Here is a 56,342-nt window from a genome sequence, read left to right as displayed (position 1 = left end):
TGGCGAGAAGGCCATCGCGAATTCCCAGAAGCTGCTGGCCGAGGAGCGCCGGGGCAACCCCAAGGTCCCGGAGCTCAGCCTCGATCAGATCCGCGAGCAGATGAGCCTCGCCGTCGACCGGGTGATGACCGAGGGCTCGCTCTACGATCCCGAACTGGCCGCGCTGGCGATCAAGCAGGCACGCGGCGATCTGCAGGAGGCGATCTTCCTGCTGCGCGCCTACCGCACCACCCTGCCCCGTTTCGGCGACGGCGAGCCGATCGACACCGCCGAGATGAACGTGCGCCGCCGGATCTCCGCCACCTACAAGGATCTGCCGGGCGGCCAGGTGCTGGGGCCGAGCTTCGACTACACCCACCGGCTGCTCGATTTCGCGCTGGCCGCCGGCGACAACCGGCCGGCCGCCGAGATCGCCGAGGCGCCCGTCGAAGGCGGCATGCCCAGGGTCACCGAAATCCTGAACTACGAAGGCCTGATCGAGACCGAGCAGCCGGACCATCCGAACGCCCCGGTCGTCGATCTGACCCGCAATTCGCCGCGCTATCCGGCCGAGCGTGCCGCCCGATTGCAGAACCTGGCGCGCGGCGACGAGGGCTTCCTGCTGGCGCTCGGCTACTCGACCCAGCGCGGCTACGGCAACAACCACCCCTTCGCCGGCGAGATCCGCATGGGCGAGGTCGCGGTCGAATTCGCGCCGGAGGAGCTCGGCTTCCCGATCGAGATCGGCGAGATCACCGTGACCGAGTGCCAGATGATCAACCAGTTCAAGGGCTCGGCCACCCAGCCGCCGCAGTTCACCCAGGGCTACGGCCTGACCTTCGGCCATTGCGAGCGCAAGGCGATGTCCATGGCGCTGGTCGACCGGGCGTTGCGGGCGCGCGAGTTCGACGAACACATCGACGCCCCGGCCCAGGACGAGGAGTTCGTCATGGCCCATTCCGACAATGTGGAGGCGTCCGGCTTCGTGCAGCACCTGAAGCTGCCGCACTACGTCGACTTCCAGGCCGAGCTGGTCACCGTGCGGGCCCTGCGCAAAGCGTTCGAGCAACGCGCGGAAGACAGCGACACCGTCTCCGACGCGGCGGAATGAGGATTAGAAGAATGGCTGACGTGATCGACCACCCGAGCCGCACCGCCGCCGCCGAGACGCGCGCCGCGACCGGCTACAACTTCGCGTATCTGGACGAGCAGACGAAGCGGATGATCCGCCGCGCGATCCTCAAGGGCGTGGCCGTCCCCGGCTATCAGGTGCCCTTCGGCTCGCGCGAGATGCCGCTGCCCTACGGCTGGGGCACCGGCGGCATCCAGGTCACCGCCGCCGTGATCGGACCGGACGACACCCTGAAGGTCATCGACCAGGGCGCCGACGACACCACCAACGCCGTGAACATCCGCAGCTTCTTCGCCAAGACCGCCGGCGTGGCGACGACGGAGAAGACGGTGGAGGCCTCGGTGATCCAGACCCGCCATCGCATCCCGGAGACGCCGCTGAGCGAGGATCAGATCCTGGTCTATCAGGTGCCGATCCCGGAACCCCTGCGCTGGCTGGAGCCGCGCGAGACCGAGACCCGCAAGATGCATGCGCTGGAGGAATACGGCGCGATGCATGTGAGCCTCTACGAGGACATCGCCAAGTACGGCCGCATCACCAAGTCCTACAACTACCCGGTCAAGGTGAACGGCCGCTACGTGATGTCACCGAGCCCGATCCCGAAATTCGACAACCCGAAGATGGACCGGATGCCGGCCCTGCAGCTCTTCGGCGCCGGGCGGGAGAAGCGGATCTACGCGGTGCCGCCCTATACACGGGTGAAGTCTCTGGATTTCGAGGATCACCCCTTCACCATCGAGACCTGGGACCAGTGCTGCGCGCTCTGCGGCGCCGGCGACAGCTACCTGGACGAGGTCGTGACCGACGACAAGGGCGGCAAGATGTACGTCTGCTCCGACAGCGACTACTGCGAGCAGCGCCGCGAGGCCGGCCATGTGGGCGACGGCGGCGACCCCGCCTATGCCGCGCGCAACCAGATCCCCGCAGGAGACGCGCCGGCAGGAGACGAGCCCGCAGGAGACGAGCCCGCAGGAGACAAGCAATGACCGCCGCCCCCGCTTTCCGGATGCCCGACCCGCTGCTGCAGGTGCGCGGGCTGACCCATCGCTACGGCCCGCATATCGGCTGCCGCGACGTGTCCTTCGACCTGTATCCGGGCGAGGTGCTCGGCATCGTCGGGGAGTCCGGCTCCGGCAAGACCACCCTGCTGAAATGCGTCTCCGGCCAGATGGAGCCGACCGAAGGCTCGGTGGAATACGAGACCCGCGACGCCGGGCTGATCGACCTGTTCCGCATGAGCGAGGCGCGCCGACGTCTGCTGATGCGCACCGACTGGGGCATCGTCTATCAGAACCCGCGCGACGGCTTGCGCATGCGGGTCTCCGCCGGCGCCAATGTGGGCGAGCGGCTGATGGCGATCGGCGACCGGCATTACGGCCATATCCGGTCGGAGGCGGTCGACTGGCTGGAGCGGGTGGAGATGGATATCGGCCGTATCGACGACATGCCGCACACCTTCTCCGGCGGCATGCAGCAGCGCCTGCAGATCGCCCGCAACCTGGTGACCAAGCCGCGGCTGGTGTTCATGGACGAGCCGACCTCCGGCCTCGACGTGTCGGTGCAGGCCCGCCTGCTCGACCTGGTGCGCGGCCTGGTGCGGACCCTCGGCATCGCCTGCGTGATCGTGACCCACGATCTCGGCGTGGTGCGGCTGTTGTCGCACCGGCTGATGGTGATGAAGGGTGGCAACGTGGTGGAGAGCGGCCTGACCGACCAGGTGCTCGACGACCCGCAGCACCCCTACACCCAGCTCCTCGTCTCCTCGATCCTTCCGGTGTGATGCCATGACCCAGTTCGACGACACCGTGATGCTCCATGCCCAGGGCCTGTCGAAGCATTTCGTCCTGCACAATCAGGGCGGGGTGAAGATCGACGTGTTCGAGAAGGTGGAGTTCACCGCCCGCCAGGGCGAATGCGTGATCCTCGCCGGTCCCTCCGGCTCCGGCAAATCGACCCTGCTGCGCTCGCTCTACGCCAACTACAAGCCGCAGGCGGGGTCGATCTACGTGCGCCACGGCGAGGCCTGGGTCGATCTCTGCGCCGCCCGCCCGTTCCAGATCATGGAGGTCCGCCGCGACACGCTGGGCTATGTCAGCCAGTTCCTGCGGGTGATCCCACGCGTCGCGACCCTGGATCTGGTCAGCGAGCCGCTGATCGGACAGGGCCTGACCGAGGAGGCCGCCCGCAAGCGCGCCGAAACGATCCTCGCCCGTCTGCGCATTCCCGAGGCGCTCTGGTCGCTGCCGCCCTCCACCTTCTCCGGCGGCGAGCAGCAGCGGGTGAACATCGCCATGACCTTCGTGCAGGACTACCCGATTCTGCTGCTGGACGAGCCGACCGCCTCGCTGGACAAGGACAACCGCGAGACCGTGATCGCGCTGATCAACGAGGCCAAGGGCCGCGGCGCCGCGATCATCGGGATCTTCCACGATGCCGAGGTGCGCGCCGCCGTCGGCACCCGGTCCTACGACGTCACCGAAGCGAGACAGGCCGCATGAACCACGCCCTCACCCTGACCAACGCGCAGATCGTTCTCGACGACGAGATCGTCCACGGCACCCTCCGCATCGAGAACGGCCGCATCGCCGATGTGAGCAACGGCGGCACCGGCACCACGGCCGCCGAGGACCTGGAGGGCGACTACCTCTGCGCCGGGCTGGTGGAGCTGCATACCGACAACCTGGAGAAGCACGTCCAGCCGCGCCCGAAGGTCAAATGGCCGACCTCCTCGGCCCTGCTCGCCCATGACGCCCAGGTGGTCGCCTCCGGCATCACCACCGTGCTCGACGCCATCGCCGTCGGCGGCACGCTGAGCGAAGACGTGCGCGACTATCTGGTGCGGGAATCCTCCGAGGCGATCCACGCCTTCCGGGCCGACGGGCTGCTGCGCGCCGACCACCACCTGCACATGCGCTGCGAGGTGGCGCACAAGGACGTCCTGACCCTGTTCGAGCCGTTTAAGAACGACCCGCTGGTGAAGCTGGTCTCGCTCATGGACCACACCCCCGGCCAGCGCCAGTTCGTGAACCTGGAAAAGCTGCGGGTCTACTACAAGGGCCGCCACCACCTGGACGATGCCGCCTTCGAGCAGATGATCATCGACCGCAAGGAGGCCCAGGCGCTGTATTCCGACAAGCACCGCCGGATCCTGGTGGAAATGGCGCGCGAGGCCGGCTATCCGATCGCCAGCCATGACGACGCCACCGTCGAGCATGTCGACGAAGCGGCGGAGATGGGCCTGACCATCAGCGAGTTCCCCACCACCATGGAAGCCGCCAAGGCGGCCCACGCCAAGGGCCTGCGCACCATCATGGGCGGGCCGAACGTGGTCCGCGGCGGCTCCCATTCCGGCAACGTCTCTGCCGGCGACTTGGCCGAGGCCGGCGTACTCGACGCCCTGTCCAGCGACTACGTGCCGGCGAGCCTGCTGCACGGCGCGCTGCTGCTGACCAGCCAGCACGGCATCGCGCTCCCGAAGGCGCTGGCGACGGTCACCGGCAATCCCGCGGATATGGTGGGCATGGACGACCGGGGCCGGATCGCTTCGGGTAAGCGCGCCGACTTGGTGCGCTTCAGGGCCCTGCCGGACGGGGTGCCGGCGGTACGGCGGGTTTGGCGCGAAGGGATGCGGGTGCTGTGATGGACGCCCTGAAACCGAGCCCGAAGAAGCTGAAAGCCGACGGCCCGCTGATCCATCCTGAGGCCCATGTGCAGGACAGCACCTTCGGCGCCTGGACCGAGGTCGGTGCGCGCACCAGCGTGATGGAGAGCAGCTTCGGCGACTACAGCTACGTCGTCTCCGACAGCCAGATCATCTACACCACGGTCGGCAAGTTCGCGAACATCGCCTCCCACACCCGCATCAACCCGGGCAACCACCCGCACTGGCGGGCCAGCCTGCACCACTTCATGTACCGCTCGGCCTCCTACGACCTGGGCGAGGATGACGGAGAGTTCTTCGACTGGCGCCGCGACCATCACTGCACCATCGGCCATGACACCTGGATCGGCCACGGCGCGGTGATCATGGCTGGGGTGAGCGTCGGCGACGGTGCCATCATCGGCTCCGGCGCCATCGTCACCAAGGACGTGCCGGCCTACACCATCGTCGTCGGCAACCCGGCCCGCGTCCTGCGCCGCCGGGTGTCGGAGGCGGCGGAGGAGAAGCTGCGCGCGATCGCCTGGTGGGACTGGAGCCACGACCTGCTGCGCGAGCGCATGGAGGACTTCCGGTCGCTCGAGGCAGAGGCCTTTGCCGACAAATACGCGGTCTGACGGTCGAATGGCACGCGGCACGCTCATCCTGGTCGTCGGACCGTCCGGGTCCGGCAAGGACACGCTGATCGACGCGGCCAAGGCGGCGCTGGCGGACGATCCCCGCTTTCACTTCCCCCAACGCGACATCACCCGCCCGGCCAAGGCCGGCGGCGAGGACCATAATCCCGTCGACACCGCCACCTTCAAGAGCCGGCAGGCGGCGAGCGCCTATGCCCTGTCCTGGGGCGCCCACGAGCTGTTCTACGGCGTGCCGACCGCGATTGCCGACCACCTGGCGCGCGGCACCTCGGTGGTGGTGAACGTGTCGCGCTCGGTGATCGCCGAGGCCCGCGACCGCTTCCCGCCGACCGCCGTGGTCAGCCTGTCGGTGCCCGAGGCCGTGCTGCGCCACCGCCTGGCCGCCCGTGGGCGAGAGACCGCCGAGCAGATCGACGCCCGGGTCGCCCGCGCCGCCGCCGTCCCTGTCTCCGGGCCGAACGTCTTCCAGGTGGTCAACGACGATACGGTTGAGACGGCGGTCGCCCGTTTCCTCGCCGCCCTGGACGCCGCGGCATCCCTCACCGGCTGACGGCCGTCATCAAACCGTCACCCGGACCTCTCTGAAACTTAACAGGGCTGTCACGGGCGTTTTGCCGGCCACGCGTATCCACCTCCCTGCACACATTGAACAGCGTGATCTCCGCCCCGCCGCCGGCCCCGGCGTGGCGGTGCTTTCCGTTCACAAAACGCGGGGCTCGCAATGCTGCAGATCCACCATCTCGACAAGCACTTCGGCACGGTTCGGGCGGTAGACGACGTGTCCTTGCAGATCCCGAACGGCCAGATGGTCGGGGTGATCGGCCGCTCCGGCGCCGGCAAGTCGACCCTGCTGCGCCTGATCAACCGGCTGGCCGAACCGACCGGCGGCAGCATCACCTTCGAAGGTCAGGAAGTCAGCACGCTGAAGGGCCGCGACCTGATGGCCTGGCGGGCCCGCTGCTCGATGATCTTCCAGCAGTTCAATCTGGTGAACCGCCTCGACGTGATCACCAACGTCCTGCTCGGCCGCCTGAACTATCACGGCTTCCTCGACAGCATGCTCAAACGGTTTTCCCTGGCCGAGCGGGCGATGGCGATCTACGCCCTCGACCGGCTCGACATGGCCCAGACGGCGCTGCAGCGCGCCGACACCCTGTCCGGCGGCCAGCAGCAGCGTGTCGCCATCGCCCGCGCCCTGATGCAGGAACCCCGCATCCTGCTCGCCGACGAGCCGATCGCCTCGCTCGATCCCCGCAACGCCGCGGTGGTGATGGACGCCCTGCGCGCGATCAACAAAGAGGAAGGGATCACCGTCGTCTGCAACCTCCACACGCTCGACACCGCCCGCGCCTATTGCGACCGCATCATCGGCATGCAGGCGGGACGTGTGGTGTTCGACGGCACCCCGGACTCGCTGACCACAGACGCCGCCCGCGAGATCTACGGCGTCGACGGTTTGGACGAAGCGCTCAGCGAGAGCGTGACCTCCTCCTCTCTCGGCTCCCCCGACGACGGGGCCGAGCCGCGCCGGGCCGCGGTCGCCTGACCGCACCCGCCCGCCGCCCCCACGCATCCGCGTTCCCAGAAATCCTGCCCTCAAGGAGACAAGGCAATGATCGCACGTCGCATTCTGCTCGCTGCTGCCGGCATGGCGGCCCTGGCGACCTCCGTTTCGACCGACGTCCTGGCCGCCGACGACTGGCGCGAGCAGGTGCCGGTGTTCCGCGTCGGCATCCTCGGCGGCGAGAATGAGGCCGACCGGCTGAAGAACTACGCCTGCTTCAAGGACCACCTGGAAACCCGCCTGGGCGTGCCGGTCGAGCTCTATCCCGCCTCCGACTATGCCGGCGTCATGCAGGGCCTGATCTCAGGCAACCTGGAATATGCCGGTCTCGGCTCGTCGGGCTATGCCGGCATCTCCATTCAAGAGCCGGACGCGGTCGAGCCGCTGGTCACCACCGAGCAGGTCGACGGCTCGCTCGGCTACTACTCGGTCATGTATGTCCGCGCCGACAGCCCCTACAAGTCGCTGGACGACCTGAAGGACAAGACCCTGGCCTTCGCCGATCCGAACTCCACCTCTGGCTATCTCGTGCCGGCCTACGAGCTGAAGAGCCAGGGCTACGACCCGAAGGAGTTCTTCTCCAAGACCGGTTTCGGCGGCGGTCACGAGCAGGCCGTCGTCGCCGTGCTGAACGATCAGTATGACGCGGGTGTCACCTGGACGTCGGGTGTCGGCGAGAAATCCAAGGGCTACTCCCGCGGCAACCTGCGCAAGATGGTCGACAAGGGCGCCCTGAACATGGACGACATCCGGATCATCTGGCAGTCGAACCTGATCACCAACGGTCCGCGCGTCATCCGCAAGGACGTCCCGCAGGAGCTGAAGGACCTGATGCGCGGCATCCTGGTCAATCTGCCGCTTGAAGACCGCGACTGCGCCGAGGCTGTCGCCGGCGGCAAGATCAACGGTTTCCAGCCGATCGGCCACGACTTCTACAAGCCGATCATCGAGATGCGCCGCGAGCTGCTGGCCTCGCGCCGCGGCTGATCGCCGATCATCCCGGCGGGCGAAGGGCATCGGCGCTTCGCCCGCCTCCCCCGTTTTCAACGTTTCGGAGCCGGCCTCGTGAGCAACGGCCACGCCGACCCCAAGAGCATCCGGATTCCCGACGGCCATGATCCGGCGGACGTGTTCGAGCGTCACCGGGCCGAGCTGGAACGCTCACGTCGTGCGGCCACGCTGCTCTATGGCGGCCTGTTCGTCCTGGCCCTGGCCGCCGCGGTCTACATCTCCAATTTCTATCCGGACAAACTGGCCGCCGGCGTGCCGAAGATCGGCGACTACATCTACGACATCCTGCCGGTCCTCGACCCGGCGCTGCTGTTCGCGGGCACCAAGACCGAGGGCTCTATCGCCTACTGGTATTTCAACCTGCCGAAATATCTCCAGCTCCTTGCCGAGACCATCAACATGGCGCTGTTCGCGACGATCTTCGGCGCGTTCGGCGGCTTCGTCCTGTGCTTCCCGGCGAGCCGCAACCTCGCGCCGAACGGCTGGGTCTACTTCCTGTGCCGGCGCTACATGGAATTCTGCCGCGGCGTGCCCGAGGTGATCTTCGCCATCGCCTTCGTCTGGGCCTTCGGCATCGGCCCGTTGGCCGGCATCGTCGCCATTGCCATCCACTCGGCGGGCGCCCTGGGCAAACTGTTCTCCGAGGTGAACGAGAACGTCGACACCAAACCGATGGAGGGCATCCGCGCCTCCGGCGGCTCCTGGTTCGACGAGATCCGTCACGGCGTGGTGCCGCAGGTTCTGCCGAATTTCGTCAGCTACACGTTGCTGCGCTTCGAGATCAATATCCGCGCCTCCTCGATCATCGGCTTCGTCGGCGGCGGCGGTGTCGGCCAGGAGCTCTATTACGTCATCAACTTCAACTTCTACGAAGAGGTGAGCGCGCTGGTACTGCTGATCGTCGCTACGGTGACCTGCGTCGATCTGATCTCAGAGCGCGTGCGTCACCGCTTCATCGGCCGCGAGAACCTCGTCCGGGAGAACCTCGCATGACCAGTGTCTCCGACGCCGACATCCGCGCCGCGGCCGAACGCTTCCCCGACGTCTTCCATGAGCCGACCCGGCTGGTCTGGGGTCGGCGCGCCCTGGCCGTCGGCATGATCGCCTATTTCGCCTTCTGCGTCTGGGCCTTCGACATCACGTTCGAGCGGCTGTTCGGCGGACTGCACAAGATGGGGCACGTGCTCTACAGCATGGTGATCTGGAAGGATTTCCTGACCTGGGATTTCAGCGGCATCCTGATCGGCCTCGCCGAGACCGTGGGCATGGCCCTGCTCGGCACCACCATCGCCTCGCTGTTCGCCATCGTGCTCGGCTTCGTCGCCGCCAAGAACGTGGTGCCCAACCGATTCGTCCACCACATCGTCCGCCGCTTCCTCGATCTGCTGCGCGGGGTCGACACGCTGATCTGGGCCCTGGTCTTCGTGCGCGCTGTGGGGCTGGGGCCGCTGGCCGGCGTCCTGTCGATCATCGTCAGCGACACCGGCACGCTGTCGAAGCTCTATTCGGAGGCGGTGGAGAATGTCGACCGCAAGCCGATCGAGGGCGTGCGGTCCACCGGGGCCAGCCACATGCAGCGCTATCGCTTCGGCTTCCTGCCCCAGGTGATGCCGGTGTTCCTGTCCATGTCGCTTTACTGGTTCGAGAGCAACACGCGCTCGGCGACCATCCTCGGGATCGTCGGCGCCGGCGGCATCGGCATGCAGCTCTCCGAGCGGATGAAGGTGCAGTACTGGGACCAGGCGGCGTTCATTATCCTGCTGATCCTGCTCACCGTGGCGATCATCGACACCCTGTCCAAGTGGATCCGGATGCGGTTGATCGGCAAGCGCGAGCTTTAGACGCCGCAAAGTGCCGCGGCATCTTGCGCCTCCGGGAAATCCGGTTACCGTCCCGCCCCATGAAAACAGACGTTGATTACATCTTCGGCGAGACCCTGCCCGAGCCGGGCACGGCCATGGAGGTCGCTCCCGGAATCCGCTGGATCCGGATGCCCCTGCCCTTCGCCCTCGACCATGTGAACCTGTTCCTGCTGGATGACGGCGAGGACGGCTGGGTTCTGGTGGACACCGGCGCCGCGTTGAAGCCGACCCAGGACCTGTGGGAACTGGTGCTGGCGAACGAGCTCCAGGGCAAGCCGATCTCGCAGATCATCGTCACCCATTTCCACCCGGACCATGTCGGCAATGCCGGCTGGCTGCAGGAGCGCACCGGCGCGCCGCTGTGGATGAGCCGCACCGAGTGGCTGTCCGCCCGGGTCAACCGCGCGGAGCCGCCGGAACAGTTCCAGCAATACGCCCCGGACTTCTACAGCCGTGCTGGCCTGTCCGACCTGCTGGTGGGCGAGCTGCGCGACCTCGGCAACCACTTCCACTCCCTGGTGTCGCCGGTGCCGCCGATCTATCGGCGGATCAGCGAGGAGACGGCCCTGGAGATTGGCGGCCGGACCTGGGTTCCGATCCTGTCCGGCGGCCACTCGCCGGAGCATATCTGCCTGTACTGCCCGGACGACAACATGGTGCTCGGCGGCGACTTCCTGCTACCGCGGATCTCGCCGAACGTGTCGGTCTGGTGGAACGAGCCGGAAGGCAACCCGCTGGCCGACTACATCCGGTTCCTGCAGAACCTGGACTATATGGATGACGACATCCTGGTGCTGCCGTCGCACGACCGCCCCTATCGTGGCCTGCACGAGCGACGCGCCGACCTGATCGCCCATCACCACGAGCGCTTCGAGCTGGCCCTGGAGGTCTGTGCGGAGCCGTCGACGGCGGCCGACGTCATGTACCAGATGTTCAAGCGCCAGCTCGACGCCCACCAGAGCCGCTTCGCCATCGGCGAGGCCCTGGCGCACCTGAACTATCTGGTGGAGGACGGCCGGCTCGACCGCAGCCTGGACGAGAGCGGGGTGTGGCGCTACCGGGCGGAGGCGTGAGGGGACGGTAGCTCCCTCCGATCACTCTCACGCTCTCTCTTTTCCGAACTCCTCGGACCTGTTCCGGGGCAAGCCCGTCCGCATGGCGAGCGCGGGAGCTCAGTACTGCAACGATGAAGCCCTTCCCGTCGCTCGCCCCGGAACAGGTCCGGGAGTGATTGAGTGGATTTGAAGGCAGACAAAAAGCGCGTCTCTCCCCGTCTCCCAGGCCTTGCGCCGGGGTCCAGGGGGACGCTCTCCGGACCCCTTCCAACACATCCGACTCCTCCCAGCCTCCATCCCCGCATCAGGGCCGGAAAGACGCTGAAGCGAACGGTGCCGCCACAGAACCCCCCTCGAACCCGCACCCGGATTCATGGAATACTGAGCCTGTGCCGCGCCAGCGTGACCGCGCGACACCCGGAGGAGCGGAAAACCGCCCCCGGCTTGGGAGGACGCCCCCGGAAGTCAGCGAAGCACCCGCTCGGGCGCGGTGACAGGAGGGTTTTACCCGTGTCCCAGGCCGAAATCTCCCGCGACGATCCGCCCAACGCGTCCACCGACACGGCGGTCCACCCGCTGCGACCGGCCTCCCACGATCTGGTCGCCTGGTGCCTCGACCGGCTGAACCACCACGATTCAATCGCCCAGCACGACCCGCTGGCGACCGGGGTGCGCAGCCTCGCCATCGACCTGCTGGAGCATCTGGAGGACGGGTCCCTCGACCTTCCCGCGCTGCATTCGGTGGTACGCCAGATCAGCGACCGTGCCCTGATCGAGCGCGCCGGCCGGCTGCGCGAGCAGTGCCCGCCGGCCGACTGGAAAGCCACCGTCGACGCCGCCCTGGCGCCCCTGGAGGAGGCCGGCGTGGCCGAGATCCGCGCTGCGGTGGAGACCACAAGGGCCGGCGTGGTCTTCACCGCCCATCCGACCTTCGCCCTGTCCCGCCGGATGCGTGCCATCCTGGCCGACATCGCCAGCGGCGAGGCCGACGCCGCTTCCAAGCTTGGCGACGTGCCCCATGCGCCCGACCCGGCGATCACGCTCTCGGCCGAGCACGAGGACGTGCGCGCCGCCCTGCTGAACGCCCAGGACGCCCTGCGCAAACTGAACGGCGCCATCCTCGACTGGCTGGAGACCCACGTCCCGAACAAGTGGTGGAGCATCCGCCCGGCGCCGCTGCAGCTCGCCACCTGGGTCGGCTACGACCTGGACGGGCGCACCGACATCCACTGGGCCGAGACCCTCCGGATCCGGCTGGAGGAGAAGGCGCTGCAGCTCGCCCGCTACCGCGACGGACTGGCGGAGATCGGCGGTGCCGGCGTGCAGCCGCTGATCGACCGGCTGGGCGCCGCCGAAGCCGAGACCGCCGCCCAGGCCGCCCAGTTCGCCCGCGACCTGGAGGACCCCGAGACCGTCGTGGCGGCCGCCAACCGGCTGACCGCCGACGGCCCGGGCCGCCTCACCTCCCTCACCCCGATCCTGGAGGCGATGGACCACCTCATCGCCGAGGAGAGCGACACCGCCCGGCGCAAGGCGCTCTGCGTGCTTGCCGCCGAAATGGCCACCTGCGGGCTCGGCATCGGCCTGATCCACTTGCGGGTCAACGCCGCCCAGGTGCGCTCCGCCGTGCAGGCCGATCTCGACCTGTCGGGCCTGGCCGAATTCCACGACCGCCGCGCGCTCGCCGCCGCCGCCGAGAAATCCGCCCAGGCAAAGGCCGCCAACGTGAATTTCGGCGCGGTATTCCAGGAAAGCATGACGGCGCGCCGGCAGATGATGCTCTGCGCCCAGATCCTGAAACACATCGACGCCGACGCGCCGATCCGCTTCCTCATCGCCGAGGTGGAGGCGCCGGCCACCATCATGGGGGCGGTCTACCTCGCCCGGCACTACGGCATCGCCGACAAGGTCGACATCTCTCCGCTGTTCGAATCCCCGCCGGTGATCGAACGCGGCGCCCGCTTCATGGAGCGGCTGTTCGACGAGGAGGAATACGTTGCCTATATCCGCGGCCGCGGACGGGTCAGCCTGCAGTTCGGCTTCTCCGACAGCGGCCGGTTCATGGGACAGATCGGCGCCGACCTGGCGATCGAGCGGCTGCAGATCCAGGTCGCCCGGGCGATGGCCAAGCGTGAGATCGAGGGCGTGGAGGTGCTGCTGTTCAACACCCATGGGGAATCCATGGGCCGCGGCGGCTTTCCCGGCACCCTGGCCGAGCGCTTCGACCATCTCTTCACCCCCTGGGCCCGCGCGCGCTACGCCCAGAAAGGCCTGCGGGCGCTGGCGGAGATGAGCTTCCAGGGGGGCGACGGCTATCTGTACTTCGCCACCCCGGCGCTGGCCGAGGCGACCGCCTGCGGCATCGCCCGCTGGGCCTTCGCGCCGCCCGGCATCGAGAAGCCGGACGACGATGCGTTCTACGGCGATATCGACTTCTCCTGGGACATCTACCGGGCGGTGAAGTCCTGGCAGGAGGCGCTGTTCGAGGACGAGCATTACCAGGACGTGCTCGGCGCCTTCCCGCCGAACCTGCTGCCCGCCACCGGCTCGCGCAAGACGCGGCGGCAGAGCGGCACGTCGAAGGGGTCGGGGGCCAGGGGCATGCGGGCGATCCCGCACAACGCCGCCCTGCAGCAGCTCGCCGCCCCGGCCAATGTCATGGGCGGGCTCGGCATGGCGGCGCGGCGGGAGCCGGAACGGTTCCTGGCGCTGGTCGAGGGTTCGCCCCGGTTCTCGCGGCTGATGGCCATGGTGATGCGGTCGCGCCGGTTGACCAGCATGGCGGTGCTGCGGAGCTATGCCGACCTGTACAGCCCGAGCTTCTGGACCATCCAGGCCTCGCGCACCGACAGCGAGGACGCCGCCAAGGTGGCCTACCGCATCGCCGACCGGCTGAGCCGGCGCGACCACGACCACGCGATCCAGCGGCTGGCCAACCTGCTGTCCCGCGACCGCCGCCAGCTCGACACGGTCTGCGGCGATATGGTGAGCGACGGGATCGGCGACCGCAGCTTCCCGCGCGAGCTCTATGTGCTGCATGCGGTGCGGCTGGTGCTGGTGATGCAGGCCTTCTCCCTGACCGCCTCGACGCCGGGCTTCTCCCACCGCCACGACCTGACCCATGCGGTACTGATCGACATGGCGCTCGACCTGCGCTTCGCCGAGGTGGCGGAGACCATCGAGACGATCTTCCCCACGGGAACGGAGGCGGCGGAGGCGTTCTCCGCACTGACGGAGCAGAGCGACATCGCCGCCGAGCAGGCGGGGTATCCTGAGGTGAAACGCGGCATCGCCGACCCGCTGCGCTGGATCGACGGGGCGATCAAGGAAATCAGCGTCGGCATCGCGCATTTCTATGGGGCATATGGGTAGGCGGCCGACCACCCATTTTCTTTCTGCGTCATCCCGGTTGGCCCCGGGCTTGACCCGGGGGAAGACCGGGACCTCGTAACGGGCGCCCGACCATGGGTCCCGGCCCGCCCCCGGATCGGGTCCGGGGTCGTCCGGGATGACGGGAACGGGAAGTTGGTTGAGGAAAGCGCTCCCGCTTCCCTCCTCCCGCACTCCCCGGATTTATTCCGGGGTGAGACATCCGACGCGCGAACTCTCGGTCGTTCGGTACTGCCTCATCCGCTCGCCCCGGAAAAAATCCGGAGAGTGTCGAAAGAGAGGTGGGAGGGTGAGGCGAGAACGCCCCCCGCCCCCTCAATCCATCGGACCGACAACGCCGCTGACGAGGTTCTCGCGATACAGCGCCGCCTCGTCGAGCCAGGCACCCGCCCGCTCGAAGCGGTCGATCACCTTTGCCCTCGCCGCCTCCAGCTCCGCCCGCGCCGCCTGGGCGTCCTCCACCGAGACCTGCTCGAAGCAGATCTCGTCGCCCGGACGCAGCCGGCCCAGCCGCGGCACGTCGGCGGAGATCACCGTGCCGACCTTCGGGTAGCCGCCGGTGGTCTGGTGGTCGGCCAGGAGCAGGATCGGCATGCCGTTGCCCGGCACCTGAATCGCGCCAGTGACGATGCCGTCGGACACGATGTCGTGCCCCTTCACATGCGTCAGCGCCGGCCCGTCGAGCCGGATGCCCATGCGGTCGGCCTCGCGCGTGCAGGTATAGGTCTCGGCGAACAGCCCGGCGATGCTGTCGTCGGAGAAGAAATCGTCCTGCGGTCCGAGCACCACCCGGATCGGGCCGCTGACCCGCGCCCAGTCCAGGCTCGGGCACTTCATCTCGCTGCGTTCGCCGACGCTGTCCTGGGCCAGCGGCAGCAGGTCGCCGTCCTTCACCGCCCGGCCCTCGATCCCGCCGATCTGCGAGCGGGTATAGGTGGCGCGGGAGCCGTAGATCTCCGGCACGTCGATCCCGCCCTCCACGGCGAGATAGGCGACGCCGGTATCGGACAGCCCGCCGATCCGGAACTTGGTTCCCCGGCCGAAGCGCACCGAGCGGTTGGAATCCACCGGCCCGCCCCGCTCGCCCTGCACCTCCAGGGCGGCCACGGTGCCGACCAGGGCGACGCGAGCGGAGTCGGCCTCGACCTCCAGGGTCGGGCCCATCACCCGCAGCTCCAGCGCGGCGGCCCCCGGCGGGTTGCCGACCATCGCATTGGCGATGGCCAGGGCCACCGGGTCCAGCGCGCCGGAGGGTGGGACGCCCAGATGTTGCACATGGGGTCGCCCCAGATCCTGGATGGTTGGGGCGAAGCCGGCGGCGACCACACGAAGCCCGCTCATGCGCCGTCTCCCGCCTGGTCAATCTCTTGAGGCTCGATCACCGGATCGCCCTCATCGGCGCGGGCGCGCATCTCGCGATAGGTGGCCTCGTCGATCTCGTAGAACTGCACGCTGTCGCCGGCATTCAGCAGGATCGGCTCGTCGCGGCGCAGGTCGAACAGCTCGATCGGCGTGCGACCCAGCAGGTGCCAGCCGCCGGGCGATTCCTTGGTATAGATGTTGGTGAGGTTGGTGGCGATCGAGACCGATCCGCCCGGCACGCGCACCCGCGGCTCGGTGCGGCGCGGCAGGGCCAGCTCGTCCGGCAGGATGCCGAGATAGCCCAACCCCGGCATGAACCCCATCATGTAGCACTCGTAGGTGCCACCGGAATGGATCTCCACGACCTTTTCCGGCGTCATCCCGGTCCGCTCGGCGACGTCCGCCAGGTCGGGACCGTATTCGCCCCCATACAGGGTCGGCACCCGCCAGAGCCGGCCGCCGGTCGCCTCGTCGCTGAGGTCGGGCAGCAGGGCGTTGACCTTGTCCTCGATCGCGGCGCGGCGCACCACGGTCGGATCGTAATGCACCATCAGCGAGCGGAAGGTCGGCACCAGATCGACTATGCCCGCCATCTCCGCCGCCCGCAGCGCCCGGCCGAGGCTGGTCACGCGTCGGTTGATCGCCCGGTCGACGACCGTGCCGAACTCGACCACCACGGCCGTATCGCCCGCCGCCAGGAAGCGCGGGGCCTTTGACGTTTCGTCTGCCGTGGCTGGAGGCATGGACCTGTCCGTTCGTGAGGTGTTTACTCAGAGCAGTTCCCACCTCCGTAGGATGAAGTCGCAATGGCTCGCAAGGTCAATTTGAACGCCGATATGGGTGAAGGTTTCGGCGATTACGACATCGGCAACGACACCGAGATGCTGAAGATCATCAAATCGGCCAATGTTGCCTGCGGTTTCCACGGCGGCGACTGGAACGTGATGGACCGGGTCTGCAAGCAGTCCAAGGAGCGCGGCGTGTCCGTCGGCGCCCATCCGGGCTTCAACGACCTCTGGGGCTTCGGCCGCCGCAAGATCCAGATGGCGACCGACGATGTGGAGCGGATGGTCTGCTACCAGATCGGCGCGCTGCAGGGCATGGCGGCGGCCAACGGCATGAAGGTGACCCATGTGAAGACCCATGGCGCGCTGGGCAACATCTGCGCCGTCGAGCTGGACTGGGCCCAGGCCATCGGCCGGGCGATCAAGGCGGTCGATCCCTCGCTGATCTTCCTCGCCCCGACCGGCTGCAAGATGATCGAGGTCGCCCAGGACATGGGCCTGACCTTCGCCTCGGAGGTCTTCGCCGACCGCACCTATGACGACGACGGCAATCTGACCCCGCGCAGCCAGCCCAATGCCATGGTCCACGACCCGGACGAGGCGGCGGAGCGGATCATTCACATGATCCAGAACCAGGAGATCGTCTCCACCTCCGGAAAGCATGTGCCGGCGGTGGTGCACAGCATCTGCGTCCATGGCGACGGACCGACCGCGGTCGCCGTCGCCACCAAGGTTCGCGCCGGCATCGAGGCCGCCGGCATCGACATCGTTCCCCTCCCCGAGATGGAGCTTGGCTGACCCATGACCTCACCCGCCTTCTCCCACGCCGAGTACACCGCCCGTCAGGACGCCGTCCGGCGCTCCATGGAGAAGGCGGGCATCGACACGCTGGTCGTCACCGAGCCGGCCAACATGTGCTACCTGACCGGCTATGACGGTTGGTCGTTCTACACGCCGCAATGCCTGCTGGTGGCGCTGACGCTGGACGAACCGGTGCTGATCGTGCGCGGCATGGACGCCAATGCCGGCAAGGTCACCACCCATCTGCGCCACGAGAACATCCTGGGTTTCCCGGACCACTACGTGCAGCAACCGGACCGACATCCCATGGACTGGGTGGCCGAGGAGATGGGGCGCCGCAGCATAAACGGTGGCACCGTCGGGCTGGAGATGGACAGCTACTACTTCTCGCCGATGGCCTACGAGCACATCAGGAAGGGCCTGCCCAACGCCCGCTTCGCCAACGGCAACAACGTCGTGAACTGGGTCCGGTCGATCAAGTCGCCGGCCGAACTCGCCTATATGCGCGAGGCGGCCAAGATCATCGCCGAGACCATGCGGGTCGGCATCGAGGCGGTGCAGCCCGGCGTGCGCCAATGCGATGCGGTGGCGCGGATCTACGACACCGCGATCCGTGGCGTCGACGGGATCGGCGGCGACTATCCCGCCATCGTGCCGATGCTGCCCTCGGGCATCGGCGCCTCGACCCCGCACCTGACCTGGTCGGACGCGCCGTTCAAGTCCGGCGAGGCGACGATCCTGGAGCTGGCCGGCGTGCGCCGACGCTACCACTGCCCGATGGCCCGCACGGTCTCCCTGGGCAAGCCGCCGCAGAAACTGGCCGACGCCAGTGCGACGATCTGCGACGGCATCGCCGCCGCCCTGGACGCCGCCAGGCCCGGGGCGACCTGCGAGGAGGTCGAGGCCGCCTGGCGCCGGGAACTGGCGAAGTCCGGGTTCGAGAAGGAGAGCCGGATCGGCTACTCGGTCGGTCTGAACTACCCGCCGGACTGGGGCGAGCACACCATGAGCCTGCGTCCGGGCGACACGACGGTGATCCAGCCGAACATGACCTTCCACATGATTCCCGGTCTGATGCTCGACGATTGCGGCATCGAGATCTCGGAATGCTTCCTGATTACCGAAAAGGGCGCGGAATGCTTCTACGACTTCCCGCGGCCGATGGTGGTCAAGGATTGAGGCTAAACCGCCGCGACGGTTGGGGTTTGACCGTCGCGGCCACCCCGCTGCAAATGACACACTGCGGGTAATTCTTCTATATAGTCGTCAGTAAATCTTGCAGTGCAACAAAAGATCGCTATTTTCCGGCCATCCCAACGTTGGTGGCCCCCAAAATGTCGCTCCGCAATATCGCGATCATCGCGCACGTCGATCATGGCAAGACAACCCTCGTCGACGTCCTGCTGAAACAGTCCGGTACCTTCCGCGAAAACCAGCAGACCGCTGAGCGGATGATGGACAGCAACGACATCGAACGCGAGCGTGGCATCACCATTCTCGCTAAGTGCACCTCCGTCGACTGGAAGGGCACGCGGGTCAACATCGTCGACACGCCGGGCCACGCCGATTTCGGCGGCGAGGTGGAACGCATCCTGACCATGGTCGACGGCGCCCTGCTGCTGGTCGACGCCTCGGAAGGCCCGATGCCGCAGACCAAGTTCGTGCTCGGCAAGGCGCTGGCCCTGGGCCTGCGCCCGATCGTCGTGGTCAACAAGGTCGACAAGCCCGAGCAGCGCGCCTACGAGGTCCAGGACGAGGTGTTCGACCTGTTCAGCGCGCTCGGCGCCGACGAGCACCAGCTCGACTTCCCGACCATTTTCGCCTCGGCCAAGATGGGCTGGGCGTCGGAGACCCCGGACGAGAAGGGCACCGACATGGCGGTCCTGTTCGAGCGGATCGTCGCCCATGTTCCGGAGCCGACCGTGCAGCCGGACGAGCCGTTCTCGATGCTGGCCACGACCGTCGAGGCCGACCCGTATCTCGGCCGTATCCTGACCGGTCGCATCCAGTCCGGCCGGATCAAGCCGAACACCAGCCTGAAGGCTCTGTCGCGCGACGGCAAGGAGCTGGAGCGGGCCCGCGTGTCGAAGATCCTGTCCTTCCGGGGCCTGGAGCGCACGCCGCTGGACGAGGCCTCGGCCGGCGACATCGTCGCCCTGGCCGGCTTCTCGGAGGCCACCGTCGCCGACACGCTCTGCGCGCCGGAAGTGGCGGCCCCCCTGCCCGCCAACCCGATCGATCCGTCGACCATCGCCGTCACCTTCGCGGTGAACGACAGCCCGCTGTCCGGCCGCGAGGGCGAGAAGGTCACCTCCCGCCTGATCCGCGACCGTCTGTTCCGCGAGGCCGAGGGCAATGTCGCCATCCGGGTGCAGGAAACCGAGGACAAGGACGCTTTCGAAGTCGCCGGCCGCGGCGAGCTTCAGCTTGCGGTGCTGATCGAGCAGATGCGCCGTGAGGGCTTCGAGCTGTCGATCAGCCGGCCGCGCGTGCTGCTGAAGACCGATCCGGAGACCGGCCAGCGCCAGGAGCCGATCGACGAGGTCTTCGTCGACGTGGACGAGGAGTTCTCCGGCGCGGTGATCGAGGCGATCACCATCCGTAAGGGCGAGTTGCTCGAGATGAAGCCGTCCGGCGGCGGCAAGCAGCGGCTGGTGTTCAGTGCGCCGGCGCGTGGCCTGATCGGCTATCACGGCGAGTTCCTGACCGCGACCCGCGGCACCGGCATCATGAACCGGGTGTTCCAGGGCTACGCGCCCTACAAGGGCCCGATCCCCGGCCGCCGCGCCGGCGTCATGGTCTCCATGGAACAGGGCGAGGCCATGGCCTATGCCCTGCAGAACCTGGAGGACCGCGGCCCGCTGATGGTCTCGCCGGGCGACAAGGTCTATTCCGGCATGGTCCTGGGCGAGCACAACAAGGGCCAGGACCTCGAGGTGAACCCGCTGAAATCGAAGCAGCTCACCAACTTCCGCGCCTCCGGCAAGGACGAGAACGTCGACCTGACCCCGCCGATCCGCATGACCCTGGAAAGGGCCATCGCCTATATCGAGGACGACGAGCTGGTCGAGGTCACGCCAAAGAGCATCCGCCTGCGCAAGCGGTATCTCGACCCGCACGAGCGCAAGCGCATGCTGAAGAAGAGCGTCCAGCAGAGCGCCTGAGGTAACGGGGCGTCCGATCGGATCGGGCGCCCAATCCTTTCCCCGGTCAGGCCGCCAGCAGAAACGGCCTGAGCCGGTCGAGGACCGCGTCCGGCGCCTCCTCGGGGACGAAGTGCCCGGACGGGACCGGCAGGAACTCGGGCTTGGAGGCCCATTGCCGCCAGATCCCCGGGATATCGTAGTGCCGCCCGATCACGCCGTTCTCGCCCCAGATCACCAGGGTCGGGCAGTCGATCCGATCACCCCGGTCACGGCTTTCACGATCGTCGGTCGTGTCGCAGGCGATTCCGGCCCGGAAGCACTCGCACATGGCCGTCACCGAGTCCGGCCGGGCAGCCATCTCGAGATACAGCGCCAGAGCCTCGTCGGCATAGTGGGGTGCCTCGCTGCCAAGCCCGCAGAGAAGGTCGCGCAGGAAGCCGTCCGCATCGCCGGCGATCCAGTGCTCCGGCCGCGGGTGCGGCTGGGTGAGGAAGAAGAAGTAGAAATAGTCCTGCGCCGCCTCGGCCGTGACCCGGTCGTAGAGATCCAGCGCCGGCACGATATCCATCACGCAGAGCCGCTCCACCGCCTCCGGATGGTCCAGCGCCAACCGTGTCGCGACCCGCGCGCCGCGGTCATGAGCGACCAGCCGGTATCGTTCGAAGCCCAGCGCCACCATGACCTGGTGCTGCTCCGCCGCCATCCGGCGCTTCGAATAGGCCGCGTGGCCCGACGTCACGCCCGGCATATGGGACTCGCCGCGCCCTCTCAGGTCGGTCAACACGACGGTGAATCGGTCCGTCAGCCACGGGGCGATCAGGTGCCAGCAGAGATGGGTCTGCGGATCGCCATGCAGCATCAGAACCGGCGGCCCCCCGCCGCCGACCAGCGCCATGATCTGCCCCTCTGCGGTCTGGACAGGCACGCGCCTGAAGCCGGGCAGCAGGGCGGCGTCGGCACGCTCAAACGGTGTCATGCAGCCTCCGTTGATAGGCTTTGAGTTCGGCCTCGTCGCGCGCGTAGAAGGCCCAGCCGGCGATCCGCCGAACCTTCACGAACCCGGCGCGACGCAGGAGCTCCAGATGCCGGCTGGTCGTCGGCTGGCTCACCCCGAGCTTCTTGGCAATCAGGGACACGCAGACGCCGACCTCCTCAGGATCGCCCGAAAGCTGATCGGGGAAGTGCCGTCCCGGCTCCTTCAACCAGCCCAGAATCGACAATCGCACGTCGCTCGCCAGGGCCTTCGTCTGTTCGACCAGTTCATCCATAGAACGCGATATAGCAAATTAGCTAATTATATGGATAGAAAAAAGACCCGCTGGTGCGGGCCTCTTTCGGATCCCCCCGTTGTGCTCAGGCGCTGACTCTCGGCACCCGCCCCTCGATCGGATACTGCGGATCGTTGTAGCCCGGGGTCGACGGATGGCCCGGCATCACCAGGCCGTCGATCAGCGCCTCGTCCTCGGCGGTGAAGCTGTAGTCGAGCGCCTTCAGGTAGCCCTGGAACTGCTCCATGGTGCGCGGGCCCGCCAGGGTCGCGGTGACCAGCCGGTTGTTCAGCACCCAGCGCACCGCCAGGTCGATCGGGGTCGCCCCCTTGGCCTCGGCATGGGCCTTGATCTTCTGGGCGATCTCCAGGCTCTCGTGGCGCCATTCGGTCTGCATCATGCGCTTGTCCTGACGCCCCGCTCGGCTGCCCTCCTCCGGCGCGACGTTCGGCGCGTATTTGCCGGTCAGGATGCCGCGCGCCAGCGGGCTGTAGGGCACCACACCCAGGCCGTAGTGGCTGCAGGCCGGCAGGTGCTCGACCTCGGGCATACGGTTCAGCGCGTTGTAATAGGGCTGGCTGACCACCGGCCGGTCGATGCCGATCTCGTCGCACAGCCGGCAGATCTCGGCGACCCGCCAGGAGCGGTAGTTGGACACGCCGAAATAGCGGATCTTGCCGGCCTTCATCAGGTCGCCGAGCGCCATCACCGTCTCGCGCAGGTCGGTCGAATGGTCCTCCTTGTGGAGGTAGTAGATGTCGATCACGTCGGTGCCGAGCCGCTTCAACGAGGCGTCGCAGGCCATGTGGACCCAGCGCCGCGACAGCCCGCCCCGGTTCGGATCGCCGCCCAGCGGATTGGCGAGTTTGGTCGCCAGCACCCAGTAGTCCCGGCCCTCGGCGATCGCCCGACCGACCACAGCCTCGCTCGCGCCGCCGTTATAGGCGTCGGCGGTGTCGATGAAGTTGATCCCGGCATCGCGCGCGGCGGCGACGATCTCCTTGCTCTCCGCCTCCGGGGTCGGCCCGCCGAACATCATCGCCCCCAGGCAGAGCGGCGAGACCTTCAGGCCGGAACGGCCCATCGTGCGATATTCCATGACACCCTCCGGTTCACAACGGCGCGGCAGTCTTGCGCAGCACGTGCGGCGCGTCCAGCCGGTGGCTGCCTGGCCGCAGCCGTCATGCGGGACAGGCCCCTTGCCTCCCGCGCCGCCGCGTGGTGCCATCGCGCCAACCAGAATGACCGCCCTAGGGAGGGGCACCATGAGCACCGACACCCTGTCTGAAGAAACCCGCGAGAAGCTGTCGACGGTCAGCACCGCGACGCTGACGACCCAGATGTACAAGCGCGGCTTCCGCAATGTCTTCATGCAGGGCGTCGGGCGCCTGACGACCGCCCATGACCGCAACATGGTCGGCCCCGCCTTCACCCTGCGCTATATCCCGGCGCGCGAGGATCTGGACGACCTGTCGGTGTTTCAGGACTACGACCACCCGCAACGCAAGGCGATCGAGACGTGTCCCGAGGGCCATGTCCTGGTGATGGACAGCCGCGGCGACGCCTCGGCCGCGTCCGCCGGCAACATTCTGATCACCCGGCTGATGAAGCGCGGGGCCGCGGGCATCGTCACCGACGGCGGGCTGCGCGACAGCTACCAGATCGCCGAGTACGACATCCCCTCCTACCATTCGCACCCCTCGCCGCCGACCAACCTGATCAAGCACCACGCGGTCGAGACCCTGAACGAGCCGATCGCCTGCGGCGGCGTGGCGGTCTATCCGGGCGACATCCTGGTCGGCGACCTCGACGGCGTGGTCGTCATCCCGCGCCACTTGGCCGACGAGGTCGCAAAGGACGCCGCCGAGCAGGAGATCCACGAGGAGTTCATCTATTCCGAGGTCGCCGGCGGCAAGCCGCTGCGCGGCACCTATCCGCCGGACGAGGCCGCCAAGGCCCGCTACACCGAGTGGCGCAAGAAGCGCGATGGCTGACGTTTCCCCCAGAGCCGACGCCTCTCCCAGCGTCGACGACGCGATCGCCGACTACGACCGGCTGGCGGGCACCCTCGCCCCCCGCTATGCCGGCTCGGGTGCCGCCGAACGGCTGGTCCGGCGGCACGCGGCGATCCTGCCCAAGCCGCCGGGTCCGGTGCTGGATATCGGCGCCGGCAGCGGCGCCCACGCCGTCGCCTTCGAGGCCAAGGACTATCGCGTCGTCGCCGTCGAACCCTCGGCCGGCATGCGGGCACAGGCGCTCACCCTGTTCCCGGACATGGACGCCGAATGGATCGACGACCGGCTGCCCGACCTCGCCGTGGTCCGGGCCCGGGGCGAGCGGTTTCCGTTCATCCTGATCAATGCGGTTTGGATGCATGTCCCGCCCGCCGACCGCGCCTCGGCGGTCGCCGCCGTGGCGTCGCTGCTGACACCGGGCGGCATCGTCTCCGTCGCCCTGCGCCAGGGCCCGCCGCCGGCCGACCGGCCGATGTACGAGGTGCTGCCGGACGCGATCGCCGCCGATTTCCGCGCGGCCGGCTTCGAGGAGCTGGAACGCTCCGATCATGGTGGGGGCGGCGGATCCGATGCCGGCTTCGTGCGTCTGGTCCTGCGCAAACCGTAATCATTTGTTATCCCGGTTTCTGGTACGGTCTTGGGATGGCGCCCGCGACGCAGGATCCCGTGACCGACATGGACGATAACGATTGGCTCCCGGCGGACCCGGACGCGGCCACCGAACAGAGCGCGACGCCGAAGAAGACCCGGCGGCGCCCCGAGGGCCCGGTCACCGTCGAAGACCGGCTGGAGGAGATCTCCGACGAACAGCTCGAGCAGGTCCTGGCCGCCCATCAGAAACACGTCGCCGGCCGCGCCGGCGGCACGCGGGCCAACCTGTCCTTCAAGAACCTCAGCGGCCGGGACCTGTCCGGCCGCGACCTCAGCTATATCGATCTGACCGCCGCCCGCCTGCGCGGCGCGAACCTCTCGGGCACCGTCCTACGGGCCGCGACGGTCTTCTGCGCCGACCTGCGCGACGCCAAGATGACCGGCGCCCAGCTCGACCGGGCCGACCTGCGCGGCTCCTGCCTGCGCGGCGCGAACCTGACCGGCTCCTCCATGGTCGATGCCGATTTCCGCGAAGGCACCCTGTTCCACTGGGACCGGGGCAACCTGACCGCCTGGATCCACGAGGACGACGCCAACAACGCCAGCAGCGCGATCATCCGCAACGCCGACCTGACCGACGCCAAGCTGTCCAACTCCTTCGTGCGGCAGACCGATTTCACCGACTCGGTGCTGCGGAACGTGAAGCTGAACCGGGCCGATCTCAGCCATTCCGACCTGACCGGGGCGGATCTCGGCGGCTCCGACCTCAGCGAGGCGAACCTGACCGGCGCGAAGCTCAACGGCGCCATGCTGGCCGACGTGATCCTGAGCCACGCCAACCTCACCGATGCCGATCTGTCCGGGGCGCTGATCGACGCGGTGGACATGGACGCCGCCTCGATCTCCAACGCCACCCTGCCCCGCACCCTGGACTCCCTGGACAAGTCCCTGCGCGAAATCCTCGACCTGCATCTGCGGTTCTACCGTACCGGCGGACGCGAAGGTGTCCGGGCCGATCTGGAGCGGGTCGATCTCTCGCAGAAGGAGCTGGAGAAGGTCACCCTGGTCGCCGGAAACCTGCGCTATGCGATCCTGCGCGGCGCCAAGCTCAGCCGTGCCTCCCTGATCATGGCGGATATGGCCTTCGCCGACCTGACCGGCGCCGACCTTTCCTTCGCCGACCTGCGCGGCGCCAATCTCCACCGCGCCCGGCTGAAGGGCGCGCGGATGCGGCGGGCCCGCCTGGAACCGGTGGATATCGCCGGCTTCGCCATGCAGAAATGGCCGACCAACGCCACCAACGCGACCTTCGACGAGGCGATCCTCGACGAGGCCTGCCTGCGCTCCGCCAAGCTCGACGACGCCAAGTTCCGCAAGACGTCACTCAAGAACACCGATATGGAGGATGCGACCCTCCAGCGCGCCGACTTCAGCGGCAGCGGGTGTGCGTCGCTGAAGCTCGACGGGGCGGATACGCGCGATGCCGAGGGCCTGCCGGAACCCACCGAGTAGACAGCGAAGCACCATGGTTCAAAGCATTTCCACCGACGAGGCCGTCGACTTCGCCCGCGGCCTGATCGCCGAACTCCGGGAAAGGCGTCTGTCGGCCCTCGCCGGGGTCACCGCCAAGATCGATCCGGTCATGGAGCGCCGCGTCGCGCTGGATGTCGGCGGCGACGACCTGAAGGAACTGGCCAAGCGCAGCCACGGACTCGAGGAGGCCGTCAAACGCGCCCGTCGGCAGGCCGAACCGCGGAACTCGACCACCAACTTCGCCTCGGCCCGCCGGTACGAACAGGCCAGGCGCCAGGATGCGGAGATCGAGCGGACCCTGCAGCGGGCCAGGCAGGCCCGGGCCAAGTTCCAGTTCGTCTATGACGGTGTCATCGCCTCCGACGCCTTCGCCAAGCGCCTGGCGGAGGAGATGGTCGCCGCCGATCCCGCCTATGCGCGGGTCGCGCAGTTCGACGGCGCGATCAGCGGCGTCGAGGCGGTGATCGACATCTGGCTCGCCCGCAAGGCACAGGGCGAGGCGACCGTCGCGATCGATTTCGGCGCCCTGCGCGACATAGCGCCTTATGACGCGGCCCGACGGCTGATGCAGCTGGCCCATGCCGAGAAAGGCACCGCGGACCCCCAGTCCGCCGAGGGCTGAAACCTCACCGTTCTATCCGGCCCCCGCGTGCTCTAAGCTCCCGAAAAACGTCATCCGGTGAAGAACCGTCCCGCCGGACAGTCCTTGGGAGGATCCATGAGTTTCGAGACCATCACCCTGGAGCGCATCGGCGACGTGGCCCGGCTGTCGATCGACCGGCCGGAGAAGCGCAATGCCGTCAACGAACAGGTGCACCAGGAGATGCGCGCCGCCGTGGCAGAGGTCACCGGCGGCGACAACCCGGCCAAGGCGCTGATCCTGACCGGCACCGGCGACCGCGCCTTCTGCTCGGGCCAGGATCTCTCCGCTCGAATGCCGCCGGAAAGCGGCCCGCCGACCCGCGACCTCGGGGCCGGGCTGGAAATCTATTACAACGCGCTGATCCGCCGCCTGCGTCAGATCGAGATGCCGGTGGTGATCGCCCTGAACGGCGTCGCCGCCGGCGCCGGCGTCGGCGTGGCCCTGGCCGGCGACATCATCCTGGCCGCCCGTTCCGCCAAGATCGTCGTCAGCTTCTGCCGGGTCGGGCTGATCCCCGATGCCGGGGTGACCCACCACCTGCCGCGGCTGATCGGCGAGAACCGCGCGCTTGCCCTCGCCCTGACCGCCGATCCGCTCGACGCGGAGACGGCCGAAAAATGGGGCCTGGTGTGGAAAGTGTATGACGACGACAGGCTGCAGGACGAGGCGGTGGCGCTGGCTTCCAAGCTGGCCAAGCTGTCCCCCCGGGTGGTCCAGCGCACCCGCCGCGCGATGCGGGCGGCAATGTCGAACGATCTCGACACCCAGCTCGCCCTGGAACGCGACATCCAGCGCGAGGTCGGCTTCGGCAACGACTATGCCGAGGGCGTACGGGCCTTCCTGGAAAAGCGGGAGCCGCAATTCACCGGGACATAGTTACCGGGACCTGAGGTCCGCCCAGGCCGTCCGCGAAATCCGGTAGAGCACGTGGCGCAGCAGCCGGTGGCCTTCTGGCAGCAGGGGGTGGTCGAAATCGCCGTTCTCGTCCCGGGTCATGCCGATGCGGCGCATCACCGCCTGGGAGCGCTCGTTCTGGACGGCGGTGAAGGACACCACCTCGTCCCGGCCCAACGTCCCGAAGGCGAAATCGAGCGAGGCCGACGCCGCCTCGCTCGCATAGCCCTTGCCCCAGGCCGCCCGGCTCAGGCGCCAGCCGACCTCGGTGCAGGGACCGCACGGAAGTTCGGCGCCGTAATGCGGCACGCTCGGCCCGACCATGCCGATGAAATCCGGGCCGCCCTTCACCTCCACGGCGAAGAAGCCGAGGCCCTCGGTCTCGATCCGCTCCTTTACACGCAGCGCCAACGCGTCGCTGTCCGCCCGGCCGAGGGTGTCCGGGAAGAACTCCATCACCGCCGGATCAGCGTTCAACGCGGCGAACGGGGCGAAGTCGGACTCCCGCCAGGGCCGCAGGATCAGGCGCTCGGTTTCGATCGGCAGGCCGGCATGGGACATGGGAACACCCGTTGGTCTGGGAACGGCCCCCGGACTACTCTGGATGCCGGACTTTGTGGAGACTGAAATGACCGTTCGTATCTATCACAACCCGCGCTGTTCCAAGTCGCGCCAGACCCTTGCCCTGCTGCAGGAGCGGGGGATCGAGCCCGAGGTTGTCGAATACCTGAAGACCCCGCCGGGCGCGGCCGAACTGGACCGGCTGCTGACCGCCATGGGCCTGGAGCCGCGCGCGGCGATGCGCCGCAAGGAAGCCGCCTACAAGGAGCTGGGACTGGACGACCCGTCGCTGGGCCGGGCGGCGCTGATCAAGGCGATGGTGGACAACCCGATCCTGATCGAGCGCCCGATCGTCGCCAAGGACGGCAAGGCCGCGATGGGCCGCCCGCCGGAGGCGGTGCTGGGGATCTTGTAGGCACGGCGCGTCCCCACCCTCCCCCGTCATCCCTGACGCCCCCGGACACGATCCGGGAGCGGGCCGGGACCCCGCGTGTCGGCCGTCTGGGTCCCGGCCGACCTCCGGGTCGTGGCCCGGATCTCGCCGGAGTGACGATAGCAATGAAATGGTTGCCTCTCCCTGAGAGGCCCGGATCAAATCCGGGGCGTGTCGAAGGGAGCGGCGCATATGTCGAAGCACCGTTCCCATCTGGAACAGGCCAGCCACCCTGCCCTAAGATTGTCCCTCCTTCCTCTCCAACGGGTACCGCGCCATGTCCAAACTCGATCTGCAGCCGCTCGCGGGGGCCAATTTCGGCCGTCATGTCCGGGTGACCGGCGCCACGACCGACGCCGAGGTGATCGAGGCGCTGGAGGCCGAGGCGGATACCCTGCTCTCGGCGTTCTACGACGGCCACGGCTTCATGCTGCTGACCGGTCTCGACAGCATGGCCCGCGATCCGTCGCAGCTCGTGCGCCTGTCGCGCCTGTTCGGCCCGGAAGTCGAGGACTACACCAAGACCGGCATGATCCTGGACCGGGTGCACAAGGAGGTGCCGGAGATCCTGGTGATCTCCAACGCAGCACCGATGAACCAGAAGCCGCCGGCGCGGCCGGAGCCGGCCCTGACCGCCGACGGCAAGCTGCCGGTGCAGTTCCCGCACCGCCGCGGCTGGCACACCGACCAGAGCTACCGCCGGCCGCCGCCGGACATCTCGCTGTTCTACTGCGTGCACCCCGCGCCGATCGACCAGGCCCAGACCCTCTATGCCGACGGCATTTCCGCCTACGAGGCCCTGTCCGACGCGATGAAGGCGCGGATCGACGGGATGGAGGCGCTGCACGTGCAGCCGGGCACCGGCCGCGCCGAACTGGCGGTGAAGGCCGGGGAGACGCCGAAGCCGCTCGGCCCGCTGCAGCAGCCCCAGCGCCAGCCGATCGTGCGGGTCCACCCGGTGACCGGGCAGAAGGCGCTGTATCTCTGCGAGTCCGGCCAGCTCGACTGGATCGAGGGACCGATCGTCGGCCTGGAGAAGGGTGTCGACGGCGACGGCGCCAGGCTAGTCTACGAGCTGATGAGCCATTTCACCAGCGCGCCCTACGCCTATGTCCAGGAATGGCGGGCCGGCGATCTGGTGATCTACGACAACCGCTGCACCATCCACAGTGCCACCTGGTTCGACGGCGACGCGACCGACCGGGTGATGTGGCGCACCACCGTGCGCGGCAATCCGGGACCCGAATACGCCGACGAGACCCCGAGCTGGCTGCCGGCGGCGTAGGGCCGTTCCTCGTCCTAAGTCTTACTCTCGTCATCCCGGCGAACCCCGGACCCGATCCGGGGCCGTCCACACATGACGATAAATCCGGGATGACGATTATTCAGAAGGGCCGATTGAACCGACGCTCCGACAAACGCTAAAATGCATATCAATGCTCCCCGAGTGGGGTGGGCGATCGACGGCGCAACGGGGGACGGGTCTTGGAGATCTCACTGGCGACTATCTATGGGCTGCTGATCGCGGTCGGCCTCGTCTCGGTCGACACCGTGCTCAATGCCAACACGCTGTTCCTGGACTCCCATGTGGCGGCAAAGTTCGAGGAGGCGGGCTATTCCGCCGAGGTGGTGGAGCAGCACCTGATCAACGAGCTGTCCATCATCGCCGACACCAAATCGCTGGTGAAGGCGCCCGTGGTGAAGTCGAGTGCCGCGCCGACGGTTTCCTCGGCGCTCGCCTCGGTCGTGAACCTGCAGGACTCTCTGGAGGCGGCCCAGCAACTGGTCGGCTTCGCGCCGCCGAAGCTCTTCGCCGCCGCGGTCGAGCATGGCGAGGTCGACACGATCGAGCTGACCGGTCGCTCGCCGCTCTTCGGGCGGTTTTCGATCTCCGTCGACGGCGCGGAAAAGAACATGGACCAGATGATCGAGGAAGCTGCCTACCGCACCTTCCGCGAACTCGATCCCTACACCGCGATCCTGTCCCGCTTCACCCACACGCCCGACAATCTCGAAGCGGTGGAAACGGAACTGGATGAGATGCTGGTCCGTCTGCGGCTCTCGCCCCATACCGATACCAAGGCACAGCTGGAGAATCTCAAGGGCATCATCGCCCTGGACCGCAACGACATCGAGGGGGCGATCGGCAGCTTCCAGACCGCCCTGAAGGACGACCCGCACTTCCATGTCGTCCGCCTCAACCTGGCGCTCGCGATGGTGCAGCTCGACCACTACGACGCGGCGATCGACCATACCAGCTTCATCTCGGAACCGGCCTATTGGCCGATGACCGGCGACCCGGTGCTGCTGTCCGCCGCCTATGTGCTGCGGGCCGTCGCCCACTGGGGCAAGGGCAACCTGATGTTGGCGAAGAGCGACCTGGAATACGCGCTCTACCTGCAGCCGACCTCGACCGCGGCGTACTGGTACCTGTCCGGCGTACTGCATGCCATGGGCCAGCCGACCAAAGGCGAGATGATGCTGCAGAAGGCGAAAGACAATCTCGCCTATTTCGAGACCTATCCGGAGATCGCCCTGCTGTACTACTGGGTCTCGGCCGAAGACATGCGGCCTCTGGAGCGGCGGACGACCACGCTGCCGAGCTGGCACGGCGGCACCGCGCCGAGCGAGCCGCAGGCCGAGCCCGATGCCGCGCCCTCCGCGCCCACACCTTCGCAGACACCGATCCGCCAGAGCACCTGACACCGGCCGCGGAAGCGAACGCGGGGCCGCCCGAAGGCGACCCCGCTGCGGCGGCGGCACCCCAAAAGGTCAGTCCGCCGCGCATGCTGCGGCCCGGCTCTGGAGGGAGGAACGGGCCGTCGCCGGGTTCTTATCGCCGCTCCCGGGCCGATCTTCCAATCGAAGGAACGTATGGGGGCGATCGGCTCTCCCTATCGGATCGCCGGCGCCGTTACGACCCGGCCGCGGCCGAGCCGACGGTGAAGCCGCCGCAGATATACATGACCTGGCCGGTCACGAAGCCCGAGCGGCGGTCCATGAAGAAGCTGACGCCGTTGGCGATGTCGTCCGGCGTGCCGAGCCGGCCGACCGGGATGCCGTCGATGATCTTCTGGGTGCGCGGATCCTCCGGCGGATTCGCCGCGTGCCAGAGCGGGGTCGAGATGCTGCCGGGGCCGATGGCGTTCACGGTGACGCCGTCGCGCGCCAGCTCCAGCGCCCAGGTCCGTGTCATGCCGTGGATCGCCGATTTGGAGGCCGCATAGGCGGTGCGCAGCTCCTTGCCCATGGCGGCGCGGGACGAGATCGAGACGATCCGCCCGAACCCCTCGGCGCGCATGCCCTCCACCAGCCGTTTGGTGATGGTCAGGACCGGCTTCACGTTGAGCCCCATGACCGCGTCGAAATCCTCCAGCGTGGTGTCGTCCAGCAGCGCCGGCTTCACATGGCCGACATTGTGGCAGACCCGGGTGATCGGCCCGTCCTTGAGCACGTCGTCGAGCGCGGCGTGGATGGCGTCGGTATCCGTCAGGTCGACATTGATCCAGCGGGTCTGGAGGGGCGGATCGGGCTCCACCCGGTCGAGGATCACGACCTCGTAGCCGTCCTCGATCAGCCGTTGGACGATTCCGCGGCCGATCGAACGCGACCCTCCGGTCACCAATGCCCGTTCCATGCGATTTCTCCCTTTCGTCTATCAGGTCAGGTTCTTGAGTTGTGGGCGATCCAGGGGTGCATCTCCGGCACCTCCCAGGCCGCGTACCAGGCTTCGATATGCGGCCTCAGCTCGGCATAAAGATCGGCGAAATCCTGATCGTACGACACCGCCGAGACCTGCTCCGCCAGCTCGGCCGCCACGGATTTCAGGTCGAACCGGGTCGGCCAGCCGTCCTTCAGCACGACCTCGCCGTCGACAATCACCGTGTCCACGTCGCCCTGTTTGGCGCGCTGGAGGACGACGGCGAACGGATCGGCCTCCGGCGCGATATAGGGCCAGCTCAGGCGCTGCACGTTGACCAGCACCAGATCGGCGGCCATGCCGGGGGCGATGCGCCCCAGCTCGTCTTCCCGGCGCAGCAGTTTCGCCCCGCCCGTGGTGGCGAGGCCGAAGGTCTGGGCCAGCGTCGGCGCCGGCGATCCGATGCGCGGGGTGCGGTGCAGGCGGTGGGCGAGACGGATCTCGGCGAACATGTCCTCGTCGTCACCGAGGGTGGTGCCGTCCATGCCCAGGCCGGTCGTCACGCCGCCGGCCAGGAACCCGTTCAGCGGTGCCACGCCGGAGCGCAGGCGCAGATTGGAGCTGGGGTTGTGCGACACCGCCGCCCCGGTCTCCGCCAGAATCTCGACGTCGTTCTCCGACGACCAGACCGCATGGGCGAAGGAGATGCGGGGCGACAGCACGCCGATATCCTTCAGATGGGCCGTCATCGACTTGCCCAGCGCCCGCTCCGCCTCCAGCCGCTCGTACAGGCTTTCCTGCACATGGGTCTGAATGCCGGTGTCGTAGCGCGCGGCGGCATCGGCGATGGCGACCATCAGGGCGTCGCCGACCCATTGCGGGCCGGGCGGGCCGTACCAGGCGCGCGCCCGTTTCATTCCACTGGCCTGGGCGATCAGGCTGTCCATAAGGGCGAGATAGTCCTGCTCGCTGCCCTTGTCGGCGTCGAGGAAATGCGCCCGCACCCGCCGCGCCAGATCGCCGGGCAGCGTTGCGACGAAGGCCTCGTCCTCGCGGTGCACCAAGCGGCTGTAGAAACTGACCCCGCCGGCCAGATGGCCGCGGATGCCGCTCTCCTCATAGGCGTGCAGCCGGGCAGAGAGATCGTCATGGCCGGACTGATGGGCGTTGCCGACCGACGCCATGTCGACCACGGCGGTCACCCCGGTCTGCAGCAGCCGCCCTGCCGCCACCAGCGTGCGCAGGCGCGGGTCGGTCCAGCGCATGCGGGGGTTGCCGGTGATCCAGGGCTCCAGCACCCCGTCCTCGATGCCGTGCTGGATATGTGTGATGGCGTTGGAATGGTGGTGCGCGTTGATCAGCCCCGGCAGCAGCGCCTGGGTCCCGTCGCCGAATGTCGGCGCGGCCGGATACCGGGCGCGCAGATCGGCGGCGGGCCCGATCTCCACGATCACGCCGTGACGCACCAGCACGGCGGCATCGTCCACCCGCCTGGGAGCCGGATCGGACGCATCCTGGACGAAGACCCAGCGGGCCAGAATCAAAATCGGCATGGCACCCTCCCAACCATCGGACATGACAGATGATACGACGAGGCCGGCGGGCGCGAACCCGTTCTTCGCGACCGGTTCACCGTCGACCGCCAGCGAGCTTTACGGAATCCGGATGCGCCCGCAGCTTCAGCATGGCCCAGATGCCGAAGGCCGGACCCAGGGCCAGCGGGGCGAAGGCCCAGGTCCAACCGAGCAGGTCGACAAAGACCGGCATCAGATGGATGCTTATCAGGGTCAGCAGAAAGCCGATGGCGGTCTGCAAGGTGATCATGGTCCCGACCAGATAGCGGTTCGACAGCTCCGCGACCGAGGCCGAGAACTGGGCGCTGTCGGCGATGATGCTCACGCCCCACAGCAGGCAGACCGCGATCAGCAGTATCGGCGGTCCGCCGAAGAACAGGCCGACCGTGAGCGAGCAGAGCCCGCTGACCGCCATGGCGACGGAGGTCACCATGGTCCGTCCGACCTTGTCCGCCAGCACGCCGGCGGCGAAGGCGCCGGCCGCCCCCGCGGCGATGGTGGCGAAGGTGGCGAGCCGCGCCCAGGTGACCGCGGCGCCTTCGTCCATCACCAGCCGGAAGCTGGCGTCCAGGAACACGCCGAGCCAGGCCCAGGCGGCGTAGAGCTCCCACATGTGGCCGAAATAGCCGAAATTCGCCAGCCGCAGGGCCGGCAGCTTCCAGGCCCAGAGCGCGGCCCCCGGGTCGAAGCGGGCGCCCACGGTCATCAGCGGCCCGCTGCCGGCGAAGCGGATCGCCACCGCCGAACCGACCGCCAGAAGCGAGGTGACGGCGATGGTCCAGCGCCAGTCCACCAGGATCAGCCCGTTGACCAGATGCGGCATGGCGGAGCCGAAGGTGAGCGCCGCCACCAGCAGCCCGACCAGCAAGCCGAGGTCGCCCTTGGCCCAGCTTGCGGCGATCTTCATGCCGACCGGATAGATGCCGGCGATGCAGGCACCGGTGATGAAGCGCAGGACGAGAACCACCGGCGAGGTCGGATCGACCGCCAGGATCAGCGCGTTCGCCGTGGCCGCCACCAGGGCGGAAACGGTGAAGAACAGCCGCGGGTCGATCCGGTCGGCCAGGGCCAGCGCCGCGCTGGTCAGGCTGCCGGCGACGAACCCGGCCTGCACCGCGCTGGTGAAGGCGGATTGCTGGAAGGCCGAAAGCGCCACCTCCTCCCGCAGCGCCGGCATGACGGCGGAGGCTGAGAACCACAGCGACATCGCCGCCACTTCGGCGAAGGCCAGAGCGGCAAGCGAGGCTCCCTTGGTGCGGAAGGGCACGGCCCGCGACCGGCGGCGGTCAGCCGCCGATGACCCTCTTGGGCGCGCCGTCGATCCAGGCCTGAATGTTCTCCACCATCTGGGAGTAGAACGTCCGGTAGGATTCCTGCGTCACGTAGCCGACATGGGGCGTGGTCAGCAGGTTCTCGATCTTGCGGAACGGGTGGTCGGCCGGCAGCGGTTCCTGGTCGTAGACGTCGACCGCTCCCGCCCGGATCTTGCCCGTGGTCAGCGCGTCGATCAGCGCCTGCTGGTCGACGATCGGTCCGCGCGAGGTGTTCACCAGGATCGCCGAGGACTTCATCCGGCCGAGATCTTCGGCCCCGATCAGCCCACGCGAGCGGTCCGACAGGATCATGTGGATGGTGACGATGTCGGCGCGGCTGAACAGCTCCTCCTTCGACACCTTCTCCACGCCCAGCGCGTCGCACCGCTCCTGTTTCAAGTTCGGCGACCAGGCGATGACGTCGAGGCCGAATTTCGGCGCGATCTCCGCCACCATCCCGCCGAGCTTGCCGAGGCCGACGACGCCGAGCGTCTTGCCCGACACGGCCGAGCCCGTGCGCTCCTGCCAGCCGCCCTGCTTCATCGTCAGGTGGTCGAAGGCGACGTTGCGCATGGTGCCGAGGATCAACGCCCAGGTCAGTTCCACCGTGCTGGAACCGGGGCTTTCGGTGCCGCAGGTGACGACCCCCATCTCCTTGGCCGTGGCGAAGTCGACCGCGTTGTTGCGCATGCCCGAGGTGATGAACAGCTTCAGGTTCGGCAGCCGGCGGAACACCTCGCCCGGAAACGGCGTGCGTTCCCGCATGGCGCAGACGATCTCGAACTCCTGCAGCCGCTCGACCAGCGGCTCCACCGCCACCAGGTTGTCGGTGAAGACTACCGGCTCGAACCCGTCGGGCAGGCTCGACCAGTCGGCGCTGGTCAGGGCGGCATTCGCGTAGTCGTCCAGGATCGCGATCTTGGGCACGGGCGTTTCCTCATATTTTAGATCAGGATGCTTCCTGATCCTTTTGTTTTTCATGCAGAACCATGCTGGCCGAGTTCATACAGTAGCGCTGGCCGGTCGGGGCCGGTCCGTCCGGAAACAGGTGTCCCAGATGGGCCTCGCACTTGCTGCAATGGACTTCGGTGCGGGTCATGAAGAACGAGCGGTCGGTCGTGGTGCCGACCGCCTCCTCGCTGATCGGCGCCCAGAAACTCGGCCAGCCGGTGCCGCTGTCGTACTTTGTGTCGCTCTCGAAAAGCGGCTGCCCGCAGCACACGCAGACATAGGTCCCGGGCGTCTTGCTGTCGTGATAGGCGTTGGCGAAGGGCCGTTCGGTGCCGTGCTTGCGCGCGACCTTGTACTGCTCGGGGGTCAGCTCCGCCTTCCACTCGGCATCGGTCTTTTCGATCTTGTCGGTCATCAGATCCTCCTCAGTCTCCGGTCCCGATATAGATGGGGCCCGACCCCGCCGACGTCACCGCCGGCCGGTCCGGGCTTTGATCACGACTTGCGGCGCGCCTCGAGAACGGTGCCGTCGGCGATCAGGCCGTCGACCTCCTCGGCAGTGAAGCCGTTCTCCTCCAGCAGCTCGCGGCCATGCTCGCCGAAGCGCGGCGGACGGCGTTTGATCTCGCCCGGGGTGCGGGAGAACTTGATCGGGATACCCCAGCCCTTCCAGCCGTCCTTCTCCGCCGCCATGCCACGGTGGAGTGTATGCGGATGGGTCATCACCTCCTCGGTGTTCCGCATCGGCCCGACCGGCAGACCGGCGGCCAGCAGACGGTCGCACAGCTCCTCGCCGTCGACCTCGGCCAGCAGCGCCTGCAGCTCGACGCGCAGGGAGTCCTGGTTGTCGAGCCGGTCGCCGTTGGTGGCGTAGCGGGGATCGTCGCCCAGCTCCGGCTTGCCCAGCTCCCGACAGAGCTTCTTGAACGCCCGGTCGTTGCCGCCGGCGACGAAGATGTCGACGGTGGCCGTCTTGAACAGGTCGTACGGGCTGATGTTCGGATGCTGGTTTCCGGTCAGCTTCGGCACCCGGCCGGACAGCGAGTAGTTGGCGACATGCGGATGCATGAGCGCCAGGCCGCAATCGTACAGGGTCATGTCGATATACTGGCCGTGACCGGAGCGTTCGCGCTCCAGTAGCGCCATCAGGATGGCGTTGCACGAATACAGGCCGGTGCCGATATCGACCATCGGGATGCCGAGGCGGACCGGGCCGGCCTCCGGCGCGCCGTTGATCGAGAAATGCCCGACCATGGCCTGGATGATCCCGTCATAGCCCGGAAACCCGCCATAGGGACCGTCGGCGCCGAAGCCGGAGATCCGGCAGTGGACGAGCTTCGGGAAGCGCTCCTTAAGCACCTGCTCGTAGCCCAGCCCCCACTTCTCCATGGAGCCCGGCTTGTAGTTCTCGACCAGCACGTCCGCCTCTTCCAGCAGGCGGAGCAGGACCTCCTTGCCGCGGTCGGTGGACAGGTCAAGGGCGAGCGACCGCTTGTTGCGGTTCACGCCGAGGAAGTAGCTGGCATCCTTGCCGTCGTCGAACGGCGGCCCCCAGTCGCGCACCTCGTCGCCCTGCGGCGGCTCGATCTTGATGATCTCCGCACCATGGTCGCCCAGCATCTGGGTACAGTACGGACCGCCGAGCACGCGGGTGCAGTCGACAACCTTGATCCCGGCGAGTGTGCCGCCGGACGTCTTCTCGTTCGCCACCGATATCCTCCCGAAGGGTAAGCGGGTGCAGCCTAACGATGAGGCGGCGAAAGCGGAAGATGGCGAGACCTATGGGCCGGCTATCCCGTCACCGGCGAGACGTCCTTGTAGGTGATCCAGGTCCAGATCCGATCCACCCGGCCCGACTCATCGCCCAGCACGGGCATGACCACCCGGCGATACCACTCGAACATCTGCCGGCTCTCGATCATCGATATCCGCTCACCGATATAGCAGGAACAGGTATCCACGACCTGCCGGTAGATGGCTATGTCCTGGGCCGCGAACTCCGCGCCGAACGCCTCCTGGATCGTCAGCCCCTTCAGTTCCCGACCGGCGAAATCGACGAGTTGGGTTCCCATCAGCCGATAGCGGAACTGCAGAGAGCCCTCCGTTTCCCGCTCGACATCGAACATGAGCGTGGTCGGCAGATAGGTCGGCAAATCGATGGGAGGGTCGATTTCGTCACGCCGGGGAGCGGATCGGCCAGCGGCCGCCGCCTTCCAGTACTCGAACAGATGCCGGATGTCGGGATCCTCGATCGTGTCGCCCAGATCGGCCGACGACAACCAAAGCCCCCCTTCCGCCATTCTCACCATATCGGCCCCACCCTTTCCGATATCCGACGCGCGTGTCCCCGCGGGAAGCGCGCTGGCTACGCCGGTTAACCATGGACTTCAATGCGATTGTGGGAAAATGCTTAAATGTCACAACCCTCATAATCGGCTGACCCATCACATGACCGACCCGAATCGCATCCCCGCCGTCTTCATTCGAGGCGGCACCAGCAAGGGTGTCTTCTTCCACGCCCGCGACCTGCCGGCCGACCAGGCGGCGCGCGACGCCCTGTTCCTGACGGTGATCGGCAGCCCCGATCCCTATGGCCGGCAGCTCGACGGGATGGGCGGCGGCTATTCCTCGGTGTCCAAAGCGGTGATCATCGCCCCATCAGAGCGCGACGACGCCGATGTCGACTTCACCTTCGCCCAGGTGGTGGTGGACAAGCCGCTGGTCGACTACGCCCAGACCTGCGGCAACCTCTCCAGCGCGGTCGGCCCCTTCGCGGTGGACGAGGGGTTGGTGAGCGTGCCGGACGGGCCGGCCGTGGTGCGGGTGTTCAACACCAACACCTCCAAGATCTACCACGCCCATTTCGAGGTGCGCGGCGGACGGGCGGTGGAGCTCGGCGACTACGTGCTGGCCGGGGTGTCGGGCAGCGCCGCCCTGGTGCGCCTCGATTATGTGCATCCGGGCGGGGCGATGACCCGGGCCTTCCTGCCCACGGGCAACGCCGTCGATACGTTCGACGTGACGGGGATCGGGCCGGTGGAGGCGTCCCTGGTGGACGCGACCAACCCGGTGGTGTTCGTCGATGCCGCCGCCTTCGGCAAGACGGCGACCGAGCATCCCGACGCGCTCGACGCGGACGCGGTCTTCATGGCGGCGATGGACGACCTGCGGCGCCAGGCGGGCGTGGCCATGGGTATGGGCGCGCGGCTGCAGGACGTACCGCTGTCCAACCCGAAGATCGCGATCCTGGGAGCGCCGGCGGACTTCACCACCATCGCCGGCGAGCCGGTGAGCGCCGCCGACCACGACATCCTGATCCGCATCCTGTCGATGGAGAAATGCCACAAAGCGGTCACCGGGACGGGGGCGATGTGCCTGTCGGCGGCCTGCGGGGTGACGGGATCGGTGCCGCACCGCCTGCGCCGGGGAAGCGATCCGAAGGTGCGGCTGGCCTCGCCCTCGGGGATCGTGGAGCTGGCGGCGGATGTGGGCCAGGACGCGGACGGTACGTGGGAAGCCCGCGCCATCTCGGTGGAACGCACCCAGCGGCGGCTGATGGAAGGCTGGGTGCGCCTGCCGCACCGGTGAGCCTTTTTCCCTACCCACTCCCCGGACCTGTTCCGGGGCAGCACGTCAGCCTGCGCGACCGCCCCGAAGGATTGCCCCGAAGGATTGCCCCGGAACAGGTCCGGGGAGTGAGAATATTTGGAGGATGGGGTTAAGCGTCGCCGAACCCTTTGCCCTCTTCGGCCAGCTTGAGCAGCAGCGGGCTCGGGGCCATCCAGGGGCCCTGGTCCTTCTCGAACCGCTGCAGCGTCGCCGCGATGGTCTTCAGCCCCACCGTGTCGGCCCAGAACATCGGGCCGCCGCGAAAGCGCGGGAAGCCGTAGCCGTGCATCCAGACCACGTCGATGTCGCTGGCCCGCAGGGCGATGCCCTCGTCCAGGATCTTCGCGCCCTCGTTCACCAGCGGATACAGGCAGCGCTCCAGGATCTCGTCGTCGGACACCGCGCGGCGCGCGATGCCGAGCTCCTTGGAGGTCTGCACGATGATCGCCTCCACCTCGGGATCGGGCTGCGGCGTGCGGCCGTCGGCATAGGCGAACCAGCCCTTGCCGGTCTTCTGACCGAACCGGCCGAGGTCGCAGATCTTGTCGGCGACGGTACCGGAATAGCGGGTGTTGCTCGGCTTGCCGCCCTGGGCCCTGATCTGCTCCTGGCGCACCCGCCAGCCGACATCGTTGCCGGCGAGGTCGCACATGGCGAACGGCCCCATCGGCATGCCGAAATCGTACATCACCCGGTCGATGTCCTGGGGCAACGCGCCCTCCTCCACCAGGAACATCGCCTCGCGCAGGTACTGGTGCAGCATGCGGTTGCCGACGAAGCCGTGGCACACACCGACCAGCACGCCGACCTTGCCCAGGGTCTTCGACAACCCCATCACCGTGGCGATCACATCGTCGGCGGTCTTCGCCCCCCGCACGTTCTCCATCAGCCGCATGACGTTCGCCGGGCTGAAGAAGTGGGTGCCGATCACGTCCTGCGGCCGCTTGGTGGCCGTGGCGATCTCGTCGACGTCCAGCGTGGACGTGTTGGTCGCCAGAATCGCGCCGGGCTTGCAGATGCCGTCGAGCTTGGCGAACAGCTCCTTCTTGACCGCCATGTCCTCGAACACCGCCTCGACCACCATGTCGGTGGCGGCGAGCGACAGGAAGTCGGTGGTGCCGGTGATCAGCCCCATGCGCTGGTCCATGGCCGCCTGGGTCAGCCGACCCTTGGAGACGGTGGCCGCGTAATTCTTCGCGATCTTCGCGATGCCGGCATCGAGCGCCGCCTGGTCGTTCTCGACCACCATCACCGGAATGCCGGCATTGGCGAACACCATGGCGATGCCGCCGCCCATGGTGCCGCAGCCGACGATTCCGGCGGTCTGGATCGGCCGGGTCGCGGTGTCCTTCGGCACGTCGGGGATCTTCGCCACCTCGCGCTCGGCGAAGAAGGCGTGGCGCATGGACTGCGCCTCCACCGCGTTCACGAGCTGCTCGAACTCCTGGCGCTCGAACGCCAGGCCCTCGGCGAGGTCGAGACGGGTTGCCGCCTCCACACAGCGCACGCAGGCATAGGGCGCGTTCATCCCGCGCGCCCGCTTCGCCATGGACTCGCGGAACGCGTCGAACAGGCCCGGATTGTCCTTGGCCTCATGCAGCCGGTCGGTGCGTTGGCCCGAGCGGCGCGGCGGCTCGCCGGCAGCGGCCAGCCGTTCGGCCGCGGCGACGGCCGCGTCGATCACCGCCTCGACATCGCCCTCCACCAGCTCATCGACGATGCCGGCCTCGAAGGCCTCCTTCTCGGAGATCAGGCGGCCGGAGACGATCAGCTCCAGCGCCTTGGATACCCCAGCGACCCGCGGCATGCGCTGGGTGCCGCCGGCGCCCGGCAGGATGCCGAGGGTGACCTCCGGCAGGCCGAGCTTGGTCTTCGGCCCGCAGACCCGGTAATGGCAGCCCAGCGCCAGCTCCATGCCGCCGCCGGCCGCCACACCGTGAATGGCCGCGACCACCGGCTTGTCGAGGCCCTCCAGGTCGTCGAGGATCGGGGTCAGACGGCGGACGTGCTCCGGCGTGGCGGTACCGAACTCGCGGATATCGGCACCGGCGCAGAACATCCGCCCGTTGCCGGTCAGCACGATCGCATCGACATCCGGATCGTCGCTCAGCCGGCCGACCGCCGCGTCCAGCCCCTCGCGCACGGGCCAGCCCAGGCCGTTCACAGGCGGGTTGTTCAGCCTCAGGAGTGCCACGCGCCCCCGGCGCTCTTCGATCACGGCGCTCATCTCGTTTCCTCTCGGCTTTGGTCTTTTCCGTTGCGTCTTCGATATCAGGCCCCGCCGGAGCTTGCCAGACGACACGAAGCCCGCGACGCTATCGAAAAAACTACAATCGGGAGGAGACGGGCGTGACAATGGTCAATCTGGCCCATGCGCTGGAAGCCTCGGCTGCCCTGTATCCGGACCGGGTGGCGGTGGTCTGCGGCGACCGCCGGATCGCCTATCGGGATCTCGACCGCGCGGCGAACCGGCTGGCGGCCGGACTGGCCGAGCGCGGGATCGGCCCCGGCAGCATCGTCGCCCTGGCCTGTCCGAACGTCCCGGCCTTCCCCACGGCCTATTTCGCCATCCTGAAGACCGGCGCCACCGTGCTGCCGGTCAGCCTCCTGCTGAAGGCGGACGAGATCGCCTACATGCTCGGCCATTCCGGCGCGGCGGCCTTTCTGTGCCATGTGGGCTCCGAGACCGCGCCGATCGGCCGCGAGGGGCTGGCGGCGGTCGCGCGGGTGGAGAGCTGTGCGCTCTTCGCCTGGATCGCGGCGGAGGACGGCACCCGGCCCGATGACGGGCATCCGTCGCTCGATGACCTCAGAACGGAGGTGGACGCGTTCGACACCGTGAACCGCCGCGCCGACGACACCGCCGTGGTGGTCTACACCTCCGGCACGACGGGTCGGCCGAAGGGGGCGGAGCTGACCCATTCCAACCTGCTGATCCACGCCCTGATGATCCGCAACAACGGCACCTGGAGCAGCGACGAGGTGCTGCTGGTCGCCCTGCCGCTGTTCCACATCTTCGGCCAGATCTGCCAGATGGCGGCGGGTCTGTCCGGCGGGGCGACCCTGGTGCTGGTACCGAAATTCGACGCCGCGACCGTCCTGCGGCTGATGGAGAGCGAGGGCGTCACCCGGTTCTCCGGCGTGCCGACCATGTACTGGGCGATGCTGAACCACGCGGAAAAGGCTGGGATCGGCGCCGAGGCCTTCGCCAGCGTCCGCGGTGTGACCTCGGGCGGCGCCTCCATGCCGGTCGACATCATGCGCCGCTTCGACGCCCGGTTCGGCACCGAGATCCGCGAGGGCTACGGGCTGAGCGAGACCTCGCCGGCGGCCACCACCCACGCGCCGGGGATGCCGCGCAAGCCGGGCTCGGTCGGCACCCCGCTCTGGGGCGTGCAGGTGCGAATCGTCGACGACAACGGGGTGGAGCTGCCGCCCGGCGAGCGGGGCGAGGTCGTTGTGCGCGGCCATTGCGTGATGAAAGGCTACCTGAACGACCCCGACGCGACGGCGGACGCGTTCCGCGACGGCTGGTTCCATACCGGGGATATCGGCCTGCTGGACGCGGACGGCTATCTGTTCATCGTCGACCGCAAGAAGGAGATGATCATCCGCAACGGGATGAACGTCTATCCGCGCGAGGTGGAGGAGATCCTGATCGCCCATCCGGAGATCTCGCTGGTCGCGGTGATCGGCGTGCCGCACGACGAGCACGGCCAGGAGGTGAAGGCGGTCGCCGTGCGGGCGCCGGGCTCGACGATCCGCGAGAGCAGCCTGATCGCCTGGGCGCGGGAGCAGATGGGGGCGCATAAGTATCCGCGCATCGTCGAGTTCCGCGATGCGCTGCCGATGAATGCGACGGGTAAGATCTTGAAGCGGGAGCTGAGTTAACACTCTCCCCTCCTCCGTCATCCCGTGAGCGCCCGGACTTGATCCGGGTGCTGCCCGGGACCCAGAGGGCGTATGCGTACCGCTCGATCCCGGCCGACCTCCGGGTCGAGCCCTGAGCTCGCCGGGATGACGAATTTTGGTGGGTTAGCGGCTCCCTACCCCGCCCGCCGGACCCGTTTCGGGCACGGAACGACCGTCCCCGACAGCGGGTTGAATTCGCTGCGGTCGGTCTTGGCAAGGCTGCGGCCGTAGAGGTGCAGCGACAGGGACGGCCTCTGCGACGCGTTGCGGATGCTGTGGATGTCGTCGGGCCGGAAGGTCTTCACCACGCCGCCGGTGACCAGCGTCTCCCCCGCCTGCTCCAGCGCCGCCTTTCCGGGCGCCGATCCGTCGTCGGTGCGCCGCCAGTCGACGTTGATCTCCTCGCCCGTGAGCCCCATCACCACACCCCAGGTCTGGTGGTCGTGCGGTGCCACCCCGCGCCCCGGCTCCCAGCAGACCGTCTCCAGCAGGAAACCGTCACCGGGCTCTTCGTGCAGGATGGAAATGCCGAAGCCCTGGGCCGCGTCGGTCTCGTAAAGGTCCTCGTCGATCCAGGACGTATCCGCCGCCAGCGGGGCCAGCCGCTCGACAAGGTCCGTCAGCATGGCGTCGCCCGCCGGTTCCTCGCGCAGGATCCGGCGAATATCAGCCACCAGGGTCTCGATCATGGCATGCACTCCGTTTGCGGTTTCAGCCATCATTTCATCGCCGACCTGCGACCTGAACCCGGAATCGCGCCACGGGGTCATTGCGAAACCGGATCGATTGAAACCGGATAAAAAGATACATAACCCCAGACGCAGCGACGCCCGGGGCGGTTTCCGGGCGCTGAACCTGGATTTGCAGTTAAATCTTCGACGCCGCGCAAGCCCGGTCTGTCGGGCGCGTTTCGACCCCTCGACGCCCCTCGTCCGCCGGGTCTACCCTCACGGCAACCAAGAAAGATCCAACAAGCACAAGTGAGGAAACCGTGTCGGGCAAGACCGTCCATATCGGCTGCGGCGCCGGCTTCGCCGGCGATCGCTGGGATGCCGCGATCCCCATCGTCGCCACCCTGGCCACCCGCGAGGGGCCGCGATACCTGATGTACGAGACCCTGGCCGAGCGCACCCTCGCGCTGGCCCAGCAGGCGAAGATCGAGGACCCGTCCAAGGGCTATTCGCCGTACCTGGAACGCATCCTGCGCCCGGTCCTGGCCAAGGCCAAAGAGTCCGGCATCCGCGTGGTCTCGAATTTCGGCGCCGCCAACCCGACGGCCGGTGCGAAGCGCATCCTGGAGATGGCGAAGGAAGACGGCATCGCCGACCTGAAGGTTGCCGTGGTGGAAGGCGACGACCTGACCACCGTCATGACCGAAGGCGACATCCGCGGCCACAAGGCGGTGGAAGGCCTCGCCATGCCGGAGGGCAAGCTGGTGGCGGCCAACGTCTATCTCGGTGCCCAGGCCATCGCCGACGCGCTCGCCATGGGGGCCGATGTCGTCGTGGTCGGCCGCTGCGCCGATCCGGCCCTCGCGCTGGGCCCGCTGATCCACGAGCATGGCTGGACCTTGGACGATCTCGACCGCATCGCCGCCGGCACCATGTGCGGCCACCTGCTGGAATGCGGCGCCCAGGTCACCGGCGGCTACTTTGCGGACCCCGGCTACAAGGACGTCCCCGATTTCGGCCATGTCGGCTTTCCCATCGCCGAAGTGCAGGCCGACGGCACCGTGACCATCACCAAGGCCGACAAGACCGGCGGTCTGGTCAGCCACCGCACGGTGAAGGAGCAACTGCTCTACGAGATGCACGACCCGGGCAACTACCTCACCCCCGACGTGGTGCTGGACATCACCGGCGTGGCGATCGAGGAGGTCGGCCCGGACCGGGTGCGCATCACCGGGGCGAAGGGCAAGCAGCGCCCGCCGACCCTGAAGGCGACCGTCAGCTTCGAGGGCGGCTGGCTGGGCGAAGGCGAGATCACCTATGCCGGACCGAATGCCCGGCGCCGGGCGGAGCTTGCCATCGACGTCCTGCGCACGCGCGCACGCGACCTCGGCACCAACTGGCCGCTGCGCTTCGACCTGATCGGTACCGTATCGACCTTCGACGGCGACGGCGGCGACCTTCGCAGCGGATCCGACTGGAACGACGACGGGGAATACCGGGTGCGCATGGCGACCAAGGGGCCGGACAAGCAGATCGCCCAATGGATCGCCGACGAGGTGCTGTCGCTCTACTGCTCCGGCCCGGCCGGCGGCGGCGGCGTTCGGCATCGCATCGTCCCGCAGATCACCACCGCCTCCATCCTGGTCGACCGCGCCAGGGTCTCGGCCTCCGCCCGTCTCGTCGAGGAGAGTGCCTGATGGCCGACACGACCGATGCCAAGAACCGCCGTATCCTGCGCGTGCCGCTGCACGAGGTCGCCCACGGCCGCACCGGCGACAAGGGCAACCGGAGCAATATCAGCCTGATCCCGTATCACGACGCCGCCTTCCCCTATCTGCGCGAGCAGGTCACCGAGACGGCGGTGAAGGAGCACTTCGCCCATAAGGGCGCCAGCGCCGTCACCCGATACGAGTTGCCGACCTTTCCCGCCTTCAACTTCGTCATCGACGACGTGCTGGAGGGCGGGGTCAACGGGGCGCTGAACCTGGACACCCACGGCAAGTCCTTCGCCTTCCACCTTCTGGCGATGGAAGTGGACATGCCCGAGGACCTGGTCCTGCACCCAGAGAAGGGCGTGCGGTAGAGCAGAGCACGATCAGATGTGTCCATCCGATCGTGCGAATTTTCTCAATCTTCAATGAATTAGGGCACGGCCCGCTCTATTCCGACCTTATTCGGACGCCGACTCGGCGGGCGTGGCGGGGCGTGTGTCGGCCGCGGCCGGCCGCTCCCTCAGCGCCCAGGCGAGCGCGGACATGCCGAGCACGATGGACACGATCGTGCCGCCCAGCACGCCGATACGCACCGCCGACTGGAGCCCCGGATCGGAGAAGGCCAGCGTGCCGATGAACAGGGACATGGTGAAGCCGATCCCGGCGAGCTGGGACACGCCGTAGAGCTTCAGCCAGGTCACCCCGTCCGGCAGGCTGGCCCAGCCGAGCCGAACCGCGATCCAGCAGGCACCGAGAATGCCGACCGGCTTGCCGACCACGAGGCCGGCGGCGATGCCCAGCGGCACCGGGGCCAGCAGGTCGGAAACGGCCATCCCGGCCAGCGGCACGCCGGCATTGGCGAAGGCGAAGAGCGGCAGGATCATGAACGCCACCCATGGGTGCAGCACATGCTCCAGCACCTCCAGGGGCGATTCCCCCTCTTGGAACTCTCCCTCCCTGCCCCGCAGCGGCAGGGTGAACGCCACCACGACACCGGCCAGCGTCGCATGCACACCGGACTTCAGCACCGCCACCCAGATCACCAGGCCGACAACGATGTAGAGGCCGATCCGCTTCACGCCGAGCAGGTTCATCGCCAGCAGCACGGCAAAGCCGACCGCCGCCACGCCCAGGGCGCCCAGGGACAGGTTCGAGGTGTAGAACAGGGCAATGACGACGATCGCGCCGAGATCGTCCAGCACCGCCAGAGCCAGCAGGAAGATCTTCAGCCCGGCCGGCGCCCGCGAGCCGACCAGGGCCAGCGCGCCGAGGGCGAAGGCGATGTCCGTCGCCGCCGGGATCGCCCAGCCGCTCAGGGTCTCCGGCGTGGCGGCGTTCAGAGCGACGTAGATCAGCGCCGGAATGGCCATGCCGCCCACCGCGCCGAAGGCCGGCAGGCTGGCCGCGCGCAAAGACGACAGCTTACCCAGCACCACCTCGCGTTTGATCTCCAGGCCGACCAGGAAGAAGAAGATCGCCATCAGGCCGTCGTTGATCCACAGCAGCAACGGCTTCTCGATCCCGACATCCTCGACGGTCACCGAGACGAAGGCGAGCAGCAGGCGGTCGTACAGCCCGGCGAAGAGGGAATTGTCGGCTATCAGGGCGATCACGGCAGCGATGGCCAGCAGCACACCCGGGGCCGCCTCGTGATGGAACAGAGCGGCGAGCGTATGCTTCCCTGCCGCGAGATTGGGGGTCGTCGTCATGGCGATCTCCATACCCGCGGATTGGCGCCCGCGATGCTATTTGAGAGTCTGTTTCCTTATATCTAGGTACTCAGGCGCTGTTGGCAAACTTGAACACGGTCCCGGCCGCCAATTTTTCCTGAACCGTCCGCTCCTGCTGGTTGAGAAGCGCCAGATCCTCGGCCTTCATCTCCTCCGCGAGCGCCTTCATTGCGTCGCTCCACTTGGGCAGGCCGGTATCGATTTCCGACTTTACCCGGCGCATCTCGTTCAACTTGTCGAGTTCGGCCTGAACCCGCTCTTCGATGCCGGAATTGCGAAGTTCAACATAGTCCCGATGGTTGGGAAGCACCTGGGCGATCGCCGGGATGACGACGTTGACATAGTTCTGGTCGGCCTCGATGCGCGAGGCCGACTGGATGCTGAGAAAGGATCAGCCCTGGACCAGCCCCAGCCTGTAGGACCCGAGCTTGCAGACATCGAACACGTACTGCGCGGGATAATGCTGCGCCAGTTCCTCGAACATCCGCAGGGCCTTGGTCGAATTGGTATAGGTCTCCCGCATCGCGCGCAGCAGCACATCGACCTTGGCGCGGTGGCGGGCGAAGAAGGTGTGATCCTCCTTCAACTTGTTATAGGTGCGTTCCTGTTTTCGCAGCTCGCCGCCGAGCTTTTCGGAGGTCTTGTAGCCGGTGTCGAGCAACTTGACGTAAGAGCGGAACGCGGCGACCCGGTCCACGCCCTTGGTGGCTTCTTTCAGCAACTGTTCGATGTTTTTCGGAAGATTTGATGCCATCGGACCAAAGAGCCGCAGTTCAGACGGATCATATATCGACCAATCTGGTTTACAGATCCTTAAAGCAAAACGCTGGCAATGGGACATCGGCGCATGCGACGCTCCGGCACGGTGCGATTTCTTCCTCGCACCTCCCGGACCACTCACCGCAGGCCATCCATGTATCGATTTGAAGACGCCCGACTGCTGACCGGCGGTGGCCGGTACGTGGAGGATGTCCGCCCGGCCGATGCCCTGGCAATGCGCGTCCTCCGTTCCCCCGCCGCCCATGGGCTGATCGCCGAGCTCGACGTCGAGTCCGCGCGGAACCTGCCCGGTGTCGTGGCGATCCTGACGGCCGAGGATCTGGCCGCACTCGGCGTCGGGCCCATGACCGCCCTGTCGCCGGTGAACAACGCCGACGGCACGCCGATGGCGGAGCCGCGCCGGCCGGTCCTGGCCGAGGGCGCGGTGAAGTACGTGGGTCAGCCCATCGCCGCCATCCTGGCAGAGACCGAGTCGGCGGCCGAGGACGCCCTGGAGGCGATCGGCCTCGACATCGACGAGGCGCCGAGCGTCACCGATCCGGAAGCGGCCTTCGAGGGCGCCATCCAGATCTGGCCGGAGGTGCCCGGCAACGTCGCCATCGACTGGGAGAAAGGCAATCGGGAGGAGACCCAGGCGGCCTTCGCCGCCGCCGCCCATGTGATCGAGCTGACCGTGCGCCACCCGCGCGTCGCCATCCAGCCGATCGAGACCCGCGGCTGCATCGGCGCCTACGACCCCGAGACCGGCCGCTACACCCTGACCACCCCGTCCCAGGGCGTGATGTCGCTCAAAGGGGCGATGGCCAGGTATCTCGGCGTCGAGGCCGAGCTGGTGCGTGTCGTTACCGAGGATGTGGGCGGCAGTTTCGCGGTGAAGATCTGGCCTTATCCCGAGCAGGTGCTGGTGCTGGCCGCCGCCAGGGCCACCGGCCGGTCGGTGGCCTGGCAGTCGTCGCGCACCGAGAGTTTCGTGTGCGATGCCATGGGCCGCGGCCGGGTCGACCGCGCCGCCCTCGCCCTGGACGGCGACGGCAAATTCCTGGGTTTCCGGATCGACGCCCTGGCCGATATCGGCGCCTATTGGAACGCGGTGAACCCCGGCATCGTCACCGGTGGTGCTGTGCGCACCTTCGGCCACTGCTACCGCATTCCGGGGATGCACTACCGGGTGCGCGGCGTGTTCACCAACGCCATGACCACCGACGCCTATCGCGGAGCGGGCAAGCCGGAAAGCGGCGGCACCCTGGAGCGGCTGATCGACGTGGCCGCCGACCGGCTCGGCATCGACCGGATGGACCTGCGCCGGCGCAACCTGATCACCCCGGACCTGCTGCCCTACACCACGGCGATGAGCGAGACCATCGACGGCGGCGACTTTCCCAACATCTTCGCCCGCATCCATGAGATCAGCGAGGCCGAGGGTATCGGCCGGCGCAAGCAGGACAGCGAGCGGGCGGGCATGCTGCGCGGCTTCGCCATCGGCACCCACATGCACGCCACCGGCGGCTCGGTGGCCGAGCGCTCGGAAGTGCGCGCCCTGCCCGACGGCTCGGTGCTGGTGCGCACGGGCACTCAGGATTCCGGCCAGGGCCACCGCACCGCGCTGGCCATGGTCGCCGCCGAGGCGCTGGAGATCCCGGTGGAGCGCATCCGCGTCGAACAGGGCGACAGCGACTTTCTCGCCAAGGGCGGCGGCACCGGCGGCTCCAACCTGATGCCGATCGCCGCCAATACGGTCCACCGCACGGCCGTGCACATGCTCGACAAGGCCAAGCAAGTCGCCGGCCACCTGCTGGAGGCGGCCCCGGTCGATATCGAATACGGGCTGGGCGATTTCCGCATCGCCGGCACCGACCGCAAGATATCCCTCGCCGACGTCGCCGCCGGCTGGGAGGCCATCCCGCCGGAGCAGTATGACGGCGATCTCGGCACCGGCTGCATGGCCCAGCTCGATTTCGAGGGGCTGCACACGACCTTCCCCAACGGCTCCTATGCCGTGGAGGTGGAGGTCGATCCCGAGACCGGCCATGTCCGGATCGAGCGGTTCAGCGGCGTCGACGATCTCGGCCGGGTGATCAACGAACAGACCGCCCGCGGCCAGCTCCATGGCGGCATCGGCCAGGCCATCGGCGAGGCGCTGATGGAGGTCATGGTGCACGACCCGGACTCGGGCCAGGTGCTGTCCGGGTCGCTGATGGACTACGCCCTGCCCCGGGCCGACGACATGCCGATGTTCGACCTGCACTGGGCGCCGACCGCCAGCCCGAACAGCCTGATCGGCGCCAAGGGCGTGGGCGAAGTCTCCTCCATCGGCGCACCGGGCGTGATCGTCAACGCGGTGATCGACGCCCTGCGCCCGCTCGGCGTGCAGCATGTCGACCTCCCGCTGACCCCGGAAAAGGTCTGGCGCGCCATCCACGACGCCCGCGCCTGACCGACATCATCGCCAAAAAGACGACAAAAAAACGAGGAAACGACCATGACCGCCTCTCCCTCCAAGACCAGCAGCCCGATCTCCGGTGGGGAGGCGATGGTGAACGCGCTGACCGCCCACGGCATCGACACCGTGTTCGGCCTGCCCGGCATCCAGCTCGACCACCTGTTCAACGCCTTCCACGACCATGCCAACGAGATCCGCGTGCTGAACGCCCGCCACGAGCAGGGCACGGCCTACATGGCCTTCGGCTGGGCCCAGTCGACCGGCAAGGTCGGCGCCTATGCCGTGGTGCCGGGCCCGGGCATCCTGAACACCGGCGCGGCGCTCTCGACCGCCTACGGATGCAGCGCCAAGGTGCTGGCGCTGACCGGCCAGATCCTGTCGGGCGCCATGGGCCGCGGCTACGGCATGCTGCACGAGATCCCCGACCAGCTCGGCATTCTGGAACGGCTGACCAAGTTCGCCGCCCGCGCCGATCACCCGAGCGAAGTGCCGGGCGTGGTCGCCGACGCCTTCCGCGCCATGCACACAGGCCGCCCGCGCCCCGCCGCCTTGGAAGTGCCGATGGACGTGCTGGAGCAGCGCGCCATGGTGGCTCCCGTCGCCCCATACGAGATCCGCCATCCGGAGGCCGATCCCGAGCTGATCGAGGCGGCCGCCAAGCTGCTGGGCAAGGCCAAGAACCCGATGATCCTGGTCGGCGGCGGCGCCTATGACGCGGTCGAGGCGGTGCGCGCGCTGTCCGCCGCCCTGGAGGCGCCGGTGGTGTCCTACCAGAACGGCCGCGGCGTGATCGACGAGCGCTCGCCCTATGCCCTGCCCCATCCGGCGGGCGCGGAATACTGGTCGACCTGCGATGTGGTCATCGGCATCGGCTGCCGCATGCAGCCGGAGCGGATGATGTGGGGCACCGACGACGAGTTGAAGGTGATCCATATCGACCTCGACCCGACGGAACTGGTGCGCATCGCCAAGCCGGAGATCGGCATCCTGGCCGACGCGGACACCGCCACGCGGGCGATCCTCGACGCCCTGCCGAAGCACAATTCGGCCCGCAGCTCGCGCGCCGACGAGTTCGCCGCGCTGAAGGCGCGCTACTGGCAGCGGTTCCACGACATCTGCGGCCCGCAGATGGCCTTCCTGGAGGCCCTGCGCCGGGCCCTGCCGGAGGACGGCTACTTCGTCGACGAGTTCACCCAGGTCGGCTATGTCAGCCGCGTCGGCTTCCCGGTCTACGGGCCGCGCATGATGGTCACCCCCGGCTACCAGGGGACGCTGGGCTACGGCTATGCCACCGCGCTGGGCGTCCAGGCGGCCCATCCGGACAAGCCGGTGCTGTCGGTGAACGGCGATGGCGGTTTCATGTTCACCTCCAACGAGATCGCCACGGCCGTCCATCACGGCCTGCCGCTGGTCGCGGTGGTGTTCGCCGACGGCGCCTACGGCAACGTGCTGCGGATGCAGAAGAACCTGCATGACAACCGGGTCATCGCCTCGACCTTCACCAATCCGGACTTCGTCAAACTGGCCGAGGCCTACGGTGCCGACGGCCGCCGGGCGGAGACGCCGGAAGCGCTGGAGGTACAGGTCCGCGAGGCCTTCGCCGCCCGCCGTCCGACCATCATCGAGGTGCCGGTCGGCGAGATGCCGGAACCCTGGGATGTGATTAGACCGACCGCCACGCGCGGCGCTAAGTAGGGCTGACGCTGCCCGATCCGGAGGATGTCGATGTCCGACAAGACCGCTCTCATCATCGGGGCGGGCGCTGGCCTCAGCGCCTCGCTCGCCCGCACGTTCGCGACCAACGGCTACAAGGTCGCGCTCGCCGCCCGCAACGCCGACAAGTTGGCCGATCTCGCCAAGGAGACCGGAGCGAAAGCCTATGCCTGCGACGCCGCCTCGCCGCAGGAAATGGCCGGCCTATTCGCGTCGGTCGACCGCGATCTCGGGGAACCGGAGGTCGCGGTCTACAACCCGTCCGCCCGGGTGCGCGGCCCGGTGCACGAGCTCGATGCGGACAAGGTGCGCGATGCGATGCTGATCACGGGCTACGGCGCCTTCCTCATGGCCCAGGAGGCGGTGAAGCGCATGCTGCCGAACAACCGGGGCACGCTGCTGTTCACCGGCGCCTCCGCCGGGGTGAAGGGTTTCCCCAACTCCTCCAGCTTCGCCATGGGCAAGTTCGCCCTGCGCGGCCTCGCCCAGGCCCTCGCTCGCGAGTTGCACCCGCAGGGCATCCATGTCGGGCATTTCGTCATCGATGGCGGCATCGCCTCCTCCTACGGCGCGAAGGAGGACGACAGCACGCTGAGCCCGGACGCCATCGCCGAGACGTACTGGCAGTTCGTGAACCAGCACCGCAGCGCCTGGGCCTGGGAAGTCGAGCTGCGGCCCTGGGTCGAGAAGTTCTAGACGCCAAGCCCCGGCTCCAACACTGGGGTGGGTCGCGCGGAAGGGGAAGGTCGGCGCAAGTCTTAACGAACCGACCGCTCCGCTCCGACCCCAAGTCGGCCCCGAACGCGAGTTCCGGAGGCGGAAAATATCGCAGTGGTCGACATGAGAGACCCCTTGCAACCCTCGGATATCGCTAACGAAGCGGAAACGAAACGGACAGTGCGGGCCTCCTCGCCTCCGCCTGTCACAGCAGTTTCAAATATTGTTGATCGACAATTTCTCCGTTAACCTTTACGAATCGGCAAAGTCCCGGTGGGACTGGCATCGTCTGAGGAGACGGGGCGAGACGTCGTCCCACGTGCGTGCGGTTGCCTTTGAGGGCCCCTCGAACGTCCTGAGAGGGTGTACTTTCAAGATTGGTGGACGCATCACGTGGAGTGCATATCGAATGGCCACTGGCACGGTGAAGTGGTTCAACACCACTAAAGGTTACGGGTTCATCAAGCCGGACGACGGCGGCGCGGACGTGTTCGTACACATCACTGCCGTTCAACGCTCCGGTCTGCAGGGCCTTGATGAAGGTCAGGCGATCGCCTTTGAGCTGAAGCCACAGCGCAACGGTAAGATGGCGGCAGAAGACCTCAGCCCGCTCTGAGACGCATACTCGCGCGACAAGAATTCGGACGGCGGCGCAGCCTCTGCGCCGCCGTTTCTGTGTCCGCACACCGCCGCTCGCCGCCGGACATCGTCCCTGCCCGGTCGCACCCCGACCGGGAAGCGCGGCGTACACTTTCTGCTCGTACCTGTTGATTTTAATATATCGAGACGGCATATATCGAGACGATATGTATCCGGCCGATAACAGCAGGTATTCGCGCCCATGGATGTCCGCACCCTCTGCCTCGCCGTCCTGACCAAGGGCGAAGCGACCGGCTACGAGATCAAGAAGATGTTCGAGGAAGGCCCGTTCGCGCATTTCCAGAGCGCGAGTTTCGGGTCGATCTATCCAGCCCTCTCCCGGCTGCTGTCCGAGGGCCTCGTGGAGGCGCGCGCGCAGGAACAGGACGGCCGCCCGGACAAGAAGGTCTACTCGATCACGCCGGCCGGCGATGCGGTGGTCGATGCCGCCCTGACGGTGACGCCGGAGGACGACATCTTCCGCTCCGACTTCCTGTTCCTGCTGTTCTTCGCCACCCGGCTGTCCGAAGCCCGCGTGATCGAGCTGATCGACGAACGGGTCGCGACGTACCGTGCCAAGCAGGAACACATCGCCGAGCAGATCGCCGCGCGGACCGACAGCGACTGTTGCGGCGATCCCGGACGGGAAACCGTTGCCGGCTTCGGCGTGGCCCTGTACCGGGCCGCCGCCGACTATCTCGAGAGCAACAGAGAAACCCTGATCGAGGAACTGCGCGCCTATCGCGCGCGGCGCCCCGAGGCAGCTGAGTAGGACCCCGGCATGCGCATCAAAGGATCCATCGTTCTGGCCGGAATCCTGGCCGTCGGTGCCGTCGCCTGGATCGTCTCCGGCCAGATGGGCGACAACAAACCGGCAACCGCCTCGCAGGAGGCCCCGAAGATCACGGCGCCACCGGCCGATGCCGTCACCCGCGTACGGGTCCGCGACATCGCGGCGTCTCCGTTCGTCGCCTCCGTCGTCACCTCCGGCCATACCGAGGCGGTGCGGATCGTGACCCTGAAGGCCGAGACCGCCGGCCGCGTGATCGCCACCCCCACGCCCAAGGGTGCGACGGTCGACGCCGGCGCGGAGATCGTCCGCATCGACGAGGCCGATCGGCCCGCCCGGCTGGAAGAGGCGAAGGCGCGCATCGCCCAGCGCCAGATGGAGCACAACGCCGCCTCCAAGCTCGCGGCCAAGGGCTTCCAGGCCGAAACCACCCTCGCCGGCGCCAAGGCCGAGCTCGAGGCGGCGAAGTCCGAACGCCGGACCATCGAGGTCGATCTGGAGCGCACCCGCATCCAGGCGCCGGTGGACGGCATTCTGGACGACCGCATGGTCGAGGTCGGCGACTACGTGGCCATCGGCGACGAGGTCGCCACCGTCGTCGAGCTGGACCCGCTGCTGATCACCGCACAGATCGCCGAGCGCCAGGCCCCGCAGATCGAGGTCGGGATGCCCGCCCATGCGCGGCTGTCGACCGGTGACGAGCGGATCGGCGTGGTCAGCTACGTCTCCGCCGTCGCCGACGAGTCGACCCGTACCTTCCGGCTGGAGATCGAGGTCGACAACGAGGCGAACCAGTTCGGCCAGGGCCTGTCCGCCGAGATCCAGATCGATCTGCCCGCCACGAACGGCCACCGGGTCACCCCATCGATCTTCCGCCTGGACGAGCTCGGCCGGGTCGGGGTGATGACCGTGGACAGCGAAAACCGGGCCCGCTTCACCCCGGTCACGATCATCGGCATCGACGACCAGGGCACCTGGGTCAGCGGCCTGCCGGAGACGGTCCGGGTCATCGTCGTCGGTCAGGATCTGGTCGAGGACGGTGAGGTGATCGAGCCGGTGACGGCCGGCGACGGGGCCAGCTCGTGAAGGCCCTGATCTCCGCCGCGCTGTCGCGCAGCCGCACGACCCTGTCGGCGCTGCTGCTGATCCTGATCGCCGGCACGGTGTCCTATATCGAGATCCCGAAGGAAGCGGATCCGGACATCAACATCCCGATCATCTACGTCTCCATGACCTACGAGGGCATCTCGCCGGAGGATGCCGAGCGTCTGCTGCTGCGCCCGATGGAGCAGGAACTGCGCGCCATCGAGGGCATCAAGGAGATGCGCTCCACCGCCTACGAGGGCGGCGCCAACGTCACCCTGGAATTCGACGCCGGCTTCGACGCCGACCAGGCGCTGGACGACGTGCGCGAGAAGGTCGACATCGCCAAGCCGGACCTGCCGGAGGATGCCGACGAGCCGACGGTGAACGAGGTCAACTTCTCCCTGTTCCCCGTGCTCGTGGTCACCCTGTCGGGCAATGTGGAGGAACGGGTCCTGCTGCGCACGGCGCAGGAGCTGCGCGACGCGGTCGAGAGCATCCCCTCGGTGCTGGAGGCCAACCTGGCCGGCGAGCGCGAGGAACTGGTCGAGGTTGTGATCGATCCGGTCCGCCTGGAGACCTACGGCCTGCAGGCGGCGGACGTGCTGGACATGGTGGCGCGCTCCAACAACCTGATCGCCGCCGGCTCGCTGGATACCGGCACCGGGCGGTTTCCGATCAAGGTCCCCGGCCTGTACGAGGACGTGCTCGACATCCTGGACCAGCCGCTGAAGAGCAACGGCGACG

At 67.7% G+C, this 56,342-nt stretch carries 53 protein-coding genes (2 of these 53 only partly in view); 35 read left to right on the top strand and 18 right to left on the bottom strand.

Annotated features, from left to right (window positions below; all coding sequences use genetic code 11):
* From BLS34_RS00725 to BLS34_RS00665, 13 genes are all read left to right on the top strand, one after another.
* Positions 1 to 1,090, top strand: partial view of a carbon-phosphorus lyase complex subunit gene (locus tag BLS34_RS00725; protein WP_093147468.1) — the 3' portion only. Its footprint begins 20 nt before the window's first position; the window shows 1,090 of its 1,110 coding nt (coding positions 21-1,110); its start codon lies beyond the left edge, outside the window; its stop codon occupies positions 1,088 to 1,090.
* A gap of 11 nt (positions 1,091 to 1,101) precedes the next feature.
* On the top strand, positions 1,102 to 2,097 hold the full coding sequence (locus BLS34_RS00720; RefSeq protein ID WP_093147467.1) for an alpha-D-ribose 1-methylphosphonate 5-phosphate C-P-lyase PhnJ: 996 nt from the start codon (positions 1,102 to 1,104) through the stop codon (positions 2,095 to 2,097).
* Positions 2,094 to 2,891, top strand: a complete 798-nt coding sequence (phnK, locus tag BLS34_RS00715) for a phosphonate C-P lyase system protein PhnK (protein WP_342664891.1) — start codon at positions 2,094 to 2,096, stop codon at positions 2,889 to 2,891. The genes BLS34_RS00720 and phnK overlap by 4 nt, the downstream gene beginning before the upstream one ends.
* 4 nt (positions 2,892 to 2,895) lie before the next feature.
* Entirely contained in the window at positions 2,896 to 3,609 is a 714-nt protein-coding gene (gene phnL / locus BLS34_RS00710) for a phosphonate C-P lyase system protein PhnL (protein ID WP_245701877.1), read from the top strand.
* Positions 3,606 to 4,751, top strand: coding sequence for an alpha-D-ribose 1-methylphosphonate 5-triphosphate diphosphatase (locus BLS34_RS00705; protein ID WP_028793149.1), 1,146 nt, complete (start codon positions 3,606 to 3,608; stop codon positions 4,749 to 4,751). Before phnL ends, BLS34_RS00705 begins: the two co-directional genes overlap by 4 nt.
* Positions 4,751 to 5,386 (top strand): DapH/DapD/GlmU-related protein, encoded by a 636-nt coding sequence (locus BLS34_RS00700; RefSeq protein WP_093147465.1) that lies wholly within the window; start codon positions 4,751 to 4,753, stop codon positions 5,384 to 5,386. Before BLS34_RS00705 ends, BLS34_RS00700 begins: the two co-directional genes overlap by 1 nt.
* Before the next feature lie 7 nt (positions 5,387 to 5,393).
* On the top strand, positions 5,394 to 5,957 hold the full coding sequence (gene phnN / locus BLS34_RS00695) for a phosphonate metabolism protein/1,5-bisphosphokinase (PRPP-forming) PhnN (RefSeq protein WP_093147462.1): 564 nt from the start codon (positions 5,394 to 5,396) through the stop codon (positions 5,955 to 5,957).
* 171 nt (positions 5,958 to 6,128) lie between these two features.
* Entirely contained in the window at positions 6,129 to 6,953 is an 825-nt protein-coding gene (gene phnC, locus BLS34_RS00690) for a phosphonate ABC transporter ATP-binding protein (protein ID WP_093147458.1), read from the top strand.
* 66 nt (positions 6,954 to 7,019) lie between these two features.
* On the top strand, positions 7,020 to 7,958 hold the full coding sequence (gene phnD / locus BLS34_RS00685; protein ID WP_093147455.1) for a phosphonate ABC transporter substrate-binding protein: 939 nt from the start codon (positions 7,020 to 7,022) through the stop codon (positions 7,956 to 7,958).
* A 78-nt stretch (positions 7,959 to 8,036) separates the two neighbouring features.
* Complete coding sequence (gene phnE / locus BLS34_RS00680) at positions 8,037 to 8,975, top strand: phosphonate ABC transporter, permease protein PhnE (protein WP_211228865.1); 939 nt, start codon at positions 8,037 to 8,039, stop codon at positions 8,973 to 8,975.
* Entirely contained in the window at positions 8,972 to 9,823 is an 852-nt protein-coding gene (phnE, locus tag BLS34_RS00675) for a phosphonate ABC transporter, permease protein PhnE (protein ID WP_093147453.1), read from the top strand. The genes phnE (BLS34_RS00680) and phnE (BLS34_RS00675) overlap by 4 nt, the downstream gene beginning before the upstream one ends.
* 59 nt (positions 9,824 to 9,882) lie before the next feature.
* Positions 9,883 to 10,917, top strand: coding sequence for an MBL fold metallo-hydrolase (locus BLS34_RS00670; protein WP_093147451.1), 1,035 nt, complete (start codon positions 9,883 to 9,885; stop codon positions 10,915 to 10,917).
* Positions 10,918 to 11,409: 492 nt separating this feature from the next.
* Positions 11,410 to 14,271 carry a phosphoenolpyruvate carboxylase gene (locus BLS34_RS00665; protein ID WP_093147449.1) on the top strand — a complete coding sequence of 954 codons (2,862 nt, stop codon included), beginning with the start codon at positions 11,410 to 11,412 and terminating at the stop codon, positions 14,269 to 14,271.
* A gap of 333 nt (positions 14,272 to 14,604) precedes the next feature.
* Here BLS34_RS00665 and BLS34_RS00660 read toward each other — a convergent pair whose 3' ends face one another.
* Together BLS34_RS00660 and pxpB are read right to left on the bottom strand one after the other, a co-directional pair.
* Positions 14,605 to 15,630 carry a 5-oxoprolinase subunit C family protein gene (locus BLS34_RS00660; RefSeq protein WP_093147446.1) on the bottom strand — a complete coding sequence of 342 codons (1,026 nt, stop codon included), beginning with the start codon at positions 15,628 to 15,630 and terminating at the stop codon, positions 14,605 to 14,607.
* The gene (gene pxpB, locus BLS34_RS00655; RefSeq protein WP_093147444.1) at positions 15,627 to 16,394 is read right to left on the bottom strand and encodes a 5-oxoprolinase subunit PxpB; all 768 of its coding nucleotides are present in this window, start codon (positions 16,392 to 16,394) and stop codon (positions 15,627 to 15,629) included. The genes BLS34_RS00660 and pxpB overlap by 4 nt, the downstream gene beginning before the upstream one ends.
* A gap of 63 nt (positions 16,395 to 16,457) precedes the next feature.
* On the opposite strand from pxpB, the gene BLS34_RS00650 reads away from it, so the two are divergent.
* The 3 genes from BLS34_RS00650 to typA all read left to right on the top strand — a co-directional run bounded on the left by BLS34_RS00650 (position 16,458) and on the right by typA (position 20,401).
* Positions 16,458 to 17,234 (top strand): LamB/YcsF family protein, encoded by a 777-nt coding sequence (locus BLS34_RS00650; RefSeq protein ID WP_093147441.1) that lies wholly within the window; start codon positions 16,458 to 16,460, stop codon positions 17,232 to 17,234.
* Positions 17,235 to 17,237: 3 nt separating this feature from the next.
* A complete protein-coding gene (locus BLS34_RS00645) occupies positions 17,238 to 18,416 on the top strand; it encodes a M24 family metallopeptidase (RefSeq protein WP_093147440.1) in 1,179 nt (392 codons plus the stop codon).
* A 155-nt stretch (positions 18,417 to 18,571) separates the two neighbouring features.
* Positions 18,572 to 20,401, top strand: a complete 1,830-nt coding sequence (gene typA, locus BLS34_RS00640; protein ID WP_093147437.1) for a translational GTPase TypA — start codon at positions 18,572 to 18,574, stop codon at positions 20,399 to 20,401.
* A 46-nt stretch (positions 20,402 to 20,447) separates the two neighbouring features.
* Here the strand turns inward: typA and BLS34_RS00635 are convergent, their stop codons facing one another.
* From BLS34_RS00635 to BLS34_RS00625, 3 genes are all read right to left on the bottom strand, one after another.
* Positions 20,448 to 21,359 carry an alpha/beta fold hydrolase gene (locus BLS34_RS00635; RefSeq protein ID WP_093147436.1) on the bottom strand — a complete coding sequence of 304 codons (912 nt, stop codon included), beginning with the start codon at positions 21,357 to 21,359 and terminating at the stop codon, positions 20,448 to 20,450.
* Positions 21,346 to 21,651 (bottom strand): ArsR/SmtB family transcription factor, encoded by a 306-nt coding sequence (locus BLS34_RS00630; protein ID WP_038013523.1) that lies wholly within the window; start codon positions 21,649 to 21,651, stop codon positions 21,346 to 21,348. The genes BLS34_RS00635 and BLS34_RS00630 overlap by 14 nt, the downstream gene beginning before the upstream one ends.
* A gap of 85 nt (positions 21,652 to 21,736) precedes the next feature.
* Positions 21,737 to 22,750, bottom strand: a complete 1,014-nt coding sequence (locus BLS34_RS00625) for an aldo/keto reductase (protein WP_093147434.1) — start codon at positions 22,748 to 22,750, stop codon at positions 21,737 to 21,739.
* A gap of 166 nt (positions 22,751 to 22,916) precedes the next feature.
* Here BLS34_RS00625 and BLS34_RS00620 point away from each other — a divergent pair, with 166 nt between their 5' ends.
* From BLS34_RS00620 to BLS34_RS00600, 5 genes are all read left to right on the top strand, one after another.
* On the top strand, positions 22,917 to 23,645 hold the full coding sequence (locus BLS34_RS00620) for a ribonuclease activity regulator RraA (RefSeq protein WP_093147431.1): 729 nt from the start codon (positions 22,917 to 22,919) through the stop codon (positions 23,643 to 23,645).
* Entirely contained in the window at positions 23,638 to 24,273 is a 636-nt protein-coding gene (locus BLS34_RS00615) for a class I SAM-dependent methyltransferase (RefSeq protein ID WP_093147429.1), read from the top strand. The genes BLS34_RS00620 and BLS34_RS00615 overlap by 8 nt, the downstream gene beginning before the upstream one ends.
* A gap of 68 nt (positions 24,274 to 24,341) precedes the next feature.
* Positions 24,342 to 25,769, top strand: coding sequence for a pentapeptide repeat-containing protein (locus BLS34_RS00610; RefSeq protein ID WP_175474054.1), 1,428 nt, complete (start codon positions 24,342 to 24,344; stop codon positions 25,767 to 25,769).
* A 13-nt stretch (positions 25,770 to 25,782) separates the two neighbouring features.
* Positions 25,783 to 26,412, top strand: a complete 630-nt coding sequence (locus tag BLS34_RS00605; protein ID WP_028793055.1) for a hypothetical protein — start codon at positions 25,783 to 25,785, stop codon at positions 26,410 to 26,412.
* 96 nt (positions 26,413 to 26,508) lie between these two features.
* Positions 26,509 to 27,309 (top strand): enoyl-CoA hydratase-related protein, encoded by an 801-nt coding sequence (locus BLS34_RS00600; protein ID WP_028793054.1) that lies wholly within the window; start codon positions 26,509 to 26,511, stop codon positions 27,307 to 27,309.
* Here BLS34_RS00600 and BLS34_RS00595 read toward each other — a convergent pair whose 3' ends face one another.
* Positions 27,310 to 27,888, bottom strand: a complete 579-nt coding sequence (locus tag BLS34_RS00595) for a GNAT family N-acetyltransferase (protein ID WP_038013413.1) — start codon at positions 27,886 to 27,888, stop codon at positions 27,310 to 27,312. It lies immediately after the preceding gene.
* Positions 27,889 to 27,955: 67 nt separating this feature from the next.
* Between BLS34_RS00595 and arsC the strand changes: the two genes are divergently transcribed.
* The 3 genes from arsC to BLS34_RS00580 all read left to right on the top strand — a co-directional run bounded on the left by arsC (position 27,956) and on the right by BLS34_RS00580 (position 31,024).
* A complete protein-coding gene (arsC, locus tag BLS34_RS00590) occupies positions 27,956 to 28,303 on the top strand; it encodes an arsenate reductase (glutaredoxin) (RefSeq protein WP_093147425.1) in 348 nt (115 codons plus the stop codon).
* Positions 28,304 to 28,598: 295 nt separating this feature from the next.
* Positions 28,599 to 29,606: a TauD/TfdA dioxygenase family protein gene (locus BLS34_RS00585; RefSeq protein ID WP_028793051.1), complete on the top strand. Its 1,008-nt coding sequence runs from the start codon at positions 28,599 to 28,601 to the stop codon at positions 29,604 to 29,606.
* 200 nt (positions 29,607 to 29,806) lie between these two features.
* Positions 29,807 to 31,024: a tetratricopeptide repeat protein gene (locus BLS34_RS00580; protein WP_093147422.1), complete on the top strand. Its 1,218-nt coding sequence runs from the start codon at positions 29,807 to 29,809 to the stop codon at positions 31,022 to 31,024.
* 211 nt (positions 31,025 to 31,235) lie between these two features.
* Here BLS34_RS00580 and BLS34_RS00575 read toward each other — a convergent pair whose 3' ends face one another.
* The 7 genes from BLS34_RS00575 to BLS34_RS00545 all read right to left on the bottom strand — a co-directional run bounded on the left by BLS34_RS00575 (position 31,236) and on the right by BLS34_RS00545 (position 38,078).
* Positions 31,236 to 31,958 carry an SDR family NAD(P)-dependent oxidoreductase gene (locus BLS34_RS00575; protein ID WP_028793049.1) on the bottom strand — a complete coding sequence of 241 codons (723 nt, stop codon included), beginning with the start codon at positions 31,956 to 31,958 and terminating at the stop codon, positions 31,236 to 31,238.
* Between the two features lie 26 nt (positions 31,959 to 31,984).
* Entirely contained in the window at positions 31,985 to 33,514 is a 1,530-nt protein-coding gene (locus tag BLS34_RS00570) for an amidohydrolase family protein (protein ID WP_093147419.1), read from the bottom strand.
* Between the two features lie 76 nt (positions 33,515 to 33,590).
* Positions 33,591 to 34,802 (bottom strand): MFS transporter, encoded by a 1,212-nt coding sequence (locus tag BLS34_RS00565; RefSeq protein ID WP_093147418.1) that lies wholly within the window; start codon positions 34,800 to 34,802, stop codon positions 33,591 to 33,593.
* A gap of 19 nt (positions 34,803 to 34,821) precedes the next feature.
* Complete coding sequence (locus BLS34_RS00560; RefSeq protein WP_245701876.1) at positions 34,822 to 35,775, bottom strand: D-2-hydroxyacid dehydrogenase family protein; 954 nt, start codon at positions 35,773 to 35,775, stop codon at positions 34,822 to 34,824.
* A 22-nt stretch (positions 35,776 to 35,797) separates the two neighbouring features.
* Positions 35,798 to 36,214: a peptide-methionine (R)-S-oxide reductase MsrB gene (gene msrB, locus BLS34_RS00555; RefSeq protein WP_093147414.1), complete on the bottom strand. Its 417-nt coding sequence runs from the start codon at positions 36,212 to 36,214 to the stop codon at positions 35,798 to 35,800.
* A gap of 80 nt (positions 36,215 to 36,294) precedes the next feature.
* Complete coding sequence (locus tag BLS34_RS00550) at positions 36,295 to 37,509, bottom strand: CaiB/BaiF CoA transferase family protein (protein ID WP_028793044.1); 1,215 nt, start codon at positions 37,507 to 37,509, stop codon at positions 36,295 to 36,297.
* Positions 37,510 to 37,589: 80 nt separating this feature from the next.
* Entirely contained in the window at positions 37,590 to 38,078 is a 489-nt protein-coding gene (locus tag BLS34_RS00545; RefSeq protein WP_028793043.1) for a PAS domain-containing protein, read from the bottom strand.
* Positions 38,079 to 38,247: 169 nt separating this feature from the next.
* On the opposite strand from BLS34_RS00545, the gene BLS34_RS00540 reads away from it, so the two are divergent.
* Positions 38,248 to 39,387: a 2-methylaconitate cis-trans isomerase PrpF family protein gene (locus tag BLS34_RS00540; RefSeq protein ID WP_093147411.1), complete on the top strand. Its 1,140-nt coding sequence runs from the start codon at positions 38,248 to 38,250 to the stop codon at positions 39,385 to 39,387.
* A gap of 130 nt (positions 39,388 to 39,517) precedes the next feature.
* On the opposite strand, the gene BLS34_RS00535 is transcribed toward BLS34_RS00540, so the two are convergent.
* Entirely contained in the window at positions 39,518 to 41,635 is a 2,118-nt protein-coding gene (locus tag BLS34_RS00535) for a 3-hydroxyacyl-CoA dehydrogenase NAD-binding domain-containing protein (protein WP_093147409.1), read from the bottom strand.
* 128 nt (positions 41,636 to 41,763) lie between these two features.
* On the opposite strand from BLS34_RS00535, the gene BLS34_RS00530 reads away from it, so the two are divergent.
* Positions 41,764 to 43,299, top strand: coding sequence for a long-chain-fatty-acid--CoA ligase (locus BLS34_RS00530; RefSeq protein WP_093147407.1), 1,536 nt, complete (start codon positions 41,764 to 41,766; stop codon positions 43,297 to 43,299).
* Positions 43,300 to 43,454: 155 nt separating this feature from the next.
* Here the strand turns inward: BLS34_RS00530 and BLS34_RS00525 are convergent, their stop codons facing one another.
* Complete coding sequence (locus BLS34_RS00525) at positions 43,455 to 44,039, bottom strand: cysteine dioxygenase family protein (protein WP_175474053.1); 585 nt, start codon at positions 44,037 to 44,039, stop codon at positions 43,455 to 43,457.
* A 272-nt stretch (positions 44,040 to 44,311) separates the two neighbouring features.
* On the opposite strand from BLS34_RS00525, the gene BLS34_RS00520 reads away from it, so the two are divergent.
* Together BLS34_RS00520 and BLS34_RS00515 are read left to right on the top strand one after the other, a co-directional pair.
* The gene (locus BLS34_RS00520) at positions 44,312 to 45,688 is read left to right on the top strand and encodes an acyclic terpene utilization AtuA family protein (RefSeq protein ID WP_093147403.1); all 1,377 of its coding nucleotides are present in this window, start codon (positions 44,312 to 44,314) and stop codon (positions 45,686 to 45,688) included.
* The gene (locus BLS34_RS00515; RefSeq protein ID WP_093147401.1) at positions 45,688 to 46,074 is read left to right on the top strand and encodes an AtuA-related protein; all 387 of its coding nucleotides are present in this window, start codon (positions 45,688 to 45,690) and stop codon (positions 46,072 to 46,074) included. The genes BLS34_RS00520 and BLS34_RS00515 overlap by 1 nt, the downstream gene beginning before the upstream one ends.
* A gap of 87 nt (positions 46,075 to 46,161) precedes the next feature.
* Here the strand turns inward: BLS34_RS00515 and nhaA are convergent, their stop codons facing one another.
* The 3 genes from nhaA to BLS34_RS00500 form a co-directional block, all read right to left on the bottom strand.
* The gene (gene nhaA / locus BLS34_RS00510; protein ID WP_028793036.1) at positions 46,162 to 47,412 is read right to left on the bottom strand and encodes a Na+/H+ antiporter NhaA; all 1,251 of its coding nucleotides are present in this window, start codon (positions 47,410 to 47,412) and stop codon (positions 46,162 to 46,164) included.
* A 70-nt stretch (positions 47,413 to 47,482) separates the two neighbouring features.
* Positions 47,483 to 47,743 carry a hypothetical protein gene (locus BLS34_RS00505; protein WP_093147398.1) on the bottom strand — a complete coding sequence of 87 codons (261 nt, stop codon included), beginning with the start codon at positions 47,741 to 47,743 and terminating at the stop codon, positions 47,483 to 47,485.
* An 81-nt stretch (positions 47,744 to 47,824) separates the two neighbouring features.
* The gene (locus BLS34_RS00500) at positions 47,825 to 48,154 is read right to left on the bottom strand and encodes a hypothetical protein (protein ID WP_093147394.1); all 330 of its coding nucleotides are present in this window, start codon (positions 48,152 to 48,154) and stop codon (positions 47,825 to 47,827) included.
* 192 nt (positions 48,155 to 48,346) lie between these two features.
* Here BLS34_RS00500 and BLS34_RS00495 point away from each other — a divergent pair, with 192 nt between their 5' ends.
* The 7 genes from BLS34_RS00495 to BLS34_RS00465 all read left to right on the top strand — a co-directional run.
* Entirely contained in the window at positions 48,347 to 50,647 is a 2,301-nt protein-coding gene (locus BLS34_RS00495; protein WP_093147391.1) for a xanthine dehydrogenase family protein molybdopterin-binding subunit, read from the top strand.
* Between the two features lie 45 nt (positions 50,648 to 50,692).
* Positions 50,693 to 52,348: a thiamine pyrophosphate-dependent enzyme gene (locus BLS34_RS00490; RefSeq protein ID WP_093147388.1), complete on the top strand. Its 1,656-nt coding sequence runs from the start codon at positions 50,693 to 50,695 to the stop codon at positions 52,346 to 52,348.
* Between the two features lie 30 nt (positions 52,349 to 52,378).
* Complete coding sequence (locus BLS34_RS00485) at positions 52,379 to 53,062, top strand: SDR family NAD(P)-dependent oxidoreductase (RefSeq protein WP_211228851.1); 684 nt, start codon at positions 52,379 to 52,381, stop codon at positions 53,060 to 53,062.
* A 430-nt stretch (positions 53,063 to 53,492) separates the two neighbouring features.
* The gene (locus BLS34_RS00480) at positions 53,493 to 53,699 is read left to right on the top strand and encodes a cold-shock protein (protein WP_028793031.1); all 207 of its coding nucleotides are present in this window, start codon (positions 53,493 to 53,495) and stop codon (positions 53,697 to 53,699) included.
* A gap of 225 nt (positions 53,700 to 53,924) precedes the next feature.
* Positions 53,925 to 54,494: a PadR family transcriptional regulator gene (locus tag BLS34_RS00475; RefSeq protein WP_028793030.1), complete on the top strand. Its 570-nt coding sequence runs from the start codon at positions 53,925 to 53,927 to the stop codon at positions 54,492 to 54,494.
* Between the two features lie 9 nt (positions 54,495 to 54,503).
* Complete coding sequence (locus BLS34_RS00470; protein WP_093147385.1) at positions 54,504 to 55,598, top strand: efflux RND transporter periplasmic adaptor subunit; 1,095 nt, start codon at positions 54,504 to 54,506, stop codon at positions 55,596 to 55,598.
* A protein-coding gene (locus BLS34_RS00465) for an efflux RND transporter permease subunit (protein WP_093147382.1) crosses the window boundary here: on the top strand, positions 55,595 to 56,342 show its 5' end (the start). Its footprint extends 2,468 nt past the window's final position; the window shows 748 of its 3,216 coding nt (coding positions 1-748); it begins with the start codon at positions 55,595 to 55,597; its stop codon lies off the right edge, out of view. The genes BLS34_RS00470 and BLS34_RS00465 overlap by 4 nt, the downstream gene beginning before the upstream one ends.

The sequence above is a fragment of the Thalassobaculum litoreum DSM 18839 genome, assembly GCF_900102465.1.
Classification (GTDB): Bacteria; Pseudomonadota; Alphaproteobacteria; order Thalassobaculales; family Thalassobaculaceae; genus Thalassobaculum; species Thalassobaculum litoreum.
Note: the sequence above shows the minus strand (reverse complement) of the source record. Positions and strands in the feature narration are given on the sequence as shown.

Excerpts from the sequence above, each read along its gene's own strand:
- BLS34_RS00620 (WP_093147431.1), top strand. The coding sequence starts at position 22,917 with ATGAGCACCGACACCCTGTCTGAAGAAACCCGCGAGAAGCTGTCGACG.
- msrB (WP_093147414.1), bottom strand. The coding sequence starts at position 36,214 with ATGACCGACAAGATCGAAAAGACCGATGCCGAGTGGAAGGCGGAGCTG.
- BLS34_RS00700 (WP_093147465.1), top strand. The coding sequence starts at position 4,751 with ATGGACGCCCTGAAACCGAGCCCGAAGAAGCTGAAAGCCGACGGCCCG.
- BLS34_RS00660 (WP_093147446.1), bottom strand. The coding sequence starts at position 15,630 with ATGAGCGGGCTTCGTGTGGTCGCCGCCGGCTTCGCCCCAACCATCCAG.
- BLS34_RS00475 (WP_028793030.1), top strand. The coding sequence starts at position 53,925 with ATGGATGTCCGCACCCTCTGCCTCGCCGTCCTGACCAAGGGCGAAGCG.
- BLS34_RS00625 (WP_093147434.1), bottom strand. The coding sequence starts at position 22,750 with ATGGAATATCGCACGATGGGCCGTTCCGGCCTGAAGGTCTCGCCGCTC.
- phnC (WP_093147458.1), top strand. The coding sequence starts at position 6,129 with ATGCTGCAGATCCACCATCTCGACAAGCACTTCGGCACGGTTCGGGCG.
- BLS34_RS00600 (WP_028793054.1), top strand. The coding sequence starts at position 26,509 with ATGAGTTTCGAGACCATCACCCTGGAGCGCATCGGCGACGTGGCCCGG.
- nhaA (WP_028793036.1), bottom strand. The coding sequence starts at position 47,412 with ATGACGACGACCCCCAATCTCGCGGCAGGGAAGCATACGCTCGCCGCT.
- BLS34_RS00480 (WP_028793031.1), top strand. The coding sequence starts at position 53,493 with ATGGCCACTGGCACGGTGAAGTGGTTCAACACCACTAAAGGTTACGGG.
- phnD (WP_093147455.1), top strand. The coding sequence starts at position 7,020 with ATGATCGCACGTCGCATTCTGCTCGCTGCTGCCGGCATGGCGGCCCTG.
- phnK (WP_342664891.1), top strand. The coding sequence starts at position 2,094 with ATGACCGCCGCCCCCGCTTTCCGGATGCCCGACCCGCTGCTGCAGGTG.
- BLS34_RS00470 (WP_093147385.1), top strand. The coding sequence starts at position 54,504 with ATGCGCATCAAAGGATCCATCGTTCTGGCCGGAATCCTGGCCGTCGGT.
- phnN (WP_093147462.1), top strand. The coding sequence starts at position 5,394 with ATGGCACGCGGCACGCTCATCCTGGTCGTCGGACCGTCCGGGTCCGGC.
- BLS34_RS00645 (WP_093147440.1), top strand. The coding sequence starts at position 17,238 with ATGACCTCACCCGCCTTCTCCCACGCCGAGTACACCGCCCGTCAGGAC.
- BLS34_RS00670 (WP_093147451.1), top strand. The coding sequence starts at position 9,883 with ATGAAAACAGACGTTGATTACATCTTCGGCGAGACCCTGCCCGAGCCG.
- BLS34_RS00615 (WP_093147429.1), top strand. The coding sequence starts at position 23,638 with ATGGCTGACGTTTCCCCCAGAGCCGACGCCTCTCCCAGCGTCGACGAC.
- pxpB (WP_093147444.1), bottom strand. The coding sequence starts at position 16,394 with ATGCCTCCAGCCACGGCAGACGAAACGTCAAAGGCCCCGCGCTTCCTG.
- BLS34_RS00585 (WP_028793051.1), top strand. The coding sequence starts at position 28,599 with ATGTCCAAACTCGATCTGCAGCCGCTCGCGGGGGCCAATTTCGGCCGT.
- BLS34_RS00705 (WP_028793149.1), top strand. The coding sequence starts at position 3,606 with ATGAACCACGCCCTCACCCTGACCAACGCGCAGATCGTTCTCGACGAC.
- BLS34_RS00630 (WP_038013523.1), bottom strand. The coding sequence starts at position 21,651 with ATGGATGAACTGGTCGAACAGACGAAGGCCCTGGCGAGCGACGTGCGA.
- BLS34_RS00570 (WP_093147419.1), bottom strand. The coding sequence starts at position 33,514 with ATGCCGATTTTGATTCTGGCCCGCTGGGTCTTCGTCCAGGATGCGTCC.
- typA (WP_093147437.1), top strand. The coding sequence starts at position 18,572 with ATGTCGCTCCGCAATATCGCGATCATCGCGCACGTCGATCATGGCAAG.
- BLS34_RS00515 (WP_093147401.1), top strand. The coding sequence starts at position 45,688 with ATGGCCGACACGACCGATGCCAAGAACCGCCGTATCCTGCGCGTGCCG.
- BLS34_RS00575 (WP_028793049.1), bottom strand. The coding sequence starts at position 31,958 with ATGGAACGGGCATTGGTGACCGGAGGGTCGCGTTCGATCGGCCGCGGA.
- BLS34_RS00495 (WP_093147391.1), top strand. The coding sequence starts at position 48,347 with ATGTATCGATTTGAAGACGCCCGACTGCTGACCGGCGGTGGCCGGTAC.
- BLS34_RS00610 (WP_175474054.1), top strand. The coding sequence starts at position 24,342 with ATGGACGATAACGATTGGCTCCCGGCGGACCCGGACGCGGCCACCGAA.
- BLS34_RS00650 (WP_093147441.1), top strand. The coding sequence starts at position 16,458 with ATGGCTCGCAAGGTCAATTTGAACGCCGATATGGGTGAAGGTTTCGGC.
- phnE (WP_093147453.1), top strand. The coding sequence starts at position 8,972 with ATGACCAGTGTCTCCGACGCCGACATCCGCGCCGCGGCCGAACGCTTC.
- BLS34_RS00720 (WP_093147467.1), top strand. The coding sequence starts at position 1,102 with ATGGCTGACGTGATCGACCACCCGAGCCGCACCGCCGCCGCCGAGACG.
- BLS34_RS00635 (WP_093147436.1), bottom strand. The coding sequence starts at position 21,359 with ATGACACCGTTTGAGCGTGCCGACGCCGCCCTGCTGCCCGGCTTCAGG.
- BLS34_RS00485 (WP_211228851.1), top strand. The coding sequence starts at position 52,379 with ATGTCCGACAAGACCGCTCTCATCATCGGGGCGGGCGCTGGCCTCAGC.
- BLS34_RS00490 (WP_093147388.1), top strand. The coding sequence starts at position 50,693 with ATGACCGCCTCTCCCTCCAAGACCAGCAGCCCGATCTCCGGTGGGGAG.
- BLS34_RS00535 (WP_093147409.1), bottom strand. The coding sequence starts at position 41,635 with ATGAGCGCCGTGATCGAAGAGCGCCGGGGGCGCGTGGCACTCCTGAGG.
- BLS34_RS00605 (WP_028793055.1), top strand. The coding sequence starts at position 25,783 with ATGGTTCAAAGCATTTCCACCGACGAGGCCGTCGACTTCGCCCGCGGC.
- BLS34_RS00525 (WP_175474053.1), bottom strand. The coding sequence starts at position 44,039 with ATGGCTGAAACCGCAAACGGAGTGCATGCCATGATCGAGACCCTGGTG.
- phnL (WP_245701877.1), top strand. The coding sequence starts at position 2,896 with ATGACCCAGTTCGACGACACCGTGATGCTCCATGCCCAGGGCCTGTCG.
- arsC (WP_093147425.1), top strand. The coding sequence starts at position 27,956 with ATGACCGTTCGTATCTATCACAACCCGCGCTGTTCCAAGTCGCGCCAG.
- BLS34_RS00530 (WP_093147407.1), top strand. The coding sequence starts at position 41,764 with ATGGTCAATCTGGCCCATGCGCTGGAAGCCTCGGCTGCCCTGTATCCG.
- BLS34_RS00595 (WP_038013413.1), bottom strand. The coding sequence starts at position 27,888 with ATGTCCCATGCCGGCCTGCCGATCGAAACCGAGCGCCTGATCCTGCGG.
- BLS34_RS00540 (WP_093147411.1), top strand. The coding sequence starts at position 38,248 with ATGACCGACCCGAATCGCATCCCCGCCGTCTTCATTCGAGGCGGCACC.